Origin of the sequence: Butyricicoccus porcorum, assembly GCF_002157465.1 — a bacterium.
GTDB classification, from domain to species: domain Bacteria; phylum Bacillota; class Clostridia; order Oscillospirales; family Butyricicoccaceae; genus Butyricicoccus_A; species Butyricicoccus_A porcorum.
On sequence record NZ_NHOC01000004.1, the window covers coordinates 1 to 57,671 of the forward strand.

55 protein-coding genes, 1 tRNA gene and 3 pseudogenes (1 of these 59 running past the window's edge) are annotated in these 57,671 nt (G+C 47.5%); 17 read left to right on the top strand and 42 right to left on the bottom strand.

Features of this window, described 5'->3' with window-relative positions:
• Nucleotides 1-2: 2 nt before the first annotated feature.
• A complete protein-coding gene (locus tag CBW42_RS04265) occupies nucleotides 3-299 on the top strand; it encodes a transposase (RefSeq protein WP_087017840.1) in 297 nt (98 codons plus the stop codon).
• A gap of 11 nt (nucleotides 300-310) precedes the next feature.
• Nucleotides 311-1,207, top strand: a pseudogene (locus CBW42_RS04270) (IS3 family transposase); the annotation flags it as partial.
• A 1,164-nt stretch (nucleotides 1,208-2,371) separates the two neighbouring features.
• On the opposite strand, the gene CBW42_RS04275 reads toward CBW42_RS04270, so the two are convergent.
• The 5 genes and pseudogenes from CBW42_RS04275 to CBW42_RS04300 all read right to left on the bottom strand — a co-directional run bounded on the left by CBW42_RS04275 (nucleotide 2,372) and on the right by CBW42_RS04300 (nucleotide 10,562).
• On the bottom strand, nucleotides 2,372-3,514 hold the full coding sequence (locus tag CBW42_RS04275; protein ID WP_165761050.1) for a ParB/RepB/Spo0J family partition protein: 1,143 nt from the start codon (nucleotides 3,512-3,514) through the stop codon (nucleotides 2,372-2,374).
• A 488-nt stretch (nucleotides 3,515-4,002) separates the two neighbouring features.
• Nucleotides 4,003-6,051 carry a hypothetical protein gene (locus CBW42_RS04280; RefSeq protein ID WP_087018114.1) on the bottom strand — a complete coding sequence of 683 codons (2,049 nt, stop codon included), beginning with the start codon at nucleotides 6,049-6,051 and terminating at the stop codon, nucleotides 4,003-4,005.
• Nucleotides 6,052-6,271: 220 nt separating this feature from the next.
• On the bottom strand, nucleotides 6,272-6,478 hold the full coding sequence (locus CBW42_RS15320) for a DUF5659 domain-containing protein (RefSeq protein ID WP_087018118.1): 207 nt from the start codon (nucleotides 6,476-6,478) through the stop codon (nucleotides 6,272-6,274).
• 1,335 nt (nucleotides 6,479-7,813) lie between these two features.
• Nucleotides 7,814-9,052, bottom strand: a pseudogene (locus CBW42_RS04295) (IS256 family transposase).
• A gap of 97 nt (nucleotides 9,053-9,149) precedes the next feature.
• Nucleotides 9,150-10,562, bottom strand: a complete 1,413-nt coding sequence (locus CBW42_RS04300; RefSeq protein ID WP_087018120.1) for an IS3 family transposase — start codon at nucleotides 10,560-10,562, stop codon at nucleotides 9,150-9,152.
• Between the two features lie 51 nt (nucleotides 10,563-10,613).
• Between CBW42_RS04300 and CBW42_RS14945 the strand changes: the two are divergent.
• Nucleotides 10,614-10,796: pseudogene (locus CBW42_RS14945) on the top strand (transposase); the annotation flags it as partial.
• Nucleotides 10,797-11,146: 350 nt separating this feature from the next.
• Here CBW42_RS14945 and CBW42_RS04305 read toward each other — a convergent pair.
• The 11 genes from CBW42_RS04305 to CBW42_RS04345 form a co-directional block, all read right to left on the bottom strand.
• Nucleotides 11,147-12,301 (bottom strand): IS3 family transposase, encoded by a 1,155-nt coding sequence (locus tag CBW42_RS04305; RefSeq protein ID WP_087018122.1) that lies wholly within the window; start codon nucleotides 12,299-12,301, stop codon nucleotides 11,147-11,149.
• Between the two features lie 244 nt (nucleotides 12,302-12,545).
• Complete coding sequence (locus CBW42_RS14620; RefSeq protein ID WP_165761051.1) at nucleotides 12,546-12,719, bottom strand: hypothetical protein; 174 nt, start codon at nucleotides 12,717-12,719, stop codon at nucleotides 12,546-12,548.
• A 24-nt stretch (nucleotides 12,720-12,743) separates the two neighbouring features.
• Complete coding sequence (locus CBW42_RS15155; RefSeq protein ID WP_278308581.1) at nucleotides 12,744-12,878, bottom strand: hypothetical protein; 135 nt, start codon at nucleotides 12,876-12,878, stop codon at nucleotides 12,744-12,746.
• An 85-nt stretch (nucleotides 12,879-12,963) separates the two neighbouring features.
• Nucleotides 12,964-13,593, bottom strand: a complete 630-nt coding sequence (locus CBW42_RS04315; protein ID WP_087018126.1) for a BRO family protein — start codon at nucleotides 13,591-13,593, stop codon at nucleotides 12,964-12,966.
• A gap of 12 nt (nucleotides 13,594-13,605) precedes the next feature.
• Complete coding sequence (locus CBW42_RS04320; protein ID WP_087018128.1) at nucleotides 13,606-14,136, bottom strand: hypothetical protein; 531 nt, start codon at nucleotides 14,134-14,136, stop codon at nucleotides 13,606-13,608.
• A 325-nt stretch (nucleotides 14,137-14,461) separates the two neighbouring features.
• Nucleotides 14,462-14,722 carry a hypothetical protein gene (locus CBW42_RS14435; RefSeq protein WP_133058257.1) on the bottom strand — a complete coding sequence of 87 codons (261 nt, stop codon included), beginning with the start codon at nucleotides 14,720-14,722 and terminating at the stop codon, nucleotides 14,462-14,464.
• A gap of 117 nt (nucleotides 14,723-14,839) precedes the next feature.
• Complete coding sequence (locus tag CBW42_RS04325) at nucleotides 14,840-15,079, bottom strand: hypothetical protein (protein WP_087018130.1); 240 nt, start codon at nucleotides 15,077-15,079, stop codon at nucleotides 14,840-14,842.
• Between the two features lie 18 nt (nucleotides 15,080-15,097).
• On the bottom strand, nucleotides 15,098-15,646 hold the full coding sequence (locus CBW42_RS04330; protein WP_087018132.1) for a hypothetical protein: 549 nt from the start codon (nucleotides 15,644-15,646) through the stop codon (nucleotides 15,098-15,100).
• Between the two features lie 66 nt (nucleotides 15,647-15,712).
• Nucleotides 15,713-15,973, bottom strand: a complete 261-nt coding sequence (locus tag CBW42_RS04335; RefSeq protein WP_087018134.1) for a hypothetical protein — start codon at nucleotides 15,971-15,973, stop codon at nucleotides 15,713-15,715.
• Between the two features lie 322 nt (nucleotides 15,974-16,295).
• On the bottom strand, nucleotides 16,296-16,574 hold the full coding sequence (locus CBW42_RS04340; protein WP_087018136.1) for a hypothetical protein: 279 nt from the start codon (nucleotides 16,572-16,574) through the stop codon (nucleotides 16,296-16,298).
• Between the two features lie 323 nt (nucleotides 16,575-16,897).
• The gene (locus tag CBW42_RS04345; RefSeq protein ID WP_087018138.1) at nucleotides 16,898-17,143 is read right to left on the bottom strand and encodes a helix-turn-helix domain-containing protein; all 246 of its coding nucleotides are present in this window, start codon (nucleotides 17,141-17,143) and stop codon (nucleotides 16,898-16,900) included.
• A gap of 229 nt (nucleotides 17,144-17,372) precedes the next feature.
• On the opposite strand from CBW42_RS04345, the gene CBW42_RS04350 reads away from it, so the two are divergent.
• Nucleotides 17,373-18,251, top strand: coding sequence for an ArdC family protein (locus CBW42_RS04350; RefSeq protein WP_242969791.1), 879 nt, complete (start codon nucleotides 17,373-17,375; stop codon nucleotides 18,249-18,251).
• Between the two features lie 99 nt (nucleotides 18,252-18,350).
• On the opposite strand, the gene CBW42_RS04355 is transcribed toward CBW42_RS04350, so the two are convergent.
• Together CBW42_RS04355 and CBW42_RS04360 are read right to left on the bottom strand one after the other, a co-directional pair.
• The gene (locus tag CBW42_RS04355) at nucleotides 18,351-19,574 is read right to left on the bottom strand and encodes an IS256 family transposase (RefSeq protein ID WP_087018140.1); all 1,224 of its coding nucleotides are present in this window, start codon (nucleotides 19,572-19,574) and stop codon (nucleotides 18,351-18,353) included.
• A 177-nt stretch (nucleotides 19,575-19,751) separates the two neighbouring features.
• Nucleotides 19,752-20,908, bottom strand: a protein-coding gene (locus CBW42_RS04360) for an IS3 family transposase (protein WP_087018142.1) whose coding sequence is annotated in 2 segments (ribosomal slippage) — nucleotides 19,752-20,644 and nucleotides 20,644-20,908 — 1,158 coding nt in all. Because the reading frame shifts where the segments join, the coding sequence is not laid out codon by codon here.
• Nucleotides 20,909-21,192: 284 nt separating this feature from the next.
• Between CBW42_RS04360 and CBW42_RS04365 the strand changes: the two genes are divergently transcribed.
• A complete protein-coding gene (locus CBW42_RS04365) occupies nucleotides 21,193-21,909 on the top strand; it encodes a recombinase family protein (RefSeq protein ID WP_087018143.1) in 717 nt (238 codons plus the stop codon).
• A gap of 262 nt (nucleotides 21,910-22,171) precedes the next feature.
• On the opposite strand, the gene CBW42_RS04370 is transcribed toward CBW42_RS04365, so the two are convergent.
• The gene (locus CBW42_RS04370; protein ID WP_087018145.1) at nucleotides 22,172-22,714 is read right to left on the bottom strand and encodes a hypothetical protein; all 543 of its coding nucleotides are present in this window, start codon (nucleotides 22,712-22,714) and stop codon (nucleotides 22,172-22,174) included.
• Between the two features lie 284 nt (nucleotides 22,715-22,998).
• Nucleotides 22,999-23,577: a hypothetical protein gene (locus CBW42_RS14440; protein ID WP_133058258.1), complete on the bottom strand. Its 579-nt coding sequence runs from the start codon at nucleotides 23,575-23,577 to the stop codon at nucleotides 22,999-23,001.
• 116 nt (nucleotides 23,578-23,693) lie between these two features.
• Here CBW42_RS14440 and CBW42_RS04375 point away from each other — a divergent pair.
• A protein-coding gene (locus CBW42_RS04375) for an IS3 family transposase (RefSeq protein ID WP_087018148.1) occupies nucleotides 23,694-24,850 on the top strand; the annotation gives its coding sequence in 2 pieces (ribosomal slippage) (nucleotides 23,694-23,958 and nucleotides 23,958-24,850; 1,158 coding nt in all).
• Between the two features lie 834 nt (nucleotides 24,851-25,684).
• Here CBW42_RS04375 and CBW42_RS04380 read toward each other — a convergent pair.
• The 3 genes from CBW42_RS04380 to CBW42_RS04390 form a co-directional block, all read right to left on the bottom strand.
• On the bottom strand, nucleotides 25,685-26,932 hold the full coding sequence (locus CBW42_RS04380) for a DNA polymerase Y family protein (protein ID WP_087018150.1): 1,248 nt from the start codon (nucleotides 26,930-26,932) through the stop codon (nucleotides 25,685-25,687).
• Between the two features lie 91 nt (nucleotides 26,933-27,023).
• A tRNA-Ala gene (locus tag CBW42_RS04385) sits at nucleotides 27,024-27,099 on the bottom strand.
• 92 nt (nucleotides 27,100-27,191) lie between these two features.
• Nucleotides 27,192-28,853, bottom strand: coding sequence for a putative manganese-dependent inorganic diphosphatase (locus tag CBW42_RS04390; protein WP_087018152.1), 1,662 nt, complete (start codon nucleotides 28,851-28,853; stop codon nucleotides 27,192-27,194).
• A gap of 200 nt (nucleotides 28,854-29,053) precedes the next feature.
• Here CBW42_RS04390 and CBW42_RS04395 point away from each other — a divergent pair, with 200 nt between their 5' ends.
• From CBW42_RS04395 to CBW42_RS04405, 3 genes are all read left to right on the top strand, one after another.
• The gene (locus CBW42_RS04395) at nucleotides 29,054-30,355 is read left to right on the top strand and encodes a CapA family protein (protein WP_087018154.1); all 1,302 of its coding nucleotides are present in this window, start codon (nucleotides 29,054-29,056) and stop codon (nucleotides 30,353-30,355) included.
• 140 nt (nucleotides 30,356-30,495) lie between these two features.
• The gene (gene cysK, locus CBW42_RS04400; protein ID WP_087018156.1) at nucleotides 30,496-31,425 is read left to right on the top strand and encodes a cysteine synthase A; all 930 of its coding nucleotides are present in this window, start codon (nucleotides 30,496-30,498) and stop codon (nucleotides 31,423-31,425) included.
• 108 nt (nucleotides 31,426-31,533) lie between these two features.
• Complete coding sequence (locus CBW42_RS04405; RefSeq protein WP_087018158.1) at nucleotides 31,534-31,959, top strand: ferritin family protein; 426 nt, start codon at nucleotides 31,534-31,536, stop codon at nucleotides 31,957-31,959.
• A gap of 49 nt (nucleotides 31,960-32,008) precedes the next feature.
• On the opposite strand, the gene CBW42_RS04410 is transcribed toward CBW42_RS04405, so the two are convergent.
• From CBW42_RS04410 to pdxS, 3 genes are all read right to left on the bottom strand, one after another.
• Nucleotides 32,009-33,418, bottom strand: a complete 1,410-nt coding sequence (locus tag CBW42_RS04410; protein ID WP_087018160.1) for a radical SAM protein — start codon at nucleotides 33,416-33,418, stop codon at nucleotides 32,009-32,011.
• 213 nt (nucleotides 33,419-33,631) lie between these two features.
• A complete protein-coding gene (pdxT, locus tag CBW42_RS04415; protein WP_087018661.1) occupies nucleotides 33,632-34,219 on the bottom strand; it encodes a pyridoxal 5'-phosphate synthase glutaminase subunit PdxT in 588 nt (195 codons plus the stop codon).
• Complete coding sequence (gene pdxS / locus CBW42_RS04420) at nucleotides 34,219-35,091, bottom strand: pyridoxal 5'-phosphate synthase lyase subunit PdxS (RefSeq protein WP_087018162.1); 873 nt, start codon at nucleotides 35,089-35,091, stop codon at nucleotides 34,219-34,221. Before pdxS ends, pdxT begins: the two co-directional genes overlap by 1 nt.
• Nucleotides 35,092-35,326: 235 nt before the next feature.
• Here pdxS and CBW42_RS04425 point away from each other — a divergent pair, with 235 nt between their 5' ends.
• Nucleotides 35,327-35,743, top strand: a complete 417-nt coding sequence (locus tag CBW42_RS04425) for a hypothetical protein (protein ID WP_087018164.1) — start codon at nucleotides 35,327-35,329, stop codon at nucleotides 35,741-35,743.
• A gap of 78 nt (nucleotides 35,744-35,821) precedes the next feature.
• On the opposite strand, the gene CBW42_RS04430 is transcribed toward CBW42_RS04425, so the two are convergent.
• Nucleotides 35,822-36,520: a response regulator gene (locus CBW42_RS04430; protein ID WP_087018165.1), complete on the bottom strand. Its 699-nt coding sequence runs from the start codon at nucleotides 36,518-36,520 to the stop codon at nucleotides 35,822-35,824.
• Complete coding sequence (locus CBW42_RS04435; RefSeq protein ID WP_087018167.1) at nucleotides 36,517-38,046, bottom strand: DUF4118 domain-containing protein; 1,530 nt, start codon at nucleotides 38,044-38,046, stop codon at nucleotides 36,517-36,519. Before CBW42_RS04435 ends, CBW42_RS04430 begins: the two co-directional genes overlap by 4 nt.
• Nucleotides 38,047-38,333: 287 nt before the next feature.
• Here CBW42_RS04435 and CBW42_RS04440 point away from each other — a divergent pair, with 287 nt between their 5' ends.
• The 3 genes from CBW42_RS04440 to CBW42_RS04450 are packed head-to-tail and all read left to right on the top strand — an operon-like array spanning nucleotide 38,334 to nucleotide 41,576.
• Complete coding sequence (locus CBW42_RS04440) at nucleotides 38,334-38,813, top strand: FHA domain-containing protein (RefSeq protein ID WP_165761052.1); 480 nt, start codon at nucleotides 38,334-38,336, stop codon at nucleotides 38,811-38,813.
• An 11-nt stretch (nucleotides 38,814-38,824) separates the two neighbouring features.
• Nucleotides 38,825-40,291, top strand: coding sequence for an FtsW/RodA/SpoVE family cell cycle protein (locus CBW42_RS04445; RefSeq protein WP_087018663.1), 1,467 nt, complete (start codon nucleotides 38,825-38,827; stop codon nucleotides 40,289-40,291).
• Nucleotides 40,185-41,576 carry a peptidoglycan D,D-transpeptidase FtsI family protein gene (locus CBW42_RS04450; RefSeq protein WP_165761053.1) on the top strand — a complete coding sequence of 464 codons (1,392 nt, stop codon included), beginning with the start codon at nucleotides 40,185-40,187 and terminating at the stop codon, nucleotides 41,574-41,576. Before CBW42_RS04445 ends, CBW42_RS04450 begins: the two co-directional genes overlap by 107 nt.
• Nucleotides 41,577-41,641: 65 nt before the next feature.
• Here the strand turns inward: CBW42_RS04450 and CBW42_RS04455 are convergent, their stop codons facing one another.
• The 5 genes from CBW42_RS04455 to nudC are packed head-to-tail and all read right to left on the bottom strand — an operon-like array spanning nucleotide 41,642 to nucleotide 45,337.
• Nucleotides 41,642-42,448, bottom strand: a complete 807-nt coding sequence (locus CBW42_RS04455; RefSeq protein ID WP_165761054.1) for an alpha/beta fold hydrolase — start codon at nucleotides 42,446-42,448, stop codon at nucleotides 41,642-41,644.
• Between the two features lie 17 nt (nucleotides 42,449-42,465).
• Complete coding sequence (gene hypB, locus CBW42_RS04460; protein WP_242969808.1) at nucleotides 42,466-43,092, bottom strand: hydrogenase nickel incorporation protein HypB; 627 nt, start codon at nucleotides 43,090-43,092, stop codon at nucleotides 42,466-42,468.
• 13 nt (nucleotides 43,093-43,105) lie between these two features.
• Nucleotides 43,106-43,360 carry a hydrogenase maturation nickel metallochaperone HypA/HybF gene (locus CBW42_RS04465; RefSeq protein WP_087018177.1) on the bottom strand — a complete coding sequence of 85 codons (255 nt, stop codon included), beginning with the start codon at nucleotides 43,358-43,360 and terminating at the stop codon, nucleotides 43,106-43,108.
• On the bottom strand, nucleotides 43,353-44,483 hold the full coding sequence (locus CBW42_RS04470; protein ID WP_087018179.1) for a 4Fe-4S dicluster domain-containing protein: 1,131 nt from the start codon (nucleotides 44,481-44,483) through the stop codon (nucleotides 43,353-43,355). Before CBW42_RS04470 ends, CBW42_RS04465 begins: the two co-directional genes overlap by 8 nt.
• The gene (gene nudC / locus CBW42_RS04475; RefSeq protein WP_087018181.1) at nucleotides 44,480-45,337 is read right to left on the bottom strand and encodes an NAD(+) diphosphatase; all 858 of its coding nucleotides are present in this window, start codon (nucleotides 45,335-45,337) and stop codon (nucleotides 44,480-44,482) included. Before nudC ends, CBW42_RS04470 begins: the two co-directional genes overlap by 4 nt.
• Nucleotides 45,338-45,526: 189 nt before the next feature.
• Between nudC and CBW42_RS04480 the strand changes: the two genes are divergently transcribed.
• The 3 genes from CBW42_RS04480 to CBW42_RS04490 are packed head-to-tail and all read left to right on the top strand — an operon-like array spanning nucleotide 45,527 to nucleotide 48,520.
• Nucleotides 45,527-46,165 (top strand): class II aldolase/adducin family protein, encoded by a 639-nt coding sequence (locus tag CBW42_RS04480; RefSeq protein WP_087018183.1) that lies wholly within the window; start codon nucleotides 45,527-45,529, stop codon nucleotides 46,163-46,165.
• The gene (mtnA, locus tag CBW42_RS04485) at nucleotides 46,158-47,249 is read left to right on the top strand and encodes an S-methyl-5-thioribose-1-phosphate isomerase (protein ID WP_087018185.1); all 1,092 of its coding nucleotides are present in this window, start codon (nucleotides 46,158-46,160) and stop codon (nucleotides 47,247-47,249) included. Before CBW42_RS04480 ends, mtnA begins: the two co-directional genes overlap by 8 nt.
• Nucleotides 47,246-48,520: an amidohydrolase gene (locus CBW42_RS04490; RefSeq protein ID WP_242969792.1), complete on the top strand. Its 1,275-nt coding sequence runs from the start codon at nucleotides 47,246-47,248 to the stop codon at nucleotides 48,518-48,520. Before mtnA ends, CBW42_RS04490 begins: the two co-directional genes overlap by 4 nt.
• Before the next feature lie 155 nt (nucleotides 48,521-48,675).
• Here CBW42_RS04490 and trpS read toward each other — a convergent pair whose 3' ends face one another.
• From trpS to CBW42_RS04530, 8 genes are all read right to left on the bottom strand, one after another.
• Nucleotides 48,676-49,764 carry a tryptophan--tRNA ligase gene (trpS, locus tag CBW42_RS04495; RefSeq protein WP_087018187.1) on the bottom strand — a complete coding sequence of 363 codons (1,089 nt, stop codon included), beginning with the start codon at nucleotides 49,762-49,764 and terminating at the stop codon, nucleotides 48,676-48,678.
• A gap of 218 nt (nucleotides 49,765-49,982) precedes the next feature.
• Complete coding sequence (locus tag CBW42_RS04500; RefSeq protein WP_407922950.1) at nucleotides 49,983-50,153, bottom strand: DUF1540 domain-containing protein; 171 nt, start codon at nucleotides 50,151-50,153, stop codon at nucleotides 49,983-49,985.
• A gap of 54 nt (nucleotides 50,154-50,207) precedes the next feature.
• On the bottom strand, nucleotides 50,208-50,888 hold the full coding sequence (locus CBW42_RS04505; protein WP_087018189.1) for a peptidoglycan recognition protein family protein: 681 nt from the start codon (nucleotides 50,886-50,888) through the stop codon (nucleotides 50,208-50,210).
• Between the two features lie 86 nt (nucleotides 50,889-50,974).
• On the bottom strand, nucleotides 50,975-52,477 hold the full coding sequence (locus tag CBW42_RS04510) for an O-antigen ligase family protein (RefSeq protein WP_165761055.1): 1,503 nt from the start codon (nucleotides 52,475-52,477) through the stop codon (nucleotides 50,975-50,977).
• Nucleotides 52,478-52,579: 102 nt separating this feature from the next.
• Nucleotides 52,580-54,037 (bottom strand): O-antigen ligase family protein, encoded by a 1,458-nt coding sequence (locus CBW42_RS04515; protein ID WP_165761056.1) that lies wholly within the window; start codon nucleotides 54,035-54,037, stop codon nucleotides 52,580-52,582.
• A gap of 22 nt (nucleotides 54,038-54,059) precedes the next feature.
• Nucleotides 54,060-54,665, bottom strand: a complete 606-nt coding sequence (locus CBW42_RS04520) for a stage II sporulation protein R (protein ID WP_087018195.1) — start codon at nucleotides 54,663-54,665, stop codon at nucleotides 54,060-54,062.
• Nucleotides 54,666-54,717: 52 nt separating this feature from the next.
• Nucleotides 54,718-55,596 (bottom strand): 4-(cytidine 5'-diphospho)-2-C-methyl-D-erythritol kinase, encoded by an 879-nt coding sequence (gene ispE / locus CBW42_RS04525; RefSeq protein ID WP_087018197.1) that lies wholly within the window; start codon nucleotides 55,594-55,596, stop codon nucleotides 54,718-54,720.
• A 16-nt stretch (nucleotides 55,597-55,612) separates the two neighbouring features.
• On the bottom strand, nucleotides 55,613-56,488 hold the full coding sequence (locus tag CBW42_RS04530) for a histidinol-phosphatase HisJ family protein (RefSeq protein WP_165761057.1): 876 nt from the start codon (nucleotides 56,486-56,488) through the stop codon (nucleotides 55,613-55,615).
• A gap of 131 nt (nucleotides 56,489-56,619) precedes the next feature.
• On the opposite strand from CBW42_RS04530, the gene CBW42_RS04535 reads away from it, so the two are divergent.
• On the top strand, nucleotides 56,620-56,826 hold the full coding sequence (locus CBW42_RS04535) for a DUF378 domain-containing protein (protein ID WP_087018201.1): 207 nt from the start codon (nucleotides 56,620-56,622) through the stop codon (nucleotides 56,824-56,826).
• A 123-nt stretch (nucleotides 56,827-56,949) separates the two neighbouring features.
• On the opposite strand, the gene CBW42_RS04540 is transcribed toward CBW42_RS04535, so the two are convergent.
• Nucleotides 56,950-57,671: the 3' portion of an acetate kinase gene (locus CBW42_RS04540; protein WP_087018202.1), read on the bottom strand. Its footprint extends 490 nt past the window's final position; 722 of the gene's 1,212 nt are visible here — the last part of the coding sequence; its start codon lies off the right edge, out of view; it ends in the stop codon at nucleotides 56,950-56,952.

A 57,671-nucleotide genomic window follows, 5' to 3' on the forward strand; every position in this document is an offset into this window, starting at 1 on the left:
TCATGGCAAGAAGCTACGATAAAGATTTTAAAGAAGAAGCATTGAAGCTCTCAGATGAAATCGGAGCAAAGAAGGCGGCTGACCAGCTTGGAATCCCCTACAATACAGTCACAACCTGGCGAGGTAAGCGAAAGAAATACGGAGATCAGGCATTTGTAGGAAGTGGTCATAAACAACTGCCGGCAAGCGAGCAGGAACGAAGAATGCTTGAGCTGGAGAAGGAAGTCAAAGAGCTCCAACGAGCTAACGATATACTTCAGGAGGCTCTTGGTTTTTTCGCAGCGCGCCGAAAGAAGTAAAAGCACATGAGCGATACCGCTTTATCCACTCTATACAGACAGATTCAGATAAGGAGTGGAGTGTGGAACTATTATGCAGAATTCTTCATATAAGCGAATCTGGATATTATCGATATCTGAAGAATCTCAGTAAGCCGTCTAAGGACGCGCTTCTTTCGGCGGCAATAGACAGGATTATGAATGAATCCGATTATAATGACAATTACGGCGTGGAACGAATGCAGCTTGCCTTGGAGCAGAACGGATTCCACACAGGAAAACGTAGAATCAGGCGAATTATGCACGAAAAAGGTCTGATTCACGGCAGACCCAGACGTCCGCATGGTTTAACACGCGCTGCCACCGAAATTCAAGAGGAGGAAAATCTGATCAAGCAGGATTTTCGGGCTGATACCCCGTATCAAAAACTGCTGACAGATATCACGCAGATCGGCTGCCTGGACGGAAAACTCTATATTTCCCCGATTATRGATTGCTTTAACGGTGAGATTCTTTCTCTTCAGATGGATGACAATATGCGAAAAGAACTTTGTATCAATACACTCAAGGCAGTTGCCTGCCGGTATCCGGTTCGAGGCGCGACACTTCATAGCGATCGCGGAAGCCAGTATACCAGCGAGGCGTTCAAGAAAAAACTTTCTGAATATGGTATGCTGCAGAGCTTAAGCGGTGTGGCACACTGCTACGATAACGCCCGAATGGAGAGCTTCTTCGCAACTTTGAAGAAGGAACTGCTCTATAGAATTCCTACTTACCGAATGCCAATGGCGGAGGTTAAATCTATTATCTTTCGATATGTGTTTATCTACTATAATCGGAAGCGAGTATATACGTCGAATCCCTTAGGGCTTCCACCCGCTGTTTATAAGACACATTACCACAATATGTATCATTCATCTGCTGCTTAAAATTTGTGAGTTTTTAGACTGCACTTTTCTTGACAATTCCACTCGGCACAAAGTAAATCGGTTCATTATACGTAATTTTGTCCTTGTTTATCATTTTTACCTCACTTAATCATTTACACAACCCGAATTGTTAATATGTTTGCATCTATATTAAAACCCATACTTGGATAGGTATTTATCAATTCTTGTCAATGTAGATTCTGCCAATTTTAAATCATCTGACAGCCAACTGTAATAAGCCCTAGTAGATATATTGATACTGCGGCAAAATCTGGTTACAGGAATACCAAGTTCATGGGTGAATTTTTTACATCTATCTTTAAGAGTCATTTGTTAACCTCCAATTGTCGTTCGTTTGTTAGTGCAGTTATGAATAAAAAATAATAAAAGTGACACGCCATCAGCAATGCCAACAGCGCGTCAAAACAGTAAATCACTGTAATCTATGTAAACACTGTAAAACCAGTGGAATAAACTAAAAATATTACTTCTCCTACCATAAGACAAAAACTCGATGTTTTTTGGCTTGGATTTCACGCAATTTTTGCAACGTATAAAAGTGCATTAAAAATATGCAAATTGGCTTTTTCAGGTGGCTTACACAAATTTTATGTTTAATTTCTGTATTAGATTTTTTGTGGTGAAAATTTTTGGGTTAAAAACCTAGCGTTACATCCTTCTCTTTTCTCGAAGCAATCTTGTAAATCCAGTGAAATAAACTAAAATCTTATTTCCCTACCATAGACAAAACTCGATGTTTTTTGGCTCGGATTTTACGCAATTTTTGCAGCAGATAAAAGTGCATAAAAAATGTGCAAATTGGCTTTCTGGGGCAACTTGCACAAATTTTATATTTAATTTTTGTGTACGATTTTTTGAAGGTTAAAAATTCACTTAAAATCAGACTGACTTCAATCGCGTATCTAGCCTGCGTTTTCTTTATTCAAATTACTCAACTTATATACCATATACAAAATTTAAAATTGATTTCAACTTGTTCGACTTTTGCAACAATTCCACTAATTTTAATATCATATTTAATATATTTCGCACCAATATGGTATTTTTTTACATAGAAGCAACCATAATTTTATAATTCTAGTAAAAATGCATCTAAAGCAGATTAGATATTACTTACAACATACTGCTTCTTTTTTCTTCATTTCATTCATATACAGTTACTCCTTTGTTTACACAATCCAAAATATTCTGCGCCCAAGCACCAACCGAACTGATTGCTTTAATATATCCATTGCGCTGTTCCTGCGGCAAACCGTCAATATGTTCTGTTAGATACGCATATCCTCCAACTGCCTTCAAAAAATTACTTACTTTCGCGCAAAAGAAAATAGTATCATCTTTCAATTGCTCATCAAATTGCTTTTCAGGTGACTTTTCTTCATATCCTCGCATTTTTTCTTTTAAATCTCTCAGTTCTTGGCAACGCTTCTGATATTCTTGATTTAGAATTTCATAATCCCGTGCGCGTTCTTTATTTTCGCGCTTTGTCTTGTCATAATCGTCAGGATAAACGGTTATCGTTTCAGGTTTTTGCGCTTTATCAAGGCTCGACTGCAATTCCATATTCTTCTGTTTTAGATGTACAAGTTCATTTGCCTGTTCACCGATTTGAACATCACGATCAGAAATGTCACGAATATACTGTTGTACCTGTTTCTGTGTAAGTTTTTTTGTTGCGGGAAGCGACGCTGCAAGTTGTTCCTGTTCTTCCGGAGAAAGTCTTGCGATTAGTCTGGAAGCTGTAGAAGGTGAAATGTTTCCTTCTTGTACAAGGTCTTGAATTTCCTGCGGAAGTTTTGTAATAGATTCTGCGCGCTGCAATACATCAACAGAATATCCACACTGCGCCGCTAATTCTTCTTGTGTAATTTCAAGAACGCCATTGGCGGTTTTGATCTTTTCACTTTTTCTATCCCCACCATGAGTAATCCCATAGTAATCCTTCAAGAACGTAAAACAACGCCCCAGTTTAACCGGATTGGAATTGCCCGCAACCCTCTGCTTCAAATTAGATTCAATCAGGTCTTTGATTTCTTTCTGTTCATCTGTGTACTCAATCATCTTGTATGAAATCTCTTCGATACCCAGTACATTACAAGCGCGGACTCGCTGATGACCACTAATGATTGTCTTATCCTGCGTAATTGTAATCGCATTGGTAACACCAGATGTACGAACAGATTGTAAGAAGTCATCCCATACGTCATCCACCATATCATCAAAATAATAATTGTTTTGAGGATGCGGCTTCAGTTCTGAAATTTTAATCCTGCCTTCTTTTAACAAAAATTGTTCCTCCTGCGTTTCTATTTTTTTGAATTTTAATTTAACCTCAGAAATTACTTATTTTAAGCCAATTTTGAGCCATAACGATTTACCCTATTAGTTTCATACCTTAACCGGGCAATAACCACAGTATATTTCCTGACCTTTTTGCATTGCTTACTGCCATTATTCACCTTGATTTCCGTACTCTAAGTGATTTAAAATAACTCTTTTTTAGGGTTATGCAGTCTGTATATTACAGGGTTTCCTCGATTTTTATTATTTCTTGGTTATAAAAGCAACAACCAGAGAAATATATGTTTTGATATTGATACACAAATTGCGTAGCAATGCAGTGTTGCGGTGGGATAAATGGGCTTGTCCCAGATATCCCCCGCTTGCTATTGTAGGTTATACACGACGATTATATCGCCGTTTGCATCATGTCGCTATGCTCCATAGATGCAAGTCATTTTTTTGATACAATTTCATTTTTGGGGGGAATTCTCTTATAAAGGATTTATTATAAGAAAATTACCCCCATTTTTTAGATTTGATTTTTTGTATAGATTTTTATGTGGTATTTTCATGTCTGCAAGAATTTTTCGCACGTCCGAATTTGACTTCTTCAACTCGATCAACTGTTCTGTTGTCAAACCAATGCTTTTGGCAATATCCTTGCTTTTCCATTCTTTTTGCTCGTCAACTATGGATTCTACCCAATCAAAAAATAACTGTGGTTGGGTTTTAGCATTGGCATCATTACCACCCGCCGGAGTTCTTACTCGGCTTTTCGCTATCTTACGCCCCGGTAAATCATGCTCTTTAAATTTTGCACCAAGTCTTTCCAATTCCCATTTCAACATCTGTGTTATACCATCCAACCTATCATAATCGTATACAAGATAAAGATTTACAGGTTTACGATTATCATAATTTCTGGCAGCACATCTATAAATATTCTGCACCATATCCGATGTAATTTGTGATTCTCTGACATCATTAATTTGAGTTGAAGTCAAACCATATGTAATTTTCGTCCTATCTTTCCGCTTGCCATGCCCGGTTAAATCGTCAAACCATGCTATTACAGATTCCACATTTTTTGTAAATATATGTCTTGCATAATCATAAAGTTCCGATTGCGTTTCAAAAAGTATCAATAGGTATTCCAGTTCTGGAAACGTGTTTAACCCTACCTGAATGAAATTGTGTCGATCTTGCCAATGATTGAATCCTTTAAGACCTCCGAAATGCCCCATATTGATTGCATCGAGTCCATTTTCTGCAAAAACATTGTTTTCCAACAAATTGCGATATGACACAAACAAAGTATCATCTGCATCTAGTTGCAATGATTTAATGTATCTATTGATAAGCGATAATTTCATCTCAGAATCTTCTTGATCCATTAGTGCAGTTTTGCTTGTATTACATTTAACTAGATTTACAGTCATGTAATCCAGCGGTACCACATAATCCTCGCAGTCTATAACCTCAAATAATCCTTCATATCCTTCGTATCGGCAATCTATATTAGCTGTTCCGTCAAATATAAAAGTTTTAACCTCAGGATCTAGTTTGAATTTTTCGGTGCAGTTGTCCAGTACAAAGAAGGTTTTTCCGTATTCCGTTTTATTGTCCGCATTTGCCTTGACCTTGGTTGATACAAAAAAACCTCCATCTTTTATCAGTTTGAAGATCATACGCATAACTAATTCTGCTTTTGGATATTTGATTTTTATTGAAGGTAGGTATGCGTGGAATAATCTTAAAAACTCAGCATCATTATCAAATACCCTATATGTATCTGTCCCATCTTCAAGCGTTTCGTGTCTGCTATCATCGTACCAGTATAGATATGTGTTTTTGTCACGCCTGTACTCTAGCTGTTTAATTTTCATTTGCAAATATTCGCTGAACTTCCTGAATTGAAACAGGATATTATCTTTGGTATCTTTGTCGCATAAATCATTGATTCCTTCCTTTAATGCAGTATCCATTGCATTAAGTTCCGTTACCCCAATATTTACACGTCTAAAAAATTTCGGGGCTTCATCAAAGATGACAATATTTCTTTTGTGTTTGTCGCCGTTGTCATCCACAAAGGTGAGAAATTGTATTAAGTCCGATTTCTCCATTTGTGCATACCTCTGCGTAGTAATGAGAAGGATAGGTTTATATCTCTGTCGGGGGATTTCAGTATCTTTATTGTCTTTGGTAATTAAAGTAATCCTATTTCGATTTTTAAAATATAACCTTTGAAAATCATCTAATCCCTGCAATTCATCATCAGCATATATATCTTTGTGTTCCTGCAATCGCTCAATACTGTCTGTGATAATGATTGCGCCTTTTCCCTCATTTATACATTTTTGGATAAATCCTTGTATAGCAGTTGATTTCCCGCATCCGGGTCTTGCTGCAAATACTGTAACTGTATTGCAGTCCTTATCTTGTTCAAACTTTTCTCCAACAAACTTAAAAAGTTCCAGTTGTTTGGGGTGGAAGTGTCTGTCAGGGTGCATCTGCATAATAATCTTTTCAAGCGTTTCCATGTATAGCCTCCTGCATCTTAATTATATTAGTCATATACCGCTGCATAAGCTGATGCAGTTTTGGCTCTTTAAGTAAAGTGCTTGTTGCGTTTTGTCTATCCTGCTGGATATCCATTAGTTTAAGGTGATGCATCATTAGATGTCTCGTACTCTCTTCGCATTCCCATTTCGGGAATCTGTCGCTCATCTTAGTTGTATCTCTCGCCGTCATCCGTTAATCTCACTTTCTCATTTTGTTTCTGTTCTCAAACCATTCATTCTTTAATTTTCTCACTTTGTCGTTGTCGAAAAAGAAGAATACATTTTTTGTGTTATCCTTGTTGTCCGGTTGAATGTTTAATAATTTAACTCCGTTTTGCATCAGATATCCCGCAAGCTGCTGCGAGTATACTACGCACTGCTTTTTTGTAAGTGTGTTATTATCCATGTTATACCTCGTTTTTTTGTTGTAGATTTTTTCCGATCTTGCTTTGCTGATCGTCCGTTAATGTTTGTGCTGTCTGTATTTAGTTGTCAAGCTGCAATCGAACATCTGTTCTGAAAAGAGTATCAAAAAAGGGCTACCCAAACTAGACTTTACCAAATATAAGTCTTGGTAAAATCTAATCTGAGTAGCCCATATAACCGACTTCTTTTCACATTTCCTTGAAAGAACCGAAGTCTACGGGTCATGATGCCCCGCACTGTCAGACATTGGCAACTGATCGAAACCCCTCTGACAGTGTTGCTTCAATCGCCATAAAAAATAAGTCGCGGATAGTTATTAACACAGGCACCCTCATGATAGAGTAGGTGCATCGGTTAATGGTCTAGGCACCCGCCATTCGCTTGCGGTTTTTTGTGCCAATTTTTAAATTGTAAAACAATGATAGCACATATGCATCATTTTGTCAAGTATTATTTTAGCACTTTTTGTTATCGAGTGCTAAATGAGATAAAATAAAGATGATTAGTTGTATTTCATGGCTCTTTGACGCAATTAAAAAGTCATCTGTTTTGTATATGTATATATGATAGTATACGGTTTAACCATATAGGTTTTGTACGATATGGTCACAAATCGTTACTCCATCCATTTTGTCATCTTTGTCTACAAAGATCGCTTCTCTGTTCTGACCTGCCAGAACAATTCGTTCGGTCGGCTCAGAAGTTAAATCAGTTATCTGTCCCTGTCTCTCTTTTGCATTCCCCCTGGGGAGGGGGCATTTCCACAGCCCACTTTATCTTCATCATCTGAATACTTTCTGACCGCCTGCGCTGTGTCAGTATTACCCAGTACCATTGCGATATCCTTATTTACGTTCCACGATTCCACACAATACTTGCGATATAACGGGATAATGGCACTAATTTCCTAAATGAAAATACCAGTTTTATTGTGCGTACTAAAAACAGCGATTTTGAGGTGTTTTAGCCGTTTAAACATCAGAAAAGTTGCATAATCAGCTTATTTTGCAACTTCCATTTCAAAGTTCTCCGAAAACTATAGTGGCTCAGTTGTCAAGACAAAAATCTAAGATTTTTATAATGAACTGATATAGTGGACAAATTACAAGAAACATGGGGAGAACAGTGGAGCGGGAGAATCCTAAATTCTGTGTAAACGCTGTATCGCAGTGTAGAAAAGAATGAAATTTTATGATGAGGGGACGGCATATCTGTCGTTCCCTTGCTCACACTATAACGGCAATACCGTTCCGGTGTCAAGGGCAGCGGCGAGAGCTGCTGTTCATTTTACCCTTGATGCCGGGGCGGTTTGCTGTTAATTGGGCATTCGATCCTCAAAATAGATCGCCAGATTGGAATAAATTCTGCCCCAATCCTGACGCCGGCCAGTCCATTTTTTCGTGATGTCCATCATTGCCAGATACAGCATCTTAAACAGGCTGTCATCCGTGGGGAAGATAGTTTTTGCTTTGGTAACCTTGCGCAGTTGGCGGTTAAAGCCTTCTATCGCATTGGTCGTATAAATCAGCTTTCTCAGTTCCTGTGGGTATTTAAAATAGGTACTGAGATTTGCCCAGTTATCTCGCCAGGAGGACGAAATTTTGGGATATTTTGCATCCCATTTGGCAGAAAAGGCGTCCAGGGCAACCAGAGCTGCATCTTCATCTACAGCGGCATAAACTGCCTTCAAATCGGCCATGAGTGCCTTTAAATCCTTATAAGAGACATATTTGCTGGAATTTCTCAGCTGATGAATAATACAGTTCTGAATCTCCGTTTTTGGAAATACCGCTTCAATTGCAGCAGTAAATCCAGTCAGATTGTCGGTGCATGCAATGAATATGTCTTCTACTCCGCGATTGCGCAGTCCATTTAAAACAGTAGCCCAATATTTAGCGCTTTCATTTTCTCCGACCCACATGCCCAGGACATCTTTATGCCCATCCAGATCAATGCCAATAGCGATATATACTGCCTTTTTGACGATTCAACCCTCGCTGCGGACATGATAATGGATTGCATCCAGAAATACCACTGCATAAATGCTCTCCAACGGCCGCTGCTGCCATTCTTTTGCAATCGGCAGAATCTTATCCGTTATCCGGCTGATCGTCGTATCAGAGACTTCTACACCGTAAATGTCCTGGATATGCGTTTCAATATCGCTCGTCGTCATTCCCTTCGCATACATGGACAAAATCTTTTCCTCGATATCCTGGCTGATGCTGGTTTGACGTTTTTTTATCAGCTGAGGCTCGAATTCTCCTTTTCGGTCTCTGGGAATATCTACTTCTACATCTCCGAAACTGGTTCGCAGCGTTTTCTGGCTGTGACCATTCCTGCTGTTATCCGTCTTTTTGTTCCGATAGTCATACTTGCTGTATCCAAGTTCCTCATCAAGTTCTGCATCGAGTCCGGCTTCCATAAATTCGGCAATGGTTTCCTTGAACAGATTCTGGATATCCTCCATGCTGCCCACATTGCTTGCCTGCAATAATTCTCTGATTTTTGTTCTCCGGGCTTCTTCCTCGGGTGTTCGCTTTCTTCTTGCCATTTGTAAAAACCTCCATTGCTGTGCTTTTATTCTACACTGCAATGAAGGTTTACACAATCCATGGGATACTCGGGGTGCGGACAAAATCTTGGACTGATTATGCAGCAAAACCAAGATGATGTCTATACTCAATCGGGCTCATCCCACCTAGAGATAACTTGATGCGTTTATGGTTATACCAATTGATATAGCGGTCAATCTCCCGGCTAAAATCGTCAAGCGAGACTCCTGTCCAAGAGCGGCCATAGAACATTTCGTTTTTGAGCCTTCCAAAGAAACCTTCGCAGGCTGCGTTATCGGGGGAGCAGCCCTTCTTAGACATAGAGCGAATGAGACCGGCCCCATTCATCCGTTCAATCCATCCGGGCCATCGGTAATGGCAGCCCCTGTCAGAATGGACAATCGGATGACAGCCCTCTGGCAGATCGGCAATCACTTGATCCAACATGGTGTTGACCAGATCGGCATTGGGGCGGGTTCCTATCGTCCAGCCCACAACCATTCCATCAAAACAATCGATCATGGCGGAGAGATATAGCTTGCCGTTCGAAAGGGCAAATTCTGTGATATCCGTCAGCAACTTCTCATACGGCTGATTTGCATGGAAATCGCGTAAGATGATGTTCTCTACTTCGGGTGTGATTTCCCCAAAATACGAACTATATTTTCGTTTCTTCGAGCGCAAAACCACCAGTTTTTCTTCTTTCATGATCCGGCGGATGATCTTCTCGGAGAGCATAATCCCTTTGCGCTTCAGCGCCAGATAAATGCGACGGTAACCATATACGCCCCTGTTTTCGTGAAAAATCGAGGTAATTTGTGCCCGTTGGGATAGATATTTGTCGGGTTTGTTCATAACAGCTTGCTGGTAATAGTAACTGCTTTTGGCCATCTTAAAACGGGACAGCAGCGCTGGCAGTGTATATTTCCCCTTCAAGGCATCGATGATCACTGCCTTTTCACGGTTTCTGAGTACCGTTAGATCGATGCCGGGGTCTTTTTTTAAGACTGAGATGGTCTCCTTCAGCACATCTACTTCAAACTGCAGTTCCTGGAGTTGCGTTCGAAGATTCTCCAGTTCCTCAGATTCAGGCAATGCATGATCCTGAGGCAACGGCTCCCTTGGTATGCTTTTTCTCTTCGCCATCAGACCCACCATCCCATACTTCAGATATTTCCTGCGCCAGACGTATATGCTCATACGGCTGTATCCGATTTCCCTTGATACATATTCTACATCTTCGCCTAATTCAAAGCAACGGTGAATTACCTCATATTTGAATTCTGCTGAGGGATGCCTTGGATGCCCCGATGTGTTGCAGTGATGATCCATCTCTGTGGGAGACTCTTCTGTGTGGCCATGTCTGTTCTCTAACCCGGCTTTTTTGCGCTCATACCAGCGGTAAAGCGTAGACTCGCTCGGGTATCCTAACCGACGGATTACAGCAGCTATTGATCCCAGCCGCTCGTATTCTCTTAGTGCGATTTCTTCCTGCTCTTTTGTATACATTCAGTTCCCTCCTTTTGGAGTCCAACTTTTTGTCCGCAGGCCCCTCCCTGCCAAGAAAAGCATGGCATGCGCTATACACAATATCGAGGCTTGGCTCAAGTTACCAACTGGGTGAAGCTTAAATTTGCTGCCATGAATCTGAAAAAGCTGGCTATGTGGAAGTGGAAGATCCATTTCCCTATTCCAGTTTTCCGGCTTTTTCCATATATGTGCCAAAACCCGGCTCTCGCTTAATGCGCAGCCGGGTTCTTCGACAGGCTCAAACGCCTGATTTCATCAAAATCAGGCGTTTATATGGAGCTGCTAAGCAGATTTGAACTGCTGACCTCATCCTTACCAATTGGCTAAAGTTGCTGTTATCGGGTGTTTGCTCCTGTTATCCTGTCCTTTCCTGTTGAAAAAGTTCAGGATTTATACGTTTTTTGTTTGAAATGCATCTCGTTTCGTACCTGCTGATATCGGCTGGTTTATAGTGGCTCAGTTGTCAAGACAAAAATCTAAGATTTTTATAATGAACTGATATAGTGGACAAGTTACAAGGAACATGTGGAGAACAGTGGAGCACTCCCCAGATTCAATATATGCTAAGCTACATATGGCATCAACATTGCCGGATAGTAGCATTCAGCCGGTGTTTGGTAATCAAGTGCAGAATGGCGCCGCTCAAAGTTGTAGATGTGGATATACTGTCCGATAGCAGCTCTTGCTTCCCTGATGTTGTTGTACTGTGTCAGATAGGCTTCCTCATACTTGAAGCTGCGGAACCAGCGTTCAATCATGATGTTGTCTGCCCAGCGACTTTTTCCATCCATACTCTGACGGATGCCGTTTTCCTTTACAAAGTCAATGTATTGCTGACTTGTAAACTGACAACCCTGATCTGAATTCAGGATTTGAGGTTTTGCCACTTTGAAAGCTTTTTTCAGGGCACTGATAACCATTCTGGTATCAAGTGTGTCATCCACTTCCCAGCCGACAATACAACGGCTATACCAGTCGATCACGGCTGTCAGATACAGAAATCCGCGCTTGATCGGGATATATGTAATGTCAATAGACCATGCTTGATTTGGCTTGTCTATGACCGCATTACGAAGAAGATATGGACATACTTTCGCCTGCTGCATTCGCTTGGAAAGATTCACCTTTGGATAGATCGGGTAAATATCCATCTCATTCATGTAGCGTCTTGCCTTGCGGCGCCCAACCTGGTAACCACGGGCTTTTAACTGTGCAGACATTTGTCTTGCGCCCCAAGTGGGATTATCTGTATGGAGATGATCAATGATCTCTTTGCAGGCCAGTTCCTCATCTGAAATAGGGGTGCCCGTGTAATAAATGCTTGTACGGTTGATGTCAAGCAACCTGGCACCAACGGAAGCCGGAATTTCCTTAGTCGTCAAAAGGTTTTGGACTAAACTTACTCTCGTAGTCAGGTCCACAAATTTCTTCAGATTTTTTTTGAGCCAGTCAACCTGCATGGTTAACTGACCAACCTTTTTGGCATACTCCGCTTTCTCTTTTCGCTCTTCGGCAAGCTTTTCTTTGAGGTTTTCCTCGCGCTTGTCGTCGAACACAACCGAAGCATTGTTCAGGAACTCCTTTTTCCAGTTACGGAGCAGATTTGGTTGGATGCTATTTTCAGCTGCCAGGGTATTGAGATCTTTCTCACCCTTAAGCAGCTCAATTACAAGGTTTGATTTGAATTTGGCACTAAAACTTCTTCTCTGTCTGGACATGATAATGGCTCCTTTCTTACATACTGGTTTAAGTATATCAGATTCATTAAAATCTGTCCGAAAAAGTGTCTTAATTTATGAGACCATTATAAATCGTTAAATTTGATAAATTTTGCTTAATTCAGCGTTTTTGCTGCAATATCACGATGTTTGCAGCAGAATAAGTTCCTCTGCTTAGTTACCGTTGATTGTTAGGCAAAAAATAAGGGTGTCATCATTTCCGGTGACACCCTTTAATAGTTGGTTATAATCTCCTGTTCTTTCTGTTACTTCTGTCGCTTTCAGCAGCTAATTTTTCTCGTGTAAAATCAAGCCCAACATTGTTGGTTTTGAAACCTATGTATTGATTACCTCGATCCCACAGCCAACTCTTCTTGCGTAATTTCAAAACCGCCAATGGCGGTTTCGATTTTTTCACTCTTTCGATCTCCACCATTATATTTTATTTCCTTCTGTATTTTTTTAATCCTTCTTCGAGTTCTTCCTTAGACTTCGGCGGCTTCTGCGGTGTCATATTGTCCTTCGCCATCGCCACCATAAATACAATCAAAAATCCCAAAACGATTAAAACACTCATAATGCATCCTCCAATTTTTAAGCATGAATTGACTGTACTATTATTATAATGTATATTGTCCAAAAATCCAATGCTTATCTTCATCTTACAATTGCTGCATTTGTTCCGGTATCACGCTGTCAAATACCCATTCCGCAAATTGCTTTGCAATCCGCTGTTTGCTGTGGACGATCAAGCGGTATATATCACTGCTTGGTATGTATATAAGTTCCTCTGGACTACTGCTTTTATCTGCATCCTTAATATATATGTTCCGGCAATACTTATCCACACTTGCCTTTGGATTGAAATATCCTAAAGCCTTAGCAACATCAACAGCACAATAATAGATATGATTATCCTTTAACATCTGGCGGGCGTTATCCTCAAGGTCTTTGATATACGCTTTATAATCTGGCACCTTAATAATTTCCCGCTGCAACCAATTAACCACATCTTTTGCGTGTGCTGATTCTGATTTCCGGCAGAAATTCCTAACTCCATCTATGTTGACCGTTTTAATAGTCTTACACGGGCAACGGATTATCCTAAGTTCCGATCTTTGGAATGTCCTCTTGTTCTCCGCTATGACAGCTGAATTGTAGTAACGAATATAATCATTCGCTGATATCTCCATAATCATTGCAATGTCCGCTGCGACAAACCAATACTCTTCATCCTCGTCAATAATTGTTCGGATATTTTTACCTTCAAATCGGTATACTACTTCCTTCATTTTTGTCCCCAATCAATATTCATTATAAGGCATATTTTCCCGCTGGTGTTCATCTACATAACGCCGTTTATAATATGCAGGATAGTATTCCGGCTTCTCCTGGCAATCCGGGCAAATAAAAGTCCTGTTGTACATCACATCAACCTCCCATACCTGATTGCATACAGGACATACAATTTCCTTGGTGCGCTTTGGTGTATATAACTTACAGCCTTTACATCTTCGTGCCGAACGGTATTCATATCCACATGCATCTTGCTCATCCTTATATGGTTCTTCCATGCGTTCAACCCATCTTTTTATCCGATCCAGCGTGTTCCTGTATTCCATTTGTTGGTGTTTGTCTAATCGGTTATAGCTTTTCCTTAACGGTATCAATTTATATAATTGTTCGATGAAATAGTCACATTCGTCTAGGAATCGTTTAAGTGCATTAGCAGGCAAATAATAGATTCTATGATTAGGATCATCTTCATACTTGCTGTATCCTTTACGATGTTTGCCGTTGTGATAATATTCTTTCGGCGGTTTCATATATGGCATGATTTTCTCCTTTCGTTTTCTATGTTTTTTATATGTTTATTGATGTTTATATATGATTTTACCTATAATACATAGAATTTTATGTATCGTGTTAAATTATTGGTTTATATTCGTTTTTCCTGCGATTATTGCCAAATAAAGCAGATAATTGTTTTATTTTTACTGCATATAAAAAGAGAGTACCGGCAACCACTCCGATACTCTCCGAACGGAAAAGCTGAGGTACGTGCTTTATCCGTCTTTACAATATATAGTGCCACATCGTTGGAGTTAAGTCAAGAGGTGAGAGAGACACAAAACACCTGACTCTTTCCTGCTGTGTTGCTTACAAATTAAAAATGCAAATTATCCCCGTGGTAATGACATCGCAAGCAGCGTGAACAATATGCCATAAAACAGTATATAATATCGCAAATTGGATAAGATCCCTGTAATTATATTCTGGCGGGATTTTGTAATGCTTTTCTCCGGTAATGGAATTTTCACGCTTAGATGCTGGATTTTTATTTGTTCTAAAAATTTTCATATGTTTCCTTTCTGCTTTGGCTCGGACAGATGCAAAACATCTGCCTTTGCCGCCGCTCAAAACGGAGAACGATCCTCTTGTCAGAAGTGGTATCATAACGGACAAGCGGAATCATCCAGTGCAAGTACCGTCCTAGGCGATGATCCCACTCATCCGATATAATCAAATATTTAACGCTTAAACAGCGTCTTCATCATAAATTCCCCAAAACGACTCAGACAGATGGTCAGCAGCCATTCCAATCGAGAATTCACACTCCGGGTATTCAAACCCTTCCAGCATCTGCGCAATTTCAAGCTCAGATTTTCCAGTGGTCTCCTTGAACGACTTTTTCATAGCGTTAAATGCTGCCTCGCAGGTTTCAAACTTCCTTTCAGTAGCTTCTCCGCCACAAATAACACTTTCAAGCACGAACATAATGTATTCCTCCTAAAATTAAAATGATAATGCAATCATTTGATTGACAATTTCCTGCGACACAATCATCTTGCGCCGCATAAATACCCTCTCCTGCCTTGTACACTCTGCTGCTAAAAACGGATAACGCTTTGCAATCTTCCGCAAAATTGCAACCTTAACCATAGCATAATATACAAAGGATTTCTCTTTGTTGGCATACATCCTTGCCCAGTCATCATATCCATCGACATCATGCCTGAGTTGATTGACAGCAAATTGCTTCAAACTCTTAATGCGCGCACCTTTGTGTGTCCGCGTTACCATATCAATTACTCCTTCGTAGGTGTAATCTGGTATCTGTATATGATTGATATACTGCTGGGTTTTCTCCAACATTTCAGACTGCGATTTTTTGTGTAATTCAACTGTTGACAAGTATTTGCAGTATTGTTTTTTACGTTTTACAAATTCAGGTCTTTTTTCAACTGCCTCGACTTCATTGATAGTCCATACAGTTGTTTTCTTCCTGTGGTCTGTTGGGGAGGTTACAATCAGAGTAGGCGGTTCAAGAAATGTATTTATCATTCCTTGAGACCATCCTCTCTGTTGTATGTCTGCCCTTGATAAGTAACACATGGCATCCCCTATCCATCAGTGAATGAGTTCGTATTCGTTCAGAAAGAAATCCGAAATAGCAAATACAGCCTCATCAAAATACTTATCTGTCAGGGTTGTCGTGCCATGCGCCCTTGTCCACCAGTCTTCATCCGAAACCTCACGATCCAACACATGGATCATGCCGATATGCTCGCCCTTGAAATAGATGTCGGCTGCATAATGGTTAAATGTCTTGCCGATAAACATATAGCGGACTACTGCGGTAATGTCGCTGTCAACCGGAATTTTAATCATAATCATGTACCTCACTTTTTTGTTTTTACCCGTCCGCTGCTTTAGATATGCGGGATGCAGGGTTACAAGCCGTTTCCGGCTTGCTATCACCGTTCAGGTAATAATCTTCTGGTCTTATGGTTTGATACCGGATTTTAGCGGTCATTATTGCCTGGACTCGATCACTATTATATGTAAAGCCTTGCAATAAGACTTAACATCTTCGTTCTTTTGGCGCGGTGTGGATGGATGCTCTCGCATCCACCCTTGCCTCGCACAACGTATTTAGGAGTAAGAAATAAGCTGGTTTCATTGGGAAGGGTTTTCGCCCTCCACTATATGACTATCTGACGTACAATCTTCGGTACTGGCTGACCTTCTGATATTCAGCAAGTGAGCCAAGGTCAGATTCCAGACGCTTGCTGTCCAGTGTACGACGCTCACAGGTTGTCAGTTTCACGGTAAAGTCTGCGCCTGTCTCGGTCAACTTCTCGTTATCGTCCAGATAACCGATGATCTCATGCTCGATTGCTTGAATCTGTGCATCGAGTTCTTCTTTCATCGCTTTTAAGTTGCGATACTCTGCAACTGCTGCGGTCAACTCTGAAATAGTCTTACACATAATCTTGTACCTCATTTCTTATGGTGTGGTTGTTTTGACTTGTCCCGACAAGAGGATGGCGGCTTTAAACCGATCTCATGCACATCTGTTGCACTTTGCTTATCCTTGCCATCATTTAAAGTGTAGTCTTGGCTGCGTACACTCTCTTGCGGGGTTTGTCTTGTCCCTTTCGGTGATTATATGATACACAATATTTCCGTGTAATTCAATTGGCAGACTGCACAAAGATTACACGTATTTATTGTGTATATTACACTTAAGTTCCGTGCATTTATTGTAAATAAAAAGCTGATACTCACATCAGCTTTTAAGAGGTATTTACTTTAATGTACAAGATTATTCAGCCGTTTTTCGATAGTAGGCATTTCACCCTCTGCGTACTCAACGATATCACCAACATCACAGTTTAACAATTTGCAGATAATGTCTATCTGATTCCAGCCGATCAATTTACCTTTTCGGATATTTGTCAAAGTTGCTTCTGATATCAATTTTTCTTTTCTGATCCTTGTCGTATTATATCCAGCATCCTTTAACTTCTGGATAATGTCACATTTATATCTAATCATATATACTCTCCCGCAAAGTAAATATATAGATATTATATCATTATATATCCCGGAAATCAAACATAATATAACACACGGAATTTTGTGTAATTCATACACCAATTACACGGAAATATTGTGTATATTTACAGTTGAAATACACGGAATTAAAGTGTATAATCAAGATAGTTAAAGGGGAACAACAACCACAGCCCCAAACATGAAAATTTAAAAAGTGAGGTACAAGATCATGGCAGACAAAAAGAGTGTATATCAGATGGTAACTGACCGAATTATTGAGCAGTTAGAGGCGGGCGTTATCCCTTGGGAAAAGCCCTGGACAGGTGTACAAACTGGTGCTTACAACCGGGTAAGCAAGAAGCCATACAGCATTATTAACCAGATGATGTTAAAGCACTCCGGTGAGTATGCAACCTTTAAGCAATGGTCAGATGCAGGCGGCAAAATCAAAAAGGGCGCAAAGTCTGAGATCGTTGTGTTTTGGAAAATCTGCCAGCAGGAAAAGACAAAGGATGACGGTACAAAGGAAACCGTAAATATCCCGATGCTGAGATATTATAATGTGTTCCACGTTTCACAGGTTGAAGGAGTGGAACCTTTGAAAAAGCCTTTTGCAGACGTTAAACCGATTGAAGCAGCAGACAATATCATTTATGATTATGTTTCCCGCGAGGGCATCAAGTTTGAAGAGATTGCAGGAGATGAGGCTTTTTATTCGCCCGCATCCGATAGAGTTGTAGTACCGCTTAAAACTCAGTTCGTAGATACAAACGAATGGTACAGCACAGCATTCCATGAACTGACACATAGCACCTTAAAGGCAAGCCGCTGCGACAGAGAGAACGATGTCAAAGGACAACGTGTTGCTTTTGGCTCGACCGAGTACAGCAAAGAAGAATTGGTTGCGGAGATCGGAAGCGCAAGCCTGATGAACATTTTGAATATTGAAAATGTAAAGACTGTTCGCAATTCAGCCGCATATATCAAAGGCTGGTTAAGCGTATTAAGCAACGATACCCGCTTTATTGGGTACTCCGTAGAATTTTGTGTAAGCGATATTCGACAAATGTCAAGAATGGTGCAGTTTTCTGCGCATGTGCTGGCCTGAATTCCCTTGGCTACCGTTCTCCCGTGCAGGCTCTGCAATATGCGCGCCCGCAGGGCGTGAATGCTGCCAGAGCCTGCCGGGAAGCCTACAGCCTGGGAATCAGGTAACGCTGCGGTCGGCGAACATGATCTCCAACTGGCTCAGAATCAGATCCCAGTTCTGGCACCGGGCATGCCAGTGCTTCACAATCCGCTGTGAGGCCAGATAAAGCATCCGGCGCAAGGAATCGTCGTTGGTGAACGACGGCTTGTTCTTCGTCATTTGCCGGAACTGGCGGTTCAGCCCCTCAATAATGTTCGTCGTGTATATGATCTTCCGAATCTCCATGGGATATTCGAAGAAGGTGCTGAGCACGTCCCAATTCTCTTCCCAACTCTTGACGCAGGAAGGATATTGGCTGCACCATTTTTCTGCAAAGTTTTTCAGTTGTTGTATGGCCTCGTCTTCTGTCACTGCCGTGTAGATTTTCTTCAGATCGGCAACGACTTGACGGATGTCTTTGTAGCTAACATATTTGGTAGAACTGCGAATCTGGTGCACGATGCAGCGCTGCAGCCTTGCCTTGGGATAGACCGCCTCAATCGCCTGGGGCATTCCACAGAGACCATCGGTGCAGAACAGATAAACATCCAAAACTCCTCTGCTTTTCAGGTCATTCAACACATTTAGCCAAAATTTGCTGCTCTCGTGCTCTCCAATCCAGACACCTAAGATATCCTTCTGACCGTCCATCGTGATACCCAGCACTACATAGGCAGCCTTGGTCACATATCGGTGATCCTCCTTGACCTTGTAGTGGATAGCATCCATAAAGATAAATGGGTAGACCGGTTCCAGCGGGCGATTTTGCCAGGCTGTAACTTCTGGCATAATTTTCTCACTGATCTTTGTGACCAACTCAGGAGAAATGTCCACGTCATACAGGCTCTTGATCTGCTCTGCAATATCCCGCTGGCTCATCCCGCAGGCGTATAGGGCCAGAATCTTGTCCTCCATCCCCTCCGCATTCCGACTATACTTGCCAATAATCTTTGGCTCAAAGCTGCCGTTGCGGTCACGCGGGACCCTGATGTCAATCTCGCCTAACTGGGTTTTTACTTTCTTCCGGGAATAGCCGTTGCGGTAATTCCTGGGTTGATCTCCTGCTGTAGGGGCAGAACGCTGGCATCTTTCATGACCGAGTTCCTCCTCCATCTCCACTTCCATCACCTGCTGAATGACGTCTCGGAACATCTCTTTCATAGCTTGCATGATGTCGGCTGTGCTGGTAAAGTGTTGGCTTTTCACGTATTCCCGTAATAAATCCTGTGGTACTCTCTGCATGATTATTGTCTCCTTTTCCGTTTAGGTGGTTGCTTCCATTCTTGACGGATTGGAGTTCAATCATACTGCCGAAGCTTGTCGTTTACACGAAATTTTCAGGGGTCTCCTTTATTGTATCAGCAGTGTTGTGGTCAAGCTTTTTTGTAACACTTTGACCTAATTTTTACTGCATAGGTTTTACGCCCCGTAGCGTGCCTCGAAAGGCGTTTTGTAATTATTATAAGAATGCGGTCGTTCATGGTTATAATGGACATACGCAAATTCTTCGATGGATGTATATAATTCTTTCTCAGAATGATAGTAATGATGATTTATCAATTCATTCTTGAGAGTGTTGTAATATCGCTCCATAGGGGCATTATCGTATGGATATCCAGCCTTGCTCATACTTTGCGTTATACCAACTGATTCGCAGTATTCTGTGAATTCCTTTGAGGTATACTGGCTTCCCTGATCCGAGTGAAGAATCAGGCAGCTGGGATCTAAGCCCGGCTGGGAATCAATTGCTTTCTGCAGGGTCCTTTTTGCAAGCTCTGCGGTTATGTGTTTGTCGGTAATGCTGGCAATAACGCTTCTGTCATATAGATCAATAATCGTGCAATTATAACGTTTGCTGCCATTCGTTAAAAATAAACAGGTAAAATCAGTGCACCATTTCTGGTTAATGGATTCTGCCTTAAAATCCTGATGGAGCTTATTCTCAAACACTTTATGAGGTGCACCGTATTCATAGTCCGGCTTGCGTTTCCTTACAATTGAGAATAACTGAAGCTCTGTATTCATGTATTTATGGACAGTTATGCGACTGATGTTATATCCTCTGCGAAGGAGATAAGCATGCATGGTTCTGTAACCATCTGTGCCGTTGTGAGAGTGGTATATATTCACAATTTCACGCTTGATTTTGTCCTTATGCTTATGATAATCACATTTTCTGTTTTTCAGAAAATTATAATAAGCATTTGGTAAGATATTCAGTCTTTTCAACAACCAACGGACACCATATTTGTGCCCATACTGCTGAATAAATCGATAAGCCGCTAATCGATTTCCTTCGCAAAGAAYGCCGCCGCTTTTTTTAGGAAGTCATTTTCCTTCTGAAGTTCTGCCAACTGCTTTTTCAATTGCAGATTCTCCTTCATGTAATCATAATCAGCTTTGGCTTCTTCATTTGTTTGGCATTCTTTGCGGAACTGCTTGATCCAGATAGATATACTTGCCTTGGATACACCATATTCGGCAGCAAGCCCTTTGAGGGTCCTTCCCTCCTCAAGATGAAGACGAACTATCTTCTTCTTGAATTCTGGTTCATAGTGTTTACTCATTTGTGACATACCTCGTTTCCTCCTAAGATTATATCCTATTAGGTCGAGGTGTTACAACTATATTATATCACAACACAGCAAGCAAAGCAGAAAAAGCAGTCAACTATATTTTAGGTTAATACCGGCGGGAGGCATCAAGCCTCCCTTGCCTTTGCCAAAATAGTAATAAATCTAAGGGTTTTGGAAAATGTATTAAAACATTTGCAAAACTCGCCTATATATCCCCAGTATTAGCCATATCAACAGTAATAATTTTATTGTTCGTTAGATTAAGGAAAGGAACTTGAAACACTATGGGTAAAATCTATGGTTATTGCCGCATATCCAAGCCCACCCAAAGACTTGACCGGCAAGTGGAAAATATCAGCAAGGCATACCCGACTGCTGACATCAGGCAGGAAGCCTATACAGGAACAAAGGTACAGGGGCGCAAAGTTTTTGAAAAACTGCTGCACGAAGTACAGAAAGGTGATACTATTGTATTTGACTCTGTATCGCGTATGAGCAGAAATGCAGAGGAAGGTATACAAGCATATGAACAGCTATTTGCTGCGGGCGTTGAATTAGTATTTCTCAAGGAACCAAATGTAAATACAGCAGTATACCGGCAAGCGAGAGAACGACAGTTGCAAGCATTAGCAACAACAGGCGATCATGCAACAGATACCTTTATCAACGCAATGTTTGAAGCCCTTAACGCTTTTATGATTGATCTTGCAAGACAGCAAGTTAAAATCGCCTTTGACCAGGCAGAAAAGGAAGTAACCGACCTCCAGCAGAGAACCAAAGAAGGAATTAAAGAAGCCCGTAAACGTGGCGCACAGATTGGACAAAAGAAAGGGAATAAACTGACCACCAAGAAAAGCCTTGCGGCAAAAGAGATCATCAGGAAACATAACAAAGGTTTCGGCGGCTCACTCTCGAATGAAGAAACGTGGAAACTTGCCGGAATATCCAAGATGACGTTTTATAAGTACCAGAAGGAACTCATGGAAGAACTAAATAAATGACTGCATAGAAAAGCCCTGCATCTGTCAAGCATTTCAGCCTGATAAATGCAGGGTTATTCTATTACGGTATAGGGGGGTACTTTGCATTTCCAAAAATTGTTAGATACCGAAAATACTCCCTATGTGGTTCACTTCACTGTCAGCAGGGGGTATCTTACTGATTATGTAAGATTTCATTGCAGAATAAAAGCACAGCAATAGCGTTCTCCCGCTTAAATTATACAACCCACGGAGTACTCCCATAAACACCACTGATATAATATTAAATAATTTTCTTATATAAGTCAATTAACCAGTCTAATAACTGCATATATCTTTTACACGCATTGTCATTTATATGCCCATTTGTTACGTCCTTATCATTTCTAACATCAGCAACTTCAAATGGATACTCATTAAGCTGAACAATTGTACGCTCGTAGTCTGGAACTAGATACCTTCGATTTTCCCTCGGAATATTTTCTATACGAATGCGAATATCTTTTCTAAGATTATAAGCTAACCAATCTGCTGTATCGAAGAAGGCTCGATACTCGTGACCATAAGCTTTAGAAAGATTGTCTTTAACATATTTTAAATAATCCACATTGTCAGGAATCGTTTTCGCCGTACTTGCAAATGTACGAATAATATGATCATAAGCATCTCTATGTTCTTTTAATGGTTGAATTAAAGCAACACCATCTTCGGAAGTCTCTTCGGCAATGAGTAAATATTTTTTTGTTTCTCTATGAAGTGTATATATTTCTTTCCATTGTTTTTGCACATCCTCATGCTGAAGAATATCAAAAATATCTTTTAGCATATACTCCCCCAAGACATATTAAACTATCTTTCTTCTGGATTCATCAATGATTTTTTCGTGCAAAGTAGTTGTATTGCCTATTTGGTCATGAAAAATCCTCCATGCACCTCTTCTATGGGATTGAATTTGACTCATAGCACATACACAAGAACGCTGCATACTATCTACAGAATCCACTTTATTTTTTTTAGTTACAGTATAATAATTATATAATATATGAATAATTTCTATCAAAACCCCCGATATCATAGATATCCCTATAACCGAAAAAGCATAAAACATTATTAATCCCCCTTATCAGGCCAGTTATCTGCTTCATCGTACTCATAGAGATAATATACTACATCAGAAGCAAGAATTTTGTTACTATTTTGGTTATTGCTAACTTTATTAGTATCACACATTTTTATTTGATGTGATTTTGAGACCATTCGAAAAAGATATTCAAGAACTTCAATTACTAAAGAAAGAATAATTGATGCTACACAGAACCCGATCCAATATTTTTTGCTATTAAAAGATTCTAATAACTCCTTTTCAGAAGTTGAGGCACCAATCTGATACATATAAATCAATGATAATACAAGGGATATCGTAGAACATGCTGCAACTATTGTTTGCCTAACTATCACAAAGGAAGTATATTTATTTGGGTCTAAATAATTAAATGCATCGTAAATATTATTTACAGATTGGACAAAAATTGCTAAAAACAGTGCTAATAAAATACTGCTCTCTGCATCCGAAATAAATATTCCTCCACACACAAGCTCAACAAAAATAGTCGCTGCATAAACGACTAGCTTGCACATGCATTTAGAATAACTGTCTGTAGTATATGCCCTTTTCACTAAAATACTCATAAACTTTCTAAAAATCAAACTCTGTTATAAATGCAAGAGAATATCGTATCTGTTGTGATATAATATAGTTGTAACACCTCGACCTAATAGGATATAATCTTAGGAGGAAACGAGGTATGTCACAAATGAGTAAACACTATGAACCAGAATTCAAGAAGAAGATAGTTCGTCTTCATCTTGAGGAGGGAAGGACCCTCAAAGGGCTTGCTGCCGAATATGGTGTATCCAAGGCAAGTATATCTATCTGGATCAAGCAGTTCCGCAAAGAATGCCAAACAAATGAAGAAGCCAAAGCTGATTATGATTACATGAAGGAGAATCTGCAATTGAAAAAGCAGTTGGCAGAACTTCAGAAGGAAAATGACTTCCTAAAAAAAGCGGCGGCATTCTTTGCGAAGGAAATCGATTAGCGGCTTATCGATTTATTCAGCAGTATGGGCACAAATATGGTGTCCGTTGGTTGTTGAAAAGACTGAATATCTTACCAAATGCTTATTATAATTTTCTGAAAAACAGAAAATGTGATTATCATAAGCATAAGGACAAAATCAAGCGTGAAATTGTGAATATATACCACTCTCACAACGGCACAGATGGTTACAGAACCATGCATGCTTATCTCCTTCGCAGAGGATATAACATCAGTCGCATAACTGTCCATAAATACATGAATACAGAGCTTCAGTTATTCTCAATTGTAAGGAAACGCAAGCCGGACTATGAATACGGTGCACCTCATAAAGTGTTTGAGAATAAGCTCCATCAGGATTTTAAGGCAGAATCCATTAACCAGAAATGGTGCACTGATTTTACCTGTTTATTTTTAACGAATGGCAGCAAACGTTATAATTGCACGATTATTGATCTATATGACAGAAGCGTTATTGCCAGCATTACCGACAAACACATAACCGCAGAGCTTGCAAAAAGGACCCTGCAGAAAGCAATTGATTCCCAGCCGGGCTTAGATCCCAGCTGCCTGATTCTTCACTCGGATCAGGGAAGCCAGTATACCTCAAAGGAATTCACAGAATACTGCGAATCAGTTGGTATAACGCAAAGTATGAGCAAGGCTGGATATCCATACGATAATGCCCCTATGGAGCGATATTACAACACTCTCAAGAATGAATTGATAAATCATCATTACTATCATTCTGAGAAAGAATTATATACATCCATCGAAGAATTTGCGTATGTCCATTATAACCATGAACGACCGCATTCTTATAATAATTACAAAACGCCTTTCGAGGCACGCTACGGGGCGTAAAACCTATGCAGTAAAAATTAGGTCAAAGTGTTACAAAAAAGCTTGACCACAACAATCAGGTAGTAAGGACTATAAGTAATTCAATTCTTCCTATCACACCCCATTAATTATATTCTCCTATTTCAACATTATATTCTACATTCCTACACTTGTCAACAGTATTTGATATATATGTGTTACAATTGTAGGTGTTACAATGATGTGTAACAAAAATTTAAATCATTGATTTTAATTTCTGGCGGGCGCATAATCGAACAATTACAGGCGGTAGGTTCTGCTCTTTCGAGCAGTGCCAACCAGCCTTTTTTAATTGTCTTATGTTCTGTAAATCAGCATTCATGAGAACATTATTCAGCCGTGTTATAACACAGTTCAATAATACTCTCAATATCTGAGTTATCATAGTGTAACGGGCTAGTGGATTTATACTTCTAACAAACTTCTAACAGACACGAGATTTTTCTGCACCGAATTTTCAATATTTGAAAGTTATTGTATTTTTTGAAAAGCGTGTAAAATATTATATATTTCGAGCAATTTCTTGAATAATGAGCGTTTATACACATAATTTATTCAAATTATTTAACACTATGCAACACTAAAAATCACCCTCTAACACATACATTACGGCACTCCGACTCTGAAGGCCATGCGTTCGAATCGCACCGGGCGTACCACAAAGACCCGCTATTTCTTACGAAATAGCGGGTCTTCTTAACTATTTTTACCACTTAAAAATTTTGACGACTTTTTGACGACAAAATCTAAAATAACAATGACTAAAATTTTCCATTCCATTAAATAGGGTGCAATTCACTATTCCCCTTTTCCGCTTTATTTTCCATCTTTCCCCGAGCGGTTTTCCAACTGTGCTTTATATTTCTTGCCTACATTGAACGATTGGTCTGACATGCCGCGCTGAATCAGCTCGGAGCCGAATCTGCTGCGAATGGCATCCACTGCTTTGTCCATTTTCCTCGCTTTTTCTTTTTGTTCATCGGGAAACAGGGTGAGTTGTATGGCTTCTTCACGAGTAATCTGTGTCAGCGAAATACCGATCAGCCGCAGCGGTGTCCGTCCATCCCAAAGCTCCCGGAACAATTGTTTGCTGACCGACAGGATTTCAGATGTAATATCCGTCGCTTCATCCAATTTGCGTTGATGTGAATGATTTTTAAAATCATTTGCCCGAATGGTAACCGAAATGCAATACGCCCGTGCGTCATCTGCCCGCATACGTGCTGCAACACTGTCCGCGAGTGCAAGCAGAATCCGGTGGGCTTCTGTAACAGTTGTCACATCTTCTGCCAATGTTGTGGAAATGCTGTATCCCTTCGCCTCCTCCGGCTGCGCCAGTACCGGCGAATCGTCTATTCCATTTGCAAAATTGTGAATCTGTCTGCCCAGCTTCACGCCGACCAGTGCCTGTACCTGTCTCAGATCACTTCGAGCAAGATCTCCTATTGTACGAATATGCGCCTTTTCCATTCTGGCGGCTGTAGATGCTCCTACAGTAAACAGCTCCCGTACTGGCAACGGCCAAAGCTTCGCCTGTATCTCATCTGGAAACAGAGTGTGTACCTTATCCGGTTTTTCAAAGTCACTTGCCATTTTTGCAAGCAGCTTATTTGTTCCGATACCGACATTGACAGTAAACCCTAATGTATCGCGGATTTCATCCTTTATTTTGTGCGCAACCGCGACCGGATCAGGATAAATATGCTCTGTGCCGCTCATATCAAGAAAGCATTCATCAATAGAATACTTTTCCACTACAGGCGCATAACTGCGGCAAATATCCATAAATGCTTTGGAACACGTCTCATAGAGCCGGAAATCCGGTCTGGCAAGAAACAGCTCCGGGCACTTCTCCAATGCCTTTGCAACCGGCTCTCCTGTGCGGATGCCAAACTTTTTTGCGGGGATAGATTTGGCCAGAATGACACCGGTGCGTTTTTCCCGATCTCCGCCGATTGCCGCCGGAATCAGTCTGATATCTTCCTTTCCCTGTGAAACACGCCTTGCTGCTTCCCAGGAAAGATACGCACTGTTTACATCAACATGAAAAACAAGTGGTTTCATCGTAGCGCACCTCTCTTCATGAAATATCATCTATCAACAGACAACTAAAAACAGAAAAACCGTCCATTTCGTATGAAACAGACGGTTTAATTGGTGGACCCGAAGAGGATCGAACTCTCGACCTCCGCGTTGCGAACGCGGCGCTCTCCCAGCTGAGCTACGAGCCCAAGTGCTTTATTATAATAGCACGCTCGCTTTCAAAATGCAAGCCCTTATGACAAAAATTTTCCTGCCGGAACATCCGGCAGGAAAGGTGTTTTTATAAATTTTGAAGGGTGTTGATAATCGCAGGAATGAACTGTTTTTTGCGCGAAACCAGACCGGGCAGCTCAAGTGGCTTGCTCGTGTCGACATCCCTGTTAAATGAACGCGACAACACTTCCGGCGCATCCTTTCCCGCAAACAAAACCTCACTCGACTGGTCAAGAATATTGGTGACAAGATAAAATACCATGTCCACATCCTCATGTTCCAGCACCGACTCCAGATATCCTGACAGCATATTCTTCGCAGCCTCACGGTTTTTCTCACTGACATAACTGCCCTGACCAACGCCAAAGCGTGTCTTTCCACTGACAAAGATTTTATAGTCCTGCAGCAGCAGCTGTTCGGCGGTCTTGCCTTCCAGATTTTCGCCCGCTTCAAACATCTCTGTCGCAAGCGCTTCCACTTCAACGCCCGCAATGCTCGCAAGCTGCCTTGCCGCATATTCATCCTGCGGTGTACAAGTCGGAGAACGGAAAATCAAGGTATCCGACAGAATGGCACTGCACAGGATTCCCGCAATATTCGGTTCTATTTCCACATTGTATTCCTGATACATCTGGAATACAATGGTCGCCGTACAGCCGACCGGCTGATTGCGGAAATACACCGGGCCATTGGTTTCCAGATTGCCAATGCGGTGATGATCGATAATTTCAAGAATTTCTGCATCCTCAAAGCCATCGACACACTGCGTTTTTTCATTGTGATCGACTAGAATGAGCTGTTTCCGCTGTAAATTCAACAAATTACGGCGGGAAATGACACCCTGATAGATGCCTGCCTTATCCACAACAGGAAAGTAATTGTGACGCACCTGTCCCATGATCTTCCGCGCTTCTTCAACCGGGGTAGAGAGCTGAAACATAATCATGGAACGTGCCATGGGGTGGCAGATGGGAATACTCTGGTTAATCAGACAGGACGCCGCATACGTATCATATGGCGTACTGATGACAGTACAGTTGTGCTCTTTCGCAATTTTGATAATGGTCTTTGCAATGTTCGGCGTCATGCAGACGACGAGACAGGCTGCCTCCAGTTCAATGGCACACAACTGTGCCTCATAGCGGTTTGCAACCAGAACAATGTCGCCCGGGTCTACCATATTTTCCATTGCCTCCGGGCTGCCTGCGGCAATGACAATCTTGCCATGGTCAATGCGCATATCCGTCGAGCCGGTGACCAGCGTACCGTTGAGTGTTTCCACAATATTGGAAACCGACGTCTTCGCATTTGCAACCGCATGCGGATCAAGGCTGTCCATATTCGCCATGGCCAGCCGTTTCAGAGTAATCAGGCCTTCCAGCTTGTTGTCACTGTTCGTGATCGGCAGCGTGGTAATATCCTGATCTCGCATCGTCTCCCACGCGCGGCGCAGTGTCATCTGTCCGTCCACGCCATCGATATAACGGATATCAATATCTCGTACTTTTGCATGTACATCCAGACAGATTCTGGGAGGTTTCATGTCAAATTTATTCAGTACAAACGCCGTTTCCTGATTGATTTCACCTGCACGGCGCGGTTCATATTCACGGTCTGTCGTGATATTTTTCAAATGTGCATAGGCAATGGCGGAACAGATCGAATCGGTATCCGGATTTTTATGGCCAATGACATTGACTGTACGCTGCAATTTATTCTTTCGCCCCATGTAGCTTTCTCCTCCTGTGCATTTTCTCACTCTTCATGTAATTATATCGTAATTCACTGTGCAGCAAAAGTCAACCGTGTGCGCCATGGATTTTCCCAGTTTTTTGTCCTTTCTTCTGAATTCAGGCAAATTTCCCTTGACATTATTGTGTATTATTGTCAAACTGGTATTGTAACATCTTGCAACAGGAGAACAACGCTATGAACCGAACAACTTCCTCATCCAAAAAGCAACGAGCACAACGGTGCCGGCGGAACCGACACCGTGCCTTTCTCCTTCTCTGCTGTGTGGTGCTGCTGGTTTCCGCCGCCGGCATCATCCATGCCCTGTCCGGCAGCAAAGAACGCCAATCCGACCAGCAACCGGAAAAATATGCAGCCGCAGGAACAATCCGCAAATCCGCAGCGACTCTCGAAAAATACCAGCCGGCAAGTGTCTCTCTGATTGCGGTCGGCGATAATCTGATTCACAACACTCTGCTGAAGGATGCGTATGAAGGCGGAGGTTCGTATGATTTTACACCATTTTATGAGGACATCAAGCCGTATATACAGGCAGCTGACATTGCCATTGTCAACCAGGAATCCCCTCTCGGCACAGGAACACCCTCCGGGTATCCGAGCTTCAATACACCGCAGGCGTGTGGGGATGCATTGATCGATGCCGGTTTTGATGTGGTGTCCCACGCCAACAACCACGCAATGGACTCCGGCTCCAGCGCAGTGTATGACACGCTGGATTTTTGGGACAGCCGGGCAGACAGCGGTGTGATCCGTATCGGCATTGCACGTGATGCAGAAGACCGCGCCAAAGTTCGCTATCTCGAGCGAAACGGCATAAAAATCGGTTTTCTGGCCTATACCTATGGACTGAACGGCTATTCTCTGCCGGATACCAATCCCGACCTCGTTTCACTGATTGACAAAGAAAAAATTGCTGCTGAGCTGGCAGCAGTCAGGGAGCAATGCGACGCAGTTGTTGTGCTGATGCACTGGGGGGAAGAATATCAGACCGTCGAAAACAGTGAGCAAAACGAACTCGCGGAATTTCTGACGGAAAACGGCGCGACGCTGATTATCGGTGGACATCCACATGTCTGCCAGCCATGCGAATGGATTGAATCAGAAAATGGTAACCGCGCGTTCTGTATCTATTCGACCGGGAATTTTATTTCTGCGCAGAATCAGACCAATACCATGGTGGAGGCCATGCTCCAGGTGACACTCACCCGCCAGAAAGATGGCTCCGTTGTCGTCGAAAATCCGGGCGTCATGCCGCTGGTCTGCTATTTCAATTCCAGCTGGCGCGGCTACCGTGTCGTTCCTTTGGATGATTATACAGAGTCCATGGCATCCTCTCATGCACTCGCAGGGCGCTGCCAGATGAGTCCCGCCCATCTGCGCAGTGTTGCCGCAGAAATTTTTGGAGAATATGTAATTGGCAGCACAATCCCGGTCACCTATGCCGCCGAAGAGGAACCGGCATCCAATACTGCCGCATAACCTGACCGCCATAGCTGTGCTGTTTTCCCGCGCAAATGATTGCAATGCTTCGACAAATACGGTATAATATTTCTTTGATGTGGCAACATGCGAAATAATTGCCCGCGCCGGCAGTGCGGGCTTATAGAGGAAGGATATCAATGATTTATAACAACGTACTCGAAGCCATGGGACATACGCCGGTCATCCGGCTGAACCATATGACGGCGCCGGACAGCGCAGATGTCCTCGTCAAATTTGAAGGACTGAACGTCGGTGGCTCTATTAAAACGCGTACAGCGTACAATATGATCGCTGAAGCAGAGGAAAAAGGCCTGATCGGCCCGGATTCCATCATCGTCGAGCCGACCAGCGGCAACCAGGGCATCGGCCTCGCACTCATCGGTGCTGTTCGCGGCTATCAGGCCATCATCGTCATGCCGGATTCGGTCAGCGAGGAGCGCCGCAAGCTGGTGCGCCATTACGGCGCCGAAGTCATCCTCATCCATGATGACGGCGATATTGGCAAATGCATTGACGAATGCCTGAACACGGCACTGCGCATGGCAGCGGAAAACCCGAAGGTCTATGTCCCGCAGCAGTTTGAAAATCCGGCCAACCCGGAAGTACATCGCAACCAGACCGCGCTGGAAATTCTGGCGCAGGTGGACGGTCCGATTGACGGCTTCTGCTCCGGCATCGGTACGGGCGGCACCATCACCGGCATCGGCGAAGTACTGCGTGAGAAAAACCCGCATATGACCATCTGGGCGGTCGAGCCGGAAAACGCCGCAATTCTCGCAGGCGGTACCGTCGGTACCCATCTGCAAATGGGCATCGGCGACGGCCTGATTCCCGGCATCCTCAACACTGGCATTTATGATGATATCTATATCGTCACCGATGAGGAAGCCATCACGACCGCAAAGGATCTTGCCCGCAAAGAGGGCCTGATGTGCGGCATTTCCAGCGGCACCAATGTTGCTGCAGCCTGTAAGCTCGCAAAGAAGCTCGGCCCCGGCAAAACAGTCGTCACTGTCCTGCCGGACACAGCCGAACGCTATTTCAGTACCCCGCTGTTCGATGAATAATACACCAGTCACCCCATCCCGCGTGCCCGGCACGCGGGATTTTTTTTTGCACTGCACAGGTATCGTTTTCCTCTATCCGGCAGATACTGTGTTTTGAGGTGAAGCGACATGAAAGATGACTGTACCCTGCTCAACCATATCCGGCAAACCACAGAAATGGGAGTCGAAGGCATTGACTCCGTAATGGAATATGCAGACGGTTCATTCCGCCAGGCACTGGAACAGCAGCGCACCGAATACCGCAAGCTGCACGACTCCGCCGACACTCTTCTCCGCCGGCACAACGGCGTACCGGAGGATCTCAGCTCATTTGCCAAATGGTCAAGTGAATTGTCTGCCGGGCTGAAAACCATGATGGATTCCTCTCAGTCCAACCTCGCACGCATGATGATCGAGGGCAGCACGATGGGCGTCACCAAGAGCCTGCAAACCATGAAGACCTGTGATGTACGCGACAAGGCGGTATCCAATCTCGCAGAAAAACTGCTGGCGACGGAACAGGCCAACATCGACCAGATGAAAACCTTCCTGTAAAAAGGAACCGGGGCATAAAAGCCCCGGTTCCTCGGTCGTTGTACGATGTTTACTGATTTTTTCTGCACCGCTTGTAGTTTTCATACCGCGGCTGCTTGTGCTGCTTTTCATTCCAGATTTCATCTGCACATACCGCCCACTCCTGTGCATAGTGTTCACACTTTGCGCACAGGTGTTCGGCGCTCTCAGGAGACTGCAAATCGGTGGACTTTGCGCCGGATTCCTTTACAATGCGCTGCAAAATTTCTGGATTCTCCAGCATCGGACACGGCCGCAGATGGTTTTCATTGAACGGCTGGTTGTTGTAGTACGCCATGAACAGCGGCTGCTTGAGTGCCTCGAGAATGGAGCACTCGTGGATATTCGCGCCGGAGTAATGGATAAACACGCACGGCTCACAATCGCCGTTTGCATTGATATGGAAATAGTTTCTGCCGCCTGCAATGCAGCCGCCGACAAATTCACCGTCGTTCTGGAAGTCCATGCAGAACAGCTGCTTGCCGCCGGTCAGACCGCGAATCTCGCGGACACGGTGCAGCATATACTTGCGCTGCTCCATTGTCGGCAGCAGGTCAGGCGCTGCCTCGTTGCCGACCGGCATATAGTGGAAGTACAGCGAATACCGGCAGCCCTTTTCAATAATCATATCGAGGAACTCGTCACTGGTGACGGTCTCGATATTCGCTCTCGTATAGCAAATTGATGTGCCGAAAATCAGACCGTTCGCCTTAAGCAGGTCAAACGCATGCATGACCTTGTCGAACACACCTGCGCCGCGGCGCAGGTCATTGACATCGGTAAAGCCCTCCAGGCTGATCGCAAGCATCAGGTTGCCGACGCGCTTCATGTCATCGCAGAATGCCTGGTCAACCAGCGTGCCGTTGGTATATGCGAAAAACTCGCAATCGTTGTGCTTCTCGCACAGGCGGATGACATCCGCCTTGCGGACAAGCGGTTCGCCGCCGGTCAGCATATAAAAATAAACACCGAGTTCCTTGCCTTGCGTGACAATACGATCCATATCGTCAAACGAAAGGTTCATGCGGTTGCCATATTCGGCAGCCCAGCAGCCGGTACAGTGCAGGTTGCATGCCGTGGTCGGATCCATCAGGATCAGCCACGGGATGTTGCACTGATGCACCTCACGCATTTTTCGGATGGTTTTTGTTCCATGCAAAAATGCCTCAAAGCCCAAATTCAGCGCCGTCATTTTGATGACATGCGGATCGAGCTCATCCAGCGCGCGATATGCATACTGTACCCACTTGTTGTCCGGGTCCTGAATCATGTTGCGAACCGAATTGTAGTTTTCCTCGGTAAATGTATCACCCATAAACTTTTCAGCCAGATCGACAATTTTGAGCAATGCCTGCTCCCGGTCCCGCCGAACATATTTCAGAGCACCATCAATTGCGACACCGAAAGCCGCACGCTCCGCCTTATGCTTCAGGGTATCCATGATAATCACCTCTAACCTTAAATTTGTCTTATCATAGCACCATTTCCGACAGAATTCAACAATTTCTTTTTTAAACCGGACGTTTTAAAAATTTTGTCCAATAATCGTAACTTTTTTATCAGAAAAATGACCAATCTTAAATTTTGGTCATTTTTCCATCACTCTGCGGGAAGACTTTTTGTTGCCCAACACGAATGCATATTCTGTTGAATTTTATGCCGCGCCATTGGCCAGATGTTCGCGCACCATGGAAAGAAAATACTGGTGTACGGCTGTGCTGTCCCCCAGCTCCGGGTGGAATGCGGTCACAAGCTGCATGTCCTGCCGTGCTGCGACAATCCTGCCGTCGACAGTCGCAAGAACCTCCGTGCCCTCGCCCACAGATGCAATATATGGCGCACGGATAAAGGTCATCGGGATGTTGCCCGCATCCGCAAACGGTGCGCAGGTGAAAAAGCTGCCCAACTGTCTGCCATAGGCGTTGCGGCAGGCCGTGATATGCATAGTTGCAATATGACGGCGGCTGTCGTTTTCCATGTCCTCCGCCAGCAGGAGCAGCCCCGCGCAGGTGCCAAACACCGGCAGTCCGGCGCGGATCTTTTCCCGCAGCGTGTCGAGCATGCCCAGCTCACGCAGCAGTTTGCCCATCGCAGTCGATTCGCCGCCGGGCAAAATCAGACCATCCAGCGGCTGATTGAGATCCTCGGCACAGCGCAATTCCACAGTCCGTGCACCCAGCTGCTCCATCCGGTGCTCATGCTCGATGAATGCGCCCTGTACGGCGAGCACGCCAATGGTTATCATTGTCCGCGCGCCTCCATAATCAGCTCAATCTCGTCCGCATTGATGCCGACCATCGCCTCGCCGAGGTCTTCGGACAGCTCTGCCAGCTTATAGGGGTCATTGAAGTTCGTGACAGCCTGTACGATGGCAGTGGCACGTTTTTCCGGATTGCCGGACTTGAAGATACCGGAGCCGACAAAGACGCCCTCTGCACCCAGCTGCATCATCAGCGCTGCATCTGCCGGAGTCGCAACACCACCTGCGGCGAAATTGACAACCGGAAGGCGGCCGGTCTCATGTACCTGGAGCAGCAGATCCAGCGGAACCTGAAGCTGCTTTGCTGCCTCGAACAGCTCATCCGGCTGCATGGATGCAACGCGGCGAATCTCGCTCATCATCTTGCGCATATGGCGTACCGCCTGTACAACGTCACCGGTGCCCGGCTCGCCCTTGGTTCGGATCATGGATGCACCCTCGGCAATGCGGCGCAGTGCCTCGCCGAGATCACGCGCGCCGCAGACAAACGGCACCTTAAACTTCGTCTTGTCAATATGATATACATCATCCGCCGGAGAAAGAACCTCGGATTCGTCGATGTAGTCGATTTCAATTGCCTCGAGAATCTGTGCCTCGACAATGTGGCCGATGCGAACCTTCGCCATGACCGGGATGGAAACCGCTTCCTGAATGCCGCGGATCATCTTCGGATCACTCATGCGAGATACACCGCCTGCCGCGCGGATATCCGCCGGAATGCGCTCGAGTGCCATGACCGCGCAGGCACCTGCCTGCTCTGCAATCTTCGCCTGTTCCGGCGTAGTAACGTCCATAATAACGCCGCCCTTCAGCATCTGGGCAAGCTGCTTGTTCAATTCATAACGTTCAGACATACTGATCCCTCACATAATTTATTGGTAGCAATCGCGCGGTTTTTACTTTGGTCTCCATTATATCATGAACTGTGCTTAAATAAATATCCAATTTTTACATTTTTCGCATGCACAGTTTTGTTGCTCCACATACCTCTCCCCCTGTGTTTTTTCGCACCGCTACATTGATTGCATGAGTATTTTATGATATGATAATTGTGTTATATGGATATGAATGGGAAGGTGGTGCCTGTAAATGGAACAGACAGAGCAAAAACAGGATGAACAGGCTGTACAGGCTGCGCACGATTCCGCAGGCAAGATACCGACGACTCCCGTTTCCAACGGCGATGTGCGCCTCATCTGGAAGCTCAAGGGCACCGGGAAAAAGGCGCGGCGTCAGGTCATTGAGGAATGTGTCAAGGGGCAGCCCGCGTTTATCATCTGTGATTCCAACGGAGCTAACTGCACCGTCATCACGGAGGAAGGTGAGGAAATCGGCCGCCTGAACGACAGGGATTCCAAAACCTACCATGAATTTGTGGAGAAGCATCCGCACCACATCTATATCAAACGGATTCGCTTTGACGTAGACAAGCCGCGCGTCAAAATCCTCCTCATCGTGCACGAGAAACCGCCGTACCCGCTGAACGAACTGCACGCCAATTCCTGACAGAAAAAAAGAAACCTGAGACCGTCCGCACGCTGCGAATTGCCTCAGGTTTTTATATTTATCATTGTATTGTCGGTTTTATTCCTCCGCCATACGGTAACCGACACCGATTTCCGTGCGGATATAGTACGGTTCTGCCGGGTTCGGCTCGAGCTTGCGCCGGATATGTGCCATGTTGACGCGCAGAATGCGATTGTTGTCGGTCGCATACGGCCCCCAGATGCGGCTGATGATGTAATCATAGGTCAGCACGCGGCCGGGTCGGCGGGCGATCAGCTCGACAATCTTATATTCAATCTGGGTCAGATGGACAATTTCGCCGGCGAGCAGAACCTGTCTGCGCTCAAAATCTACCGTCAGGTCGCGCACCGTATAGCTGCCGCGCGGCAACTCATCGCCGGAATCCAGCTTCGCCTGATGGCGCAGTGCCGTGCGGATGCGCGCGAGCAGTTCCGAGGTGCCGAACGGCTTGGTGATGTAATCATCCGCTCCGAGGTCGAGTGCCTCTACCTTCTGGCTCTCCTCCTCTCGCGCTGACACGATAAGCACCGGAACCCCCGACCAACCGCGCAGCCAGCGCAGCAGCTCGAGACCGTCCATATCCGGCAGACCGAGGTCGAGGAGGATCAGGCTCGGGCAATGTGAATTGATAATAGACCGCGCAAGGCTTGCGGTCTCCGCCTGAAGCGTGTGGTAGCCGTTGGCGGTCAGGACAGTGGTCAGGACATGCGCAATCGGCTGTTCATCTTCTACAATTAAAATTGTTTCCCTGTTCATGTGTTCTCCTCCATCGGCAGGGTGAATACAAACTGGGCGCCGCCGTCCAGGTGGTTGATTTCACTGATCTCGCCTTCATGTGCCGCGATGATGGATCGGCACAGCGTCAGGCCAATGCCGAGGCCGCCGCGCCTGCTGTCCGCATGCACCTGCGTCGTTTCAAACAATGTGTCGCGCTGCTCCTTCGGAATGCCGGGGCCAAAATCACGCACCGTAAACTGTGCATTTCCGTTCTGGCGGCGAAGGCTGACCTCTACAGGTGTACCCGCATAGCGGATGGCATTTTCAATGAGATTGATGAGCACCTGCACAATCAGTGTCACATCCATCGGGACAAACAGCATCTCCTCCGGCAGATGTACACTGATCTGTGCGTCCGGATAGCGCTTCTTGCACCGCGCTACTGCTTCAGCAATGACTTCTTCGGCAGCTTCCTCCGATTTTTTCAGGTTCGTCACCTGTGATACGCGCGTGACGGAGAGCAGATTCTCCACCATACGCAGCAACCATTCCGCGTCTTCATGGATGTCAGCGGCGAGCTTTTTGGTCTCCACTGCGCCGATGCGGTCTCCACTCTCCTCGATTGCAGCAGATGCGCCGATGATACCGGTCAGCGGTGTACGCAGATCGTGTGAGATAGAGCGAAGCAGGTTGCTGCGGATCATCTCGCGGTCGGCAGCCAGCGCAGCGCGGTTGCGTTCCTCCGCCAGCATCTGGCGCTCCAGCGAAATACCGGTCTGAGCGAGAATCGCACGGACATGCTCCATTGTCTCCTCGTCAATCGGATTGTCTTTCCACAGAAGTCCATAGCATCCGAGCATGGTCTCACCGCTCATCAGTGGAATATAGTGGAACATCGCATACGGTGCCAGCAGGGTTCCCGCACCGGCAGCTTTCTTTTCCCGGAAGCATGCCTCCACCGCGCCGCGTTCGATGGAATCGGATACAAAACCGCTGATTTCCCCACAAACGCGCTCCTGATTGTTTACCAGACTGTTCTCATTCTGGAAATACAGCACCGGGCAGCCCAACAGCTCGTGCAGATAGCGCAGCGTCAGGTCAATCATGCTGTCGGTGTCATGTGCATTGGCCAGCTGCTGGGAAAACTCGTACAGCCTGCGGATGCGCTGCTCGCTCGCACGCGAACGGCGCGCCTGCTGCTTGACGCTGCCGGTGGTCGCACTGGTAATGATCGAAATCAGCAGCAGCGATATGAAGATAACCGGATAGCCCGCCGCCGTAAAATTGAGCTTGTAAAACGGATCGGTAAAGGCATAGTTGACGGCAAATACACCCATGACCGATGCGAGAATACCCCAGCCATAGCCCTCTGTGGTACGGGCAACCAGCAGGGCAGCAAGCATATACAGCGCTGTGACGTTGGCGGAGCTGTCCGTCCACTTTACCAGCAGCGCAGACGCCCCGGTTGTCACCGCCACAATCGCTGTAGTAATACATAAATCGAGTACATTTCGGCGGCTGATATGCACCCGCCTGCGATGCTTCTCTTTTTCTTTTCTTTGCATGCAATTTTCCCCTTTCCTGCCGAAGCCCAACGAATTCCGGCTAATCCGGCAGATTATCTTTCTATTATAGCAACCGTCTGCGGCGGAAACAAGCGACGCAGTGTTAAGAATTTGCTATGTCATACAAGCCTGATACTTTTTGAACAACATCCGCATTTTATTTACAAAGAACGGACATGTTTAGGGCAAAAATTGGTGGTTTTTTAAGATTCGCGATATATTTTATAAAAACTATTTGCAATTTCAATTTTTATGCTATAATATGGAGAGACACAGGAGGATTACCGATGAGTTTTTTGAAACCAATACTTATTGCTGTTATCGTGATTCTGACAGTACTGATTATAGTAAAGGCAAACAGCTTCGCAACGTCTGACCAGCCGTCCGGCAAACAGAAGCCGGAAAAGGAACCGCCGGCATCGCCGAAGCCTGAACCGCCGATGCAGACCCCGATCGAATTTTTTATCGTCTATGTCGGTCGGCGTGTGCCGGTCACACATTACCCGTTCACCATCGGCAGCCGCAATGACAACGACCTGATTATCACCGATTCGACGGTTTCCCGCCAGCATGCCGAACTGTTCCGCAAGAATGGACAGGTCTGCCTGCGCGACCTCGGCTCGCTCAATGGCACAATTGTCAATAAGGTTCCCCGTTCCGAGACGCCGATTGTCGGCGGAGAACGCATCCAGCTCGGCACGACCATCCTTCAGATCGAACGCGCAATCGATGACGTGTCGGATGATACGCAGTTTATCCGGAGGTGATTGAGAGCATTATGGCTAATAAAAAATCCCCAAAAACATCCAAGGCACCAAAAACGAAAAAGCAGAGACCGGCTCGTTCAGAATTGCGCACCATCGGTTCCCAGCCGATTGTCCTGTTCGTTCTGTTCCAGCTGGTTTCTCTGCTTATTGTCATGGTCAGCGGACGCGGCACCGCATACCTGTATATGATGATCCCGCTGTTGGTTATCACCTACGGCGGTTGGTTCCTTGTCAATCGCATCGGCGCGGAAATCTCTTTCTTTATCAACGCCGCTATGCTGCTGACTTTCGGCACAATGATTCAATGTATGCTCCTCAAGGAGGACGGTATTCCGAAATCGCTGATCGTCATCTATGCGCTGGCAGCTGCCGCAGGTCTGATCTGCGGCTTCCTTTACCGCCGTATGCCGGTGATCGCATCGGCCAATGGCGTGGCGATCCTGATGATCGCATCCGTCGTGCTCTATCTCGCCACGCTGGTTCTCGGCGCGGCAGTCGGCGGCGGCGTGCGCAACTGGATCCGCATCGGCGGTATGTCCATCCAGCCGTCTGAATTTAACAAGGGCATTTATGTCCTCGTCATGGCAGGTCTGCTGTGCACCAAGGATCAGCCCGGGCGCAAGCGCATTTGGACTTCCATCCTGTTCACACTGGTCAACCTCGGCTTCCTCGGTATTCAGGGCGAGTTCGGCACCTTCCTGCTGATTCTGTGCACATTTCTCGCATTTATTTTCCTGTTTGTCCCAGATATCAAGGTATTCATTTCCGTCTTCAGCATTCTGCTGGCGGGCGGCACAGCGGTCACAGCCTGCTGCATGGCACTGCTCAAGGTAACCGGCGGCACAAGTGATTTCGGCCCGATGAGCTTTATTCTGGCACAGATCAAGAAAATTTCCAACCGATTTGTCTACTGGCTTGACCCGGCAAGTGATGCGCAGGGCGCAGGCTATCAGATTTTACAGGCGCGCAAGGCGCTGCTCAATTCCAACCTGTTCGGCAGCGACACGACAACACCGCTGTCCAACCCAACCAACGACATGGTATTCCCGGCGCTCACCGAGCGCTGCGGCCTGCTGATCGCGCTGACGGTCTGCATCCTGTTCGGTCTGCTGCTGGTTCGCGGCACGCGCATCTATTTCCGTTGCTCGGATCGCTACCATCAGGCTGTATGCGCAGGCCTGTGCTTCCAGCTGATTCTTCAGGCATTTATCATCATCGGCGGTTCGATTGGCATGTTCCCGCTCACCGGCATCACGCTGCCGCTCATCTCCCGCGGCGGTTCCTCGCTCATGTCAACGTTTATCTTCCTGGCGGTTATCCTCGTAATCTCCGCAGGAAATCTCTGGGATGGAAGGAGGGACTACTCCCATTATGAAACCAAGCTTCAAAAAGCGCGTACAGTGCATACAAACCGCGTTTCTTCTGTGCGCAATCGCAGTCGGCGTCGGACTGGTGTGGACAACGCTCGGAAATCCTGAGAGCCGTGAAGCTGCGGCGGCGGAAACCGCACAGCGCACCTATCTGCGCGGCACAATCTATGACCGCGACGGAAAAGCAATCAACTATTCCGAAGAGGTCAACGGCACCCGCAAATACACCGGCGGACGCGCTTTTTCCACAGTAACCGGCTATTTCTCGCGGATTTACGGTACCACCGGTATTGAAAAGACATTTAACACCGAGCTGGTCTCCAGCAAATGCAAGGGTGATACCAAAAAGGGTCACGACATCACGCTGACGCTGGACCGCGATCTGCAAAACGCCGCATATGATTCGATTTCCAACATTGCAGAGGGCGCCGCAGTTGTGCTCGATGCGCAGACCGGTGAAATTCTCGCGCTGGCATCCACACCGACCTATGAGCCGGAAACGCTCGAGGACAACTGGTCGGAGCTGTGCTCGGTAGATGGCCTGTTCCTGCCGAACGCCTATAAATCGACCTTTGCCCCCGGTTCTGACTTCAAAATCATTACGGCCTGCGCGGTCATTGACAACGGCGTAGCAGATACCACAGTCAACGACCAGGGCTCGTATACCTTTAAAAACGGCCAGACAATCACCAACTATGACAGCCGTGCATTCGGCGAAATCGATCTGGACGGCGCGATCAAGAACTCTTCCAACGTCTATTTTATCACCAAGGCGCTGGAAATGGGCAGCGACAAGCTGGAGGCAAGTCTGCGCAAGTTCCTGCTCGGCGAAGACATTCAGCTGGATTTCACAACGCTCAGCTCCAATCTCGATTTTGAGGACTACCGCGATGAGGTTGTTGGCTCCATTGCTTTTGGTCAGGGCAAAACCGAAGTCACGCCACTCTACATGGCTATGGCTGCACAGGCGATCGGCAATGACGGTGTCATGCTCAAGCCGTACATGATTCAGTCTATCGACACCGGCGATGGCAAAAACGTCACGACCGGACAGACCACCGAGCTGACTACCGTGACCAGTAAGGAAACGGCAGATCAGGTCACCAGCGCAATGACACTGGCAGCAGAGCATTACGGCTTCGATTATGTCGGCCCGGAGGGCTGGGATATCGCGGCAAAGACAGGCACGGCGCAGACCGGCACCAACACCAACGCCTGGATTGTCACCTTCGCCCCGTCGGAGAACCCGAAATATGTCGTCGTCGTCATGGCGGCACATCAGGGACATGATGGTATCTACTACAAGGATTCCGTCGACCAGCTGTACGACGCACTGGTTGATTATGACCAGTCCCAAAACAGCAGCTCCAACAGCTCTAACAGTGACGAATAATATATGATATGCATGATAAAAGCTCCTGTTCCCGATAAAAAGGGACAGGAGCTTTTGTTCTGTTCTTATCTTAAAACCTTTCTGCGAAGGAACTTTCCCACCACATCGTTGAATTCGTCAAAATTATCCGCATTGGCATTGTGTGCCGCCGCCGAAATAACATGCATCGGATATCCGCTCTGCTCTGACCATTTGCGGCAGTATTCCGCAAATTTACCTTCGTAGTCCAAAGCACCGACAATCAGCAGCACCGGACAGGTGAAATCAATCGCTTCTCTGCGTGTAAACCGGTCTTCAAATGTGTCACGAAATACCTGGACGATCTCACGCTTCGGCATCTGCTCAATCATGGCGAGTGCATTGTGATAGCCATAGCTGGATTGCCCGCGTGCCCGCGCCAAACTGGTGTGCAGCAGATGCTCCGGCAGACGTTTGACCGACATCGGTACGCGGCGCATCTGCCGCATCTCTGCCGCCGAATAATACTGATCGCCAAACGGCATGACGCCGACACCGATAAATGCCTGTACCTTTTCCGGGTGCTGAGCTGTATACTCCTGACAGACATAGCCGCCAATGCCGACACCCACCAAAATCACACGGGACAGCCTTTCCCGCTGCAAAATCGCTTCCAGCTCCTCCGCTGCATGCGCATACGAGAAATCCTGATAGGCACGCGACCTGCCATGCAGTGGAATGTCCCATGTCAAAACGGTGTAATCGCGCCCAAAATACGGTACCTGTTTGTCAAACGCATGGTGGTTTACTGCAATGCCATGTGTAAATACAATACACGGCGCATCGGCGTCCGCATGGCGCTCCACCCAATAATACGTCGCTCCGCGCGGCGAAGATATCAGCTTCCCGACCACAGCCATTCCTCCTGTTCTCAATCTCTCATCATATCTTCTCTCAGCTTCTGCACGCCGTCACCGTGAACCGCAGAGCAATGCACAATTTTCGCCCGTGGATTCAGTTCATGCACATCCTGTGCAAAACGCACCGGGTCAAAGTTGGTATATGGCAGCAAATCCATCTTATTCAGCACCACCAGATCGGATGTCTGGAAAATCAGCGGATATTTGCGCGGTTTGTCATTTCCCTCGGTCACACTGATGACGGCAATCCGCTTGTGCTCACCGAGTGCAAATTCCGCCGTACAAACCAGATTGCCAACATTGTCGATGATAATCGTTGTAATCCCGTCCAGATTGAACTGATCCAGTGCGGCTTCGATTGCATCTGCCTCCAGATGGCAGGCGCCCTGTGTATTGAGCTGTACTGCCTGCACCCCACAGGCACGTATGCGCTGCGCGTCCTCGTCGGTAAACAGGTCACCTTCGATGACCGCAATGTGTGCTGCGTCCTGCCGGAGCAGCTGTTCCAGCAGTGTCGTCTTACCCGATCCGGGCGTGCCGAGCAGATTGAACAGGCGGATGCCCTGCGCATCCAGTCTGTGCCGCACACGCTGTGCAATGTTGTCATTGCGCGCATAAACCGATTCATTCAGTTCCACTTGCTTCAAACTGTCAATCCCCCTCTATGCCGCGGACAAATTCCTGCCGCGCGCCTGTAATCGTGTCATCCTGTTCGATGGTCAACACGGCATGTGACGCCTGCGTGCCCTGCTTCGCAATCTCAAAAAAGAATTGCAGCTGCGCCGGATTGACACAGGACTGCGCACCGACAGCAAGCGTAATGCCGGTGATATCGCGAATGCCGTGCTGCTGCGCGGCACGCTCCGCGATCAGCAGAATTTCCCGGCAGACTGCGCCCTCATGCATGGGTGCGCCTCTTTGTCCGGACAAACACCTGCCGCTCGTTCCTGCGCAGTACGCGCACCGGGAATGGACACTGTACCGCACACTGTCCGCATCCAATGCAGTTTTCCGGCAGGAAGTTCAGCTTTTTCTGTTTTTTGTCATACCAGGTCGCCTCCGTCGGGCAGAAATTTCCGCATTTGCCGCAACCGACACAGGCGTTCTCATCCACAATCTCCGGCATAACGTATGCCTTCACCAGAATTTGCGACAGCGACCCGCTGCGATAGCCGTGATAGAGGAAACAACAGTCGACACAACAGTTACAGATCGCGATTTCCTCTTGATTGGTGTCCATGCCATAGTGATAAATCGTGTGGATACAGCCCTTCTGCTCAAAATCCGCAATCATGCGTCTGGCTTCCTCCAGACTGATTTTTCGGCCGATGCCGCTGTCTGCAATCTGTTCGCTGAGTGCACCGACCATCATACAGCCTTCCAGCGATAGGTCAAACGCACAGCTTTCCCCCTTCACGCGCCTCAGCGTGCGGCAGAAACAGTTCATCACCGCCAGCTGATCCGCATGTCGTTCGAGCATGGGCATGATTTCCCCCGCTGTCGTGACCGCCTGCTCTGCCGTAATCGGTTCATCCAGCGCGATGCTCTTTTTGCCGCGCGAAACCGTAACCGACATGCGTGCGGGCAGCTGCTGAATCGTGCGGCTGTTGACATGGTTCATATACAGGCGCACCGGCGGGATATTGAGCCGCAGCAGCCAGTCTTCAAATGCCGCAAATTCCTCCATCATACGCCTGCGAGCGGGATCATCCAGCGAGCCGCCGCCATAGACCTCAATCCAACCTGGAAAAATCGGTGCGAGCTCATAGGCTCCGTTCCGCTTCCACATCAGGCTCTTGCGCAGAATATCCGCAAAAAATGCGTCAAACTGCTGTGGCTTGCCATACAGTTCACACAGCTGCTCCCGTGTCATCTGCCGCGCGCCCACGGCAAGGAGAAAGTCTGCTTCTTCCTCATTCATGACGATGCGGAAGCAATTTTTTACCGGCTGTACGAGCGGAATGGTGAACTGCGATTTTGCATTCATCTGCGCGCCAAGCTGTTTGATTTTCTCGTCCGAGATCGTCATGCCTGCATCTGTCCGGGCAGCCTGCGTGCGCGGAACTGTTCGATCATATAATGCGTCAGATCAAGCGGGTCTTCCTCATATGCCGGCGGAATTTCATCCGGTGTAAACCATCCTGCTTCCTTCAGTTCATCTTCCTGAAGCGTGATTTTATCGCTGCCGTCCAGTTCTGCCCAGTAGCCGATCATCTGTGCCCCAGAGAAGCCCCACGGCTGATTGCCATAGTATTGCAGATTCTTAATCTTCAGACCAGTTTCTTCGAGTACCTCACGATGCACGGTCTCCTCCATCGTTTCGCCCACGCTCATATAACCGGAAACCAGTGCATAGACTGGATTTTTATAGACCGAAGAACGGGTCAGCAAAATGCGGTCACCATTGCGCACACCGACAATCACTGCCGGACACACGGTCGGATAGGTGACCGAATGGCAGTCCTCATTGGTACAGCGCATGGCCAGCTCTTTTGCATCCGGGCGCATCGGAGCGCCGCACACACCGCAGAAGCGATGTGTCTGGAACCACTGGTACAGATGCAGGCCGGTAACTGCTGCAAGCCGCAGCCAGCGCGGTTGGGCGGTACGCAGGCAGCGCGAAACATCCTTTTTCAACTGACTGCGGATATCCTCCGGCAGATCGAGTACAGTGAAAAACTGGATGCCGTCCACCTCCAGCATATGTACCAGCAGCTCATCCAAGCCGCCCAGTGCACACCAGTCACGATATGTCGGCAGCGTGCCGGTTTCCGGCAGCAGGAACACATCGGTATGCTCAAACAGCAGCACAAAATCGGTTGCCTTCGGCTTTGGTTTTGCAAATTCGGTACTGAGCATATGCTGTCCAATTTCCTGAATCATAGGTATCCTCCCAATTCATTTCTGTGAATGAATATCTTTTTATTTTATTGCGGTCATATTATGCATTTCTACCGCTTCTTTTATTATACGTTCTGTCGTGTAAAATGCAAGCATTTCTGCCGGCTCCGAGTTGAACAGCACGTAAAATTTCAGTATAATAACTATGGTATTGATTGGAGGGAATCACAGATGAAACCATCCTTATGTCATCTCACGCCGCTGCGGGCAGACATTGTCTCGACCGCGCAGCGTGCATATCATTCCGGCCTGATGGCAGGAACCAGCGGAAACCTGAGCTGCTATGACCCGGAGAGCGGCTGTATGGCGATTACGCCGAGCAACATGGATTATTCGGTCATGACACCGGAGGACATCGTTCTGATGCAGCTGGACGGCACCGTGCTGGACGGCGGCAAGCCGTCGTCCGAATGGAAAATGCACGCAGAGCTTTATCAAAATCTGCCGGAGGTGCGCGCCGTCGTGCACACGCACTCGCCCAACGCCACCGCCTATGCCGTGCTGCGCCGGGAAATCCCGTGCGTGCTTGTTGAAATGCTGCTGTTCCTCGGCGGCAGCATCGAGGTCGCGGCATATGCCGCCCAGGGCTCCGCCGCCGTCGGCACACACTGTCTGCCTATTCTGCGCCGCAAACCCGCCTGTCTGCTCGCCAACCACGGCGTTGTGACAACAGGAGCCACTCTCGAGCAGGCGTACACCAACAGTATATACGTCGAGGATTCCGCCAAAATAGTCCGGCTCGCCATGAGTACGGGCAGCCCAATTCCGGCGGTCATCGATGAGGAAGGAAGCAAACCCTACCATGAATGAATATCTGTCCGACCACGTCCATCTGACTGACGACGGCACAGCTGTCGTCATCCTCGACCAGACACAGCTCCCCTGCCGCACAGAATATCTGACTCTGCGCACAGCGCAGGAAATGTTCGATGCCATCCGGCTTTTGCAGGTACGTGGTGCGCCCGCCATCGGTATCTGTGCGGCATATGACCTGTATGTGCTCGCACAGCAGGTTTCGTCCGATACACCGGAGGCATTCCTCACACAGCTCCGGCAGCAGGCGGACTATCTGGCATCCTCCCGCCCGACTGCGGTCAATCTGAGCTGGGCGCTGAACCGTATGCTGGACATCGCCGCTGCACAGACATCCATCGCGGACATGCTGTCCGCCCTGCACCGCGAATGTATCGCCATCCACGAGGAAGACATCGCAATGTGCCGCGCCATTTCGGAATACGGCCTGACGCTTATCAAAGACGGCGACGGCATCCTGACGCACTGCAATGCAGGTCCACTGGCCACCTCGCGCTACGGCACTGCACTCGGCCCGCTGTTCCTCGGCAAAGAACGTGGCATGCATTTCCATGTCTTTTCCGATGAAACCCGTCCACTGCTTCAGGGCGCGCGGCTTACCTCCTATGAACTCAGCCGCGCGGGCATTGACGTCACTCTGATCTGCGACAATATGGCCAGCCTGGTCATGAAAAATGGCTGGATACAGGCGTGCTTTGTCGGCTGTGACCGCGTCGCGGCCAATGGAGATACCGCAAACAAAATCGGTACCTCCGGCGTCGCCATTCTTGCCCGGCACTACGGTATTCCGTTCTATGTACTCGGCCCGACGTCCACCATTGATCTGTCCTGTGCGACCGGCGCGGATATTCCGATTGAACAGCGCGACCCTGAGGAAATCAAACAGAAATTCTATGCCGAACCGATGGCGCTGCCGGAGGTCAAGTGCTACAATCCCGCATTTGATGTCACCGACCAAAGCCTGATCTCCGGCATTGTCACCGAATACGGCATCTGCCGCGCGCCATATACCGAAAGCCTGCGCACGGTCTTTGCACAGAAAACCGCCGGACAATCCGGCGAAGGGAGGAATCCGCTTTGAACACCCGCCTGTATAACGCCCGCATTCTGACCATGGCGGACGGAACTGAACCCATCTGGGGCGAAATCTGGATTGAAAACGACAAAATTACTTATGTCGGCGCGGAAAAGCCGACGGAGATCCATTGGGATGTCGAGCGCAATGTCTGCGGCAATCTGATTCTGCCCGGCTTCAAAAATGCGCACACGCATTCTGCGATGACATTCCTGCGCTCGTATGCCGATGACCTGCCGTTGCACGATTGGCTGAACACACAGGTATTCCCGATGGAGGCCAAACTGAACGAAGACCTGATCTACCATCTGTCCAAGCTCGCCATTCTGGAATACCTCACAAGTGGTATCACGGCGAATTTCGACATGTACCTCACACCGGATTCCATTGTACAGGCGTCCATTGACTGCGGCTTCCGCACCGTACTGACCGGTGCCGTCAACGATTTCAGCCAGTCTGCCGCCCTGATCGGTGAATGGTACCAGAAATACAACGGTTATCACCCGCTGATCTCATTCGAGCTTGGTTTCCATGCGGAATACACCACCTCGCGCGATATTCTTGAGGATCTCGCGGCACTCGCTGCGCTGTACCGCGCCCCGGTCTACACACACAATTCAGAAACCGCATCCGAAGTGCAGTCCTGTGTCGAAAAGACCGGCATGACACCGACACAGTACCTCGACTCACTGCACCTGTTCGACTACGGCGGCGGCGGATATCACTGCGTCCACATCACGCCGGAGGACATTGAGATTTTCAAGCAGCGCGGTATTTCCGTCATCACAAACCCGGCATCCAATCTCAAGCTCGCCAGCGGCATCGCACCGATTCAGGCGCTGCTGGATGCAGGCGTCAATCTCGCCATCGGTACGGACGGTCCGGCGAGCAACAACTGTCTCGACATGTTCCGCGAGATGTTCCTGACTACAGCGCTCGCCAAGGTGCGCGAAAATGATGCCTCCGCCGTCGATGCAAACGCCGTGCTGCGCATGGCGACAGTCGGCGGAGCGAAGGCCATGCGCCTGACCGACTGCGAGACACTGACTCCGGGCAGCCAGGCAGACCTGATCGTCCTCGACCTGAACCAGCCAAACATGCAGCCGCTGAACAACATCAGCAAAAACATCGTCTACAGCGGCAGCAAGCAGAACGTCGTGCTGACAATGGTTGCCGGTAAAATTTTGTATGAAAACGGACAGTTCGATGTCGGCGAAGATCCTGCATCGATTTACGCCAAGGCAAATGAAATTACCGCACAGCTGAAAGCGCAATAAACACACAAATACACGCAAAAAATCCACCCTTGCAGGTGGATTTTTTTGCGCGATCTGAAACCGAAGAAATTTTCGACGATTTCGCAAACGCAAGGAATCACCCCGCATTTGCAAAAACAGGCGAAATTTTCAACTTTTCAGATATGTTATCCATTTCAGTCCTGACGAAACTTCTCCGACTGGCTTGCAATCAGATCCACGTCATCGAAATAGTTGATTTTCATCGCATCGCGCACATCATGCAACGTCTGTGCTGCGACCTCACGCGCCTTTGCGCTGCCTTCCTTCAGGATTTCATAAATCGCCGGAATATCCTTCTGCAACTCCTTACGGCGCTGACGAATCGGCTCCAGCTCTTCCTGAAGGACATTGTTCAGGAATTTCTTAACCTTGACATCACCGAGACCGCCGCGCTGGTAATGGGCCTTGAGTTCATCGAGATTTGCATACTCCGGCCAGTAGCGCTCGAAATGCTCCGGCTTGCAGAATGCATCCAGATAGGTAAAGACCGTATTGCCTTCAATCTTGCCGGGGTCCTGTACGCGGATGTGATCCGGATCGGTATACATACTCATGATTTTCTTGCGCACTTCCTCCGGTTCATCCGACAGGTAAATGCAGTTGCCGAGCGATTTGCTCATCTTCGCCTTACCATCAATGCCCGGCAGGCGCATGCATGCCTGATTGTCCGGCAGAAGAATCTGCGGCATGGTCAGGGTCTCGCCGTATACACTGTTGAACTTATGGACGATTTCGCGCGTCTGCTCGACCATCGGCATCTGATCCTCGCCCGCCGGGACAGTAGTCGCCTGGAATGCGGTGATATCGGACGCCTGGCTGATCGGATAGGTGAAGAAACCAACCGGAATGCTGGCCTCAAAATTGCGCATCTGGATTTCCGACTTGACGGTCGGGTTGCGTTGCAGGCGGGATACCGTGACGAGATTCATATAATAGGTCGTCAACTCGCACAGCTGCGGCACCTGTGACTGAATAAACAGTGTAGACTTTGACGGATCCAGACCACAGGACAGATAGTCCAGTGCGACCTCAATGATGTTCTGGCGAACCTTCTCCGGATTGTCGGCGTTGTCGGTCAATGCCTGCGCGTCTGCAATCATGATGTAAATTTTATCATATTCTCCGGAATTCTGTAATTCAACACGCCGTCTCAGCGAGCCGACATAATGTCCTACATGCAGTCTGCCGGTCGGACGGTCTCCGGTCAAAATAATCTTACCCAATGTACTTCCTCCTAAGCGGCGCACAGCACACAGCATGCGCACGTTTGTTTCCTTTACTAATGTAATACAAAATGCCCATAAATGCAAGTTATTTTGTACGCTGTGTCTTGCACAAAACGCAGAAGAAGCATGGCATACATGCCATGCTTCTCCCGCAGAACAATGGTTCCTGTCCGAACGCTCCGGCCAGACGGCTGCCCGGCCTGTCCGGCAGGCGATCAGCCCATCTGGAACGATTCGCAGTCAGTGCACTTCTTCTCAGTCGGGTTCATCTCATGGGTGCCGACCTGAATGCTCTCGAGCGCGCAATAATCTGCGTCAGAACAATGGTTCTTGCACTGCTGTACCGAACAGCGGATGCTCTTGTTTGCATGACATTTGTCCATCATAACAATGTCCTCCTTTTGATTGGTTCACCTATAGCATGCCCGCCCGCGCACAATTTATTCACTCTGCTGTGCGTTCTGGAGCGCTTGTGCATCATAGGCTCCCTGTACCATATTGAGAAAATCGTTCCATTTGTTCTCATGAATGATGGTCTGTGGACAGATTTTTCCGGAAAAATCGCGGTGCTGCTTGACAGCATCCAGCGGCAAGTCATATTTGAGCAGCAGATATGCCGTCAGCTGTGCCGCGTTGCGCATTGTGTGGTCAAAATTTCCGCCCGCATTGACGCACAGCTCAATGCCAATACCGCACTGATTGCCGCCGCCCGGCGTCATGCGGTCACCCGCATGGTAACCAACCTCGTTGTCCGGCAGATGATGCCAGATTTCCGTATCGTCTACCGTATAATGCCAGCTTTTCTGTTCCTTCCAGCAATTTTCATGGATGTATTCGTTGTGTGCCTTTGCGGTTGCATGCGCACCCGTATTGTCAGTTTCATGGATTACAATATAGCGCACCGTGCGTTTTTTCCCCGGACGCGCCGGTGAATCCTGCGGGATGTAATCGGTATGTACGGCAAGACCTGCAATGGAATCCGGTGCGTCCGATTGCTCCTGTGAAGACTCCGGGCCGAAAACCGCATACAGCACACATGCCGACAGCGTAACGGCGAGAATGGCACCGAACAGCAGCCAGAGCATGGCACCCGATGATACTTTTTTCTTTTTCCGTGCCACTGCGCCTCACCTCCGCCGCAAAACAATGTATGTGGAACGGTTCTGAAAAATCCCGCCCGGAACAAATTCCGAACGGGATTGGAAATTCAAACAGACTTTTTCTTCCGCAATGCAAACAAGGATTTTCTTCTGGAAGACTTCGCCGTCTGAGGATATTTTCTGATCTTTACCAGGTAATAGATAACTGCCAGAATCACAGACAGATAGAACGACGCATTCGGACGGCGCAGGATACCTGCCGTATTATATGCGTTAATCAGTGCCAGCAACAGCGAAATGCCAAAGGCGCCCGCATCCAGCGTAAAATATTTTTTCGCGTCCTTCACCAGCGCCCAGCCGACAAGATACAGGAAATACGCCAGAAATGCCAGAAACAAAATAAGCCCGACGATGCCATACAGGAAATAGATGCCGTGGAAATCGTTCTCTACGTCATACATGTCACCCTTGTATACCATCTTATCGCGTTCCAGGCCAAACAGGCGGGATGAGAACGGCTCCTCATCCATCAGCAGCGAGCAGAACATGATTTTACTCATGCGTGCACCGGTGATCTGGGAGACATCCGTGGAAAAATTGCAGTTTTCCATCACCTTCTCCACGCCAAACCGCTGTACGAGGTCAGAACGGTAATACACATAAATCTGATTGAACTGACGCATTTTATCGATGCTGGTTTCTTCTTCCTTCTCTTCCTCTGTCAGAACAGAGGTACCGCGGTCAGCCGACATCGAGTTGAGCACACTCTGCTTTTCCTGCATCGTCTGGCCATAGCTCATCTGATGCTCATACATCGGAGAAATTTTGAAACACACAAGGCTGATGGCTGCAACCAGCACGAGAATACCATATTTCACTTTATCTGCATACCCGCATACCGCCGTGACAAAAAGAATGCCGATGGTGGAGGCAAAAATCGCCATATATGCCAGCCGGGTACCGAGAAAATACAGCTGTCCACAGCTCAGGACGGCCACCACAGCCAAAATCCATGGCTGTTTTGCCCGATATGCCATACAGAGCAGCACCGGTGTCAGCATACTCATAATGGATGCCTGTGAATTGGTAGTCGAAAACCAGCCCAGAATCCCCGACTGCGTGTCCACATAGGTATGCGGATTGGTGCCGGTGATGACACTGAGCAGAACGACAATCGTGATGATACCGAAGGAAATAAAAAATCCAGCTTTGACCCAGCGGAATGTGCGCGGGTCAGCCTTTAAAAGCGAAATAAAACAGAAGGTGAACAGCGGGATTTGAATCACACGGATATAATTCGTGAAATCCGCAACCGGGCTGACATACCCCGCGATGAAGCAGCCCGCCATATGCAGCACAAAAAAGACCGCGCATACTGCCGCAAGATACCAGTAATACTTCCGGCGGTCGGAAAGGATGTAACCCGCCAGCGCCGTTGCCGCCAGCACCAGCATGCGCAGCAGCAGCGAAGGTGCGGTGCTCATTCCCAATCGATCCAGCCAGAAGGACAGGACATCCATCGCCGGCTGGGCGGCGAATAAAACAAAGATACACACAGCCAGATGCTGTTTCAGCACTGACCGGCATCGCTCCAACAATTGAACAGCCATCATAGACTCCTAACAATACCCTTTCTCTATTTGCCATATGCGGGAAAACAGCAATTTTCCCTTGGATAACGCAACACATTATACCGTTCGACAAGAAACTTGTCAAGCAGGCGGCAGCTCTTCCTGCTCCGCGCTGTACGCTTTGATTTTTACAAAATAATAGATTACTGCCAGCACAACGGACAGGTAAAACGAAGCATTTGGACGACGCACAACGCCGGCCGTACAATAGACATGCACGAGCAGCAGGCACAGCGATATGCCGAACGCGCCCGCTTCCAGCGTGAAATACCGTGAAAAATCACGCAGCATGGCTCGCACGATCAGCCACGCAAAATACAACAGGAACAGAATAAACGCTGCAAGCCCGACAGCACCGTACAGATAAAAGATGCCGTGAAAATCGTTCTCCACATCATAGGTCTCGCCGTCCCACGTCATGTCGGACAGCTCCATGCCGAACAGTACGGCAGGCAGACCGGTGTCTTCCATCAAAAGCCGACAATACGTGATTTTCATCTCGCGCCAGCCGGACAGGCGCTCCGCATCGCGTGAATAGCCGTATTGCTGCATGACACGCGCCGCGCCGAACCGATCGACCAGCCCGCCCAGATGCTCCTCATAAACCGGGAGCAGACACAGCTCCGGCGACTGCTCCACCGTTGTGCCGTATTCCTCCTCTGCCTGTGCAATCATCTCGTCTGCGCGCTGCTGCTTTTCGCGTACAATGTCCTGATGCTCCGCCTGATTGCGGTACATCGGTGAAACAAAATAGCCCGCACCGCAGATAACTGCCCCTGCCAGCAAAATAGCTGCCGCCTTTTTGTCCAATCGACGGCACAGCAGCATGACGAGAATCAGTCCGGTGGCGCTGACGAAAATCGCCAAATACGCCAGCCGCGTCGCAAACAGATACAGCACCCCGAACGAAGCTACTGCTGCTGCCACTGTCCACAGTGTTTTTTTGGCCCGGATCGCCTGCATCAGCAGCACGGGAACCAATGCCGATAAAATCGCACTCTGCGAATTGGCGAAATAAAACCAGCCGAGCAAGCCAATGGACTTGTTGGGATATGTATACGGATTGGTTCCGGTTGCCGCACTGAGCAGCTCGACCGCGACAATCATGACAAAATTGACGGCAAAGCCGCGCTCTATCGCGCGGTAGCTGTCCTCCCCGCCCTCGCGCAGGAACGTGACAAAGCAGAAGACAAACAGTGGAATCTGTGCCACACGGATGTAATTGGTGAGATCATAGACCGGATCGGAATAGCCTGCTGTCCCGCACGCCCAGATATGCCCTGCTGCCAGCAGCATGAGCACGGCACACAGCGCAAAATAAATTTTTCTGTTCCGGCTCAGCCCAAAGCCCACCAGCGCTGTCCCGGCGAGCATGGCAAACCGCAGCAACAGGGAGACAGTATTTCCTCCGCCCAGTGCATCCAGCCAGTAGGACAGCACATCCATACCTGGCTGCGCGATAAACAGCAGCAAAATCAGCTGCGGCAGATGCTGCCGCAGGTACGTCTGCCCCGCCGCAGCAGGTTGTTGTTGTGACATAAGCAAAATTCCTTTCCCCGGTTTATTGCAGCACGCCGCGCAGGCTGCCCAACAGCTCCGCCGTGCGGAAACGGATCTCATACTGTGTACCGTCCCTGTGAATCAGTGCATCTTCTTCCTCCGTTAAAGCCCGTTCCCCGCTTGCGGCGTCGTAACACAGCGACGGATACAGCACACACCACCAGTTGTGACCCTCCGCCTGTCCGATACGAATCTGGAGCCCTTCATACTGTCCTGCCGGAAGCGAAAATGCCGCGTAATCGCGTGTCGGGTACCATTCCTCAGCCAAGCATGCAGTAACGTGCTCGGTGTGCCCGTTGTCATAGACCTCCTGCTGGGCGGCATTGGCGATTTCCTGCATGTGCGCACGCAGCATTTGCTGCATATCCGCACGGCTGTCTGCCTGCTGCTCCAGCGGCTGCATGAGTTCCAGCACGCGGTCGCGTACGCGCAGCTTGAGCGCCTGATCTTCTTCCGAGTCCGAATGAGCGACCACGCGCAGGCGCAGAACATCATCCGCCAGCTCCTTCTGTGCGGTATCACAAGCCGCTGCATAACACAGCGCGAAAAAAAGTGTGAGTGCAACCGTCAATTCCCAGCGCGCGCGGCGCATGTTTTTGATTTTCATAAGTACAGCTTCCTTTCGATATCTGAAGATATCAAAAGTATCGCCTGTTGTGTCAGCGTTTAACCTGTGCCGCCGTACAAAAATTCGTCAGATAGGTTTCCGGATACTGCGCCGCAAGGGTATCGCACGCCGCCTGCGCCTCCTCCGGCTTCTCAAACAGGCCGAAATTCGACGGCCCCGAACCGCTCATAATCGCGCCCATTGCGCCGCAGCTGCGCAGCGTGCCGCAGATTGCCTCCACCTCGGGGTGCATACCCGCCGTAACCGGCTGCATGACATTGCACAGCAGCTGTGCCACACGGAAACAGTCCCCGGCGGCAATTGCGGCGCACATCGCCTGTGTGTCTGGGCGCTCCGCGATCTCTGCGGAATCAATTGCGCGGTAAATCGCCGGCGTGGAAACCGCAATCGGCGGCTTGCACAGTACAACATGTGTCTGCGGTACATCAGGCAGGCGCGTCAACACCTCACCGATGCCCTCCGCCAGCATCGTACCGCCGGAAATGCAGAACGGTACATCCGCCCCCAGCTTCAACCCGATCTCCATGAGTTTTTTCTCACCCAGATGGGTATCATACAGTTCATCCAACAGCACCAACACCGCAGCGGCATCCGTGCTGCCGCCCGCAAGTCCTGCCGCCACAGGAATATTTTTCTCAATAACAATCGAAATGCCGTCACATGGCGTTCCAGTCTCGCTGAGAAACAGCTCCGCCGCACGATAGGCCAGATTGCTGTTGTCAGCGGGCAGGTCGCTGCCTTCGACAGACAGCCGGATGCAGCTGCCCGTGCCGACGCAAGCTGTCACCATGTCGTGCAGCCCGATGGACTGCATGACCATGCAGACATCGTGATAGCCATTGGAGCGCTTTCCTGTGACGTCCAACGTCAGATTGATTTTGGCATGTGCCTCTGCCGTTGCCTGTTTCATATTCTCTCCCCCTGTCTCACAGTCTGTGCTGGATTGCTTTTCCGTTTTCAAAATCGGTTATGTAGGCAAAGCCAAATGCGCGCAAACGGTCAAGTGCCTGTGGAATGCCTGCGCCGATGCTCTCCGGCGCATGGGAATCCGAACCGGTCGTGATATATGTGCCGCCCAGCTCGCGATACCGCGTCAGCACGAAATCCTCCGGCCCGACCGATTGCTGCCAGCCAAATAATCCTTTTGCATTGCATTCCAGCGCGATGCCACGCTCAATGATGCCCTTCAAAATGATGTCCACACGCTCCATGTAGCCCTTCAGGGACGGGCGGTTGTGCGGCAGCTTCATGACGCGCAGCGGATAATCGATGTGCCCCAGAATCTGAAAATGGCCATATGCCAGCATGGCTTCCATCTCGTCAAAATATGCGTGCAGGAAATCGTTCTGGTTGATATTCTCATAGCGGTAAAAATACATGTCCATATCAGCCGCCGTCTGATGAATCGAACCAATGACATAGTCAAACGAAAATTCTTTTTGCAGCTTGTCCGCAAGCTCTGGTGCTGCATGCGGCTGTCCCATCTCAATTCCCGCGCGCAGCGTAATCGTTCCGACAAATTCCTCCCGGCAAGCGGCAATATCCCGCTGCTGTGCTGCGATATCCGGCAGAATCATACGTCCGCTGCGGAACGGCGCAATTTCACGCGCATATCCCGCAAAATCCACCTCATCCGGTGCAAAGTCCGACGCTGACAGCGCATCCGTCCGGAAAAATTCCAAATGCTCAGTAAACCCCAGCACATCGATGCCGCCCTGTATTGCCGCCTGCACGTGCTGCCGGAGCGGCCGGTCTGCGGCGTCATAGGAATAGGCGGTATGTGTATGCAAATCTGTTGTCATTGCGAATTTCCTCATTTCGTGCAGCAAATTATGATTCATTATACCGCCTGTGAACGCGAAACACAAGTGCCACACGCATAAGTCAGCGAAAACCGGTCATACTGAATATAGCATGAAAAGGAGGTTTTTATATGGACAAATTTGTCCTGACGCTCGTCATCATCGGCGCGGTCAACTGGGGCTGTATCGGCCTGTTTGGGCTGGATATCGTCGGTGCGCTGTTCGGCGGGCAGGGCGCGATGATCAGCCGCATAATTTACGCCGTGATCGGTCTGGCGGGCCTGTGGGCGCTCACCTTTTATTCCAAGCTGCACAGCGGCAGCTCGGATGAGTCGTAATTCTGTGCACAGCAAAGCGGGCTGTCTCCGATAAGCCGGAGACAGCCTTTGCTGATTTTTCCGGCGATAAAACAGGGGGCAGGAAACTGATTTTCCTGCCCCCAAATCGTTCTCTTTTTCAGATTATTCGTCCTCTGCTGCCTCAACCAGGCGCTTGGTATCCTCTGCGATAACCAGCTCCTCGTTGGTCGGGATGACCAGAACACGGACACGCGCGTAATCGACGGAAATATCCATCTGACGGCCGCGGTACTTGTTCTTCTCCGGGTCAACCTTGATGCCGAGGTATTCCATGTGCTCACAAACGTCCCAACGAACAGAACGGTCGTTCTCGCCGACACCTGCGGTGAATACGACTGCGTCAACGCCGCCCATTTCTGCGATGTAGGAGCCAATCAGCTTCTTAACCGAGTTGATGAAGATATCCTTTGCCAGCTTAGCGCGCTCATTGCCCTCGTTGATTGCGGTATCCAGATCGCGGAAGTCGGAGGATACGCCGGAAACGCCGTATACACCGGATTCCTTGTTCATGACCTCGAGGATTTCCTCTGCGCTCTTGCCCTCATGCTCACACAGGAAGTTGATGATTGCCGGATCGATATCGCCCGAACGGGTGCCCATCGGCAGGCCTGCCAGCGGGGTGAAGCCCATGGAGGTGTCCACCGACTTGCCGCCCTTGACTGCGGTTACGGAAGAACCGTTGCCCAGATGGCAGGTGATGACGCGCAGGTGCTCCAGCGGGATGCCCAGCATTTCAGAAGCCTGCTGTGCAACGTACTTATGAGAGGTGCCATGGAAGCCGTAACGGCGGATCTTATACTTCTTATAGTAGTCGTAAGGGATGG

Bases quoted from the DNA above. Each gene is read 5' to 3' on its own strand.
- CBW42_RS04370 (WP_087018145.1), bottom strand. From the start codon at position 22,714: ATGCTAAAAGATATTTTTGATATTCTTCAGCATGAGGATGTGCAAAAA.
- CBW42_RS14440 (WP_133058258.1), bottom strand. From the start codon at position 23,577: ATGAGTATTTTAGTGAAAAGGGCATATACTACAGACAGTTATTCTAAA.
- CBW42_RS04440 (WP_165761052.1), top strand. From the start codon at position 38,334: ATGAGTTTTTTGAAACCAATACTTATTGCTGTTATCGTGATTCTGACA.
- CBW42_RS04300 (WP_087018120.1), bottom strand. From the start codon at position 10,562: ATGTATACAAAAGAGCAGGAAGAAATCGCACTAAGAGAATACGAGCGG.
- pdxS (WP_087018162.1), bottom strand. From the start codon at position 35,091: ATGTCTGAACGTTATGAATTGAACAAGCAGCTTGCCCAGATGCTGAAG.
- CBW42_RS04320 (WP_087018128.1), bottom strand. From the start codon at position 14,136: ATGCCATATATGAAACCGCCGAAAGAATATTATCACAACGGCAAACAT.
- cysK (WP_087018156.1), top strand. From the start codon at position 30,496: ATGATTTATAACAACGTACTCGAAGCCATGGGACATACGCCGGTCATC.
- CBW42_RS04325 (WP_087018130.1), bottom strand. From the start codon at position 15,079: ATGTTCGTGCTTGAAAGTGTTATTTGTGGCGGAGAAGCTACTGAAAGG.
- CBW42_RS04380 (WP_087018150.1), bottom strand. From the start codon at position 26,932: ATGAAACCACTTGTTTTTCATGTTGATGTAAACAGTGCGTATCTTTCC.
- CBW42_RS04330 (WP_087018132.1), bottom strand. From the start codon at position 15,646: ATGATAAATACATTTCTTGAACCGCCTACTCTGATTGTAACCTCCCCA.
- CBW42_RS15320 (WP_087018118.1), bottom strand. From the start codon at position 6,478: ATGGATAATAACACACTTACAAAAAAGCAGTGCGTAGTATACTCGCAG.
- CBW42_RS04470 (WP_087018179.1), bottom strand. From the start codon at position 44,483: ATGACGATCTCGGACGAGAAAATCAAACAGCTTGGCGCGCAGATGAAT.
- CBW42_RS04530 (WP_165761057.1), bottom strand. From the start codon at position 56,488: ATGACAACAGATTTGCATACACATACCGCCTATTCCTATGACGCCGCA.
- CBW42_RS04365 (WP_087018143.1), top strand. From the start codon at position 21,193: ATGGGTAAAATCTATGGTTATTGCCGCATATCCAAGCCCACCCAAAGA.
- CBW42_RS04340 (WP_087018136.1), bottom strand. From the start codon at position 16,574: ATGTGTAAGACTATTTCAGAGTTGACCGCAGCAGTTGCAGAGTATCGC.
- CBW42_RS04480 (WP_087018183.1), top strand. From the start codon at position 45,527: ATGAAACCATCCTTATGTCATCTCACGCCGCTGCGGGCAGACATTGTC.
- CBW42_RS04410 (WP_087018160.1), bottom strand. From the start codon at position 33,418: ATGGATACCCTGAAGCATAAGGCGGAGCGTGCGGCTTTCGGTGTCGCA.
- CBW42_RS04315 (WP_087018126.1), bottom strand. From the start codon at position 13,593: ATGAAGGAAGTAGTATACCGATTTGAAGGTAAAAATATCCGAACAATT.
- CBW42_RS15155 (WP_278308581.1), bottom strand. From the start codon at position 12,878: ATGAGTGTTTTAATCGTTTTGGGATTTTTGATTGTATTTATGGTGGCG.
- CBW42_RS04345 (WP_087018138.1), bottom strand. From the start codon at position 17,143: ATGATTAGATATAAATGTGACATTATCCAGAAGTTAAAGGATGCTGGA.
- CBW42_RS04450 (WP_165761053.1), top strand. From the start codon at position 40,185: ATGAAACCAAGCTTCAAAAAGCGCGTACAGTGCATACAAACCGCGTTT.
- CBW42_RS04515 (WP_165761056.1), bottom strand. From the start codon at position 54,037: ATGTCACAACAACAACCTGCTGCGGCGGGGCAGACGTACCTGCGGCAG.
- CBW42_RS04445 (WP_087018663.1), top strand. From the start codon at position 38,825: ATGGCTAATAAAAAATCCCCAAAAACATCCAAGGCACCAAAAACGAAA.
- CBW42_RS04510 (WP_165761055.1), bottom strand. From the start codon at position 52,477: ATGGCTGTTCAATTGTTGGAGCGATGCCGGTCAGTGCTGAAACAGCAT.
- CBW42_RS04535 (WP_087018201.1), top strand. From the start codon at position 56,620: ATGGACAAATTTGTCCTGACGCTCGTCATCATCGGCGCGGTCAACTGG.
- CBW42_RS04520 (WP_087018195.1), bottom strand. From the start codon at position 54,665: ATGAAAATCAAAAACATGCGCCGCGCGCGCTGGGAATTGACGGTTGCA.
- nudC (WP_087018181.1), bottom strand. From the start codon at position 45,337: ATGATTCAGGAAATTGGACAGCATATGCTCAGTACCGAATTTGCAAAA.
- CBW42_RS04265 (WP_087017840.1), top strand. From the start codon at position 3: ATGGCAAGAAGCTACGATAAAGATTTTAAAGAAGAAGCATTGAAGCTC.
- CBW42_RS04395 (WP_087018154.1), top strand. From the start codon at position 29,054: ATGAACCGAACAACTTCCTCATCCAAAAAGCAACGAGCACAACGGTGC.
- CBW42_RS04465 (WP_087018177.1), bottom strand. From the start codon at position 43,360: ATGCATGAGGGCGCAGTCTGCCGGGAAATTCTGCTGATCGCGGAGCGT.
- ispE (WP_087018197.1), bottom strand. From the start codon at position 55,596: ATGAAACAGGCAACGGCAGAGGCACATGCCAAAATCAATCTGACGTTG.
- CBW42_RS04435 (WP_087018167.1), bottom strand. From the start codon at position 38,046: ATGCAAAGAAAAGAAAAAGAGAAGCATCGCAGGCGGGTGCATATCAGC.
- CBW42_RS04500 (WP_407922950.1), bottom strand. From the start codon at position 50,153: ATGATGGACAAATGTCATGCAAACAAGAGCATCCGCTGTTCGGTACAG.
- CBW42_RS04350 (WP_242969791.1), top strand. From the start codon at position 17,373: ATGGCAGACAAAAAGAGTGTATATCAGATGGTAACTGACCGAATTATT.
- CBW42_RS04335 (WP_087018134.1), bottom strand. From the start codon at position 15,973: ATGATTAAAATTCCGGTTGACAGCGACATTACCGCAGTAGTCCGCTAT.
- CBW42_RS04430 (WP_087018165.1), bottom strand. From the start codon at position 36,520: ATGAACAGGGAAACAATTTTAATTGTAGAAGATGAACAGCCGATTGCG.
- CBW42_RS04425 (WP_087018164.1), top strand. From the start codon at position 35,327: ATGGAACAGACAGAGCAAAAACAGGATGAACAGGCTGTACAGGCTGCG.
- mtnA (WP_087018185.1), top strand. From the start codon at position 46,158: ATGAATGAATATCTGTCCGACCACGTCCATCTGACTGACGACGGCACA.
- CBW42_RS04355 (WP_087018140.1), bottom strand. From the start codon at position 19,574: ATGCAGAGAGTACCACAGGATTTATTACGGGAATACGTGAAAAGCCAA.
- CBW42_RS04405 (WP_087018158.1), top strand. From the start codon at position 31,534: ATGAAAGATGACTGTACCCTGCTCAACCATATCCGGCAAACCACAGAA.
- CBW42_RS04280 (WP_087018114.1), bottom strand. From the start codon at position 6,051: ATGGAAACGCTTGAAAAGATTATTATGCAGATGCACCCTGACAGACAC.
- CBW42_RS04390 (WP_087018152.1), bottom strand. From the start codon at position 28,853: ATGGGGCGAAAGAATAAATTGCAGCGTACAGTCAATGTCATTGGCCAT.
- CBW42_RS04305 (WP_087018122.1), bottom strand. From the start codon at position 12,301: ATGTCCAGACAGAGAAGAAGTTTTAGTGCCAAATTCAAATCAAACCTT.